Raw genomic sequence first — 53,930 nt, forward strand, 5'->3', positions numbered from 1 at the left:
TAAAACAGTCTACTCTGTAACATCGCGAGCTAAACTCGCTCCCACCACTACATCAACAAAATACTGCACTGGTAGGAGGGGGTTTACCCGCCGAGCCGTTGTGCTTGCCAAACAAAAAGAATAAAGAAGTACCCCTAAGAGCTACGAAGCGTAGCCTCGCTCTCATTGCGTTTATCTGAAAGCAGAACATCCTACTTCGTAGCAAGCAAGAGCCTCATTAAAGGTTGATTAACAGCATCCATCCATGGTTCTAATCGACATTAGTATATCCATGTACGTCAAATCCATTGCAGAGATGCAGCGGTTTTTTTGCTTTATCGCTCATTTGTATGACATTGGACCCATTAATGAAGCTTTCTAGTAGCAAAGCAGCTTGTTCGACTACCCTTTGCTTTGGATCTTAGCTATGATTTCTCTTTTTCCTCATTACTTAATACAAAATGACAGAACTCTACCATTGGTTTGATCTTTTAGGGGTAATGGTCTTTGCCATATCAGGAACGCTAATTGCGCATAGCAAGCATATGGATGGCTTTGGAGTGATTGTTCTTGCTGCTGCAACAGGTATTGGCGGTGGCACTATCAGGGATTTAATTTTAGACCAACCCGTTTTTTGGCTACATGATACTAGTTATATATACGCCATATTGTGCGCGGTTCTTATCAGCATCTTTTGGCTTAACCGACACGAAAATATTCCGCGCACCTTACTGCAAATTGCCGATGCAATAGGACTTGCATTTTTTGCTGTAATGGGGGTTCAAAAAGCGCTAAGTATAGGTATGCCTGATATGACAGCAATCATTATGGGGGTATTAACGGGCTGCTTTGGCGGAGTGATCCGCGATGTATTGGCCAGAGAAATTCCACTGTTATTAAAAGGTGAGTTATACGCTATTACCTGTATTTTTGGAGGGATAGTCTATACTCAAACTATTAAACTGGGTTTAGCAACAGAGTATGTGATGCTTTTATCTATGGCGTCGACACTATTCTTACGTCTTGCTGCAATGAGATACAATTTGGTTTTGCACGTTTTTAAATATCCAAACTAATTATTAGGAGACATGGATGTCTTTAGCAAAAGTGTTCACACGCGCACAAGTTGGGATCACAGCACCAGAGGTCATTGTTGAAGTTCACTTAAGCAATGGTTTACCTGCTTTCAATATAGTGGGCTTGCCAGAGGCATCGGTTAAGGAAGCAAAAGAGCGAGTCCGAAGTGCGATGGCAAATACTGGTTTTTTGTTTCCTGAGCAAAGAATCACTGTGAATCTAGCGCCAGCTGACTTACCTAAAGAGGGTGGACGATTTGACTTAGCGATAGCTGTGGGAATTTTAGTCGCTTCAGGTCAGCTAGATAGTCAATCTGTAATCGGTAAAGAGTTCTACGGGGAACTTGCATTGAATGGTGAATTGAGAGAGATAACGGCAATTCTGCCTTCAGTAATGGCAGCAGCAACAAAAAGCAGAGCGTGCTACTTACCTCTTGCTAACGATGTTGTTGCGAGCTTAGCTTCTGCTGCCATTCGTGTGCCGCTAGATAATTTAAAAATGGCTTGGTCGCATTTAAGCGGCCAATCACCATTGGAAATTAACCAGAAATATCATATCGTGCAACAGTTACCTCAAGATATTGATTCTGCAATAGATATGGCAGAAGTCAAAGGTCAAGAAGGGGCAAAAAGAGTACTAGAAATTGCAGCAGCGGGTGGTCACAACGTCCTTTTTTTAGGGCCTCCCGGTACAGGAAAGTCGATGCTAGCACAACGACTACCGACCATAATGCCAAAAATGACGGATCAGCAAGCACTAGAAACGGCGTCAATTTATTCTATTTTAGGAAAACCAATCAACCAATCTAACTGGAAAATGCGTCCATTTAGAGCTCCCCATCATACCTGCTCTGCAGTTGCATTAGTCGGAGGTTCATCAAACCCTAAACCGGGAGAGATCTCATTATCTAATAATGGAGTACTGTTCTTGGACGAGCTTCCAGAGTTTGACCGTAAAGTGTTAGACTCGTTGAGAGAACCGATGGAAACTGGAACAGTCACGATTTCGCGTGCTGCTCGGCAAGTTGATTACCCCGCGAACTTTCAACTCATCGCAGCATTGAACCCAAGTCCTACCGGTTGTTATACAGACAAAAGAAGCTCTCCTGATCAAGTGTTACGATATCTGTCTAAGATTTCAGGTCCCTTTCTAGATAGGATTGATTTACAGATAGAATTACCTCGACTAAAAACTGAAGAATTACAAAATCAATGTGATAGTGAGCCAAGTTCGTCAATAAGGCAGAGAGTCGAGAAAGCTTACCAACTTGCATTACAAAGACAGGGAAAGTGTAATGATCAGTTAGGAGTAAAAGAGCTAAACAAAGTTTGCTACCTTGCTGAAGCGGAGCGTGCTTTTTTAGCTAAGGCCGCTGAAAAGCTACAGTTATCACCTCGCTCCTATCACCGAATAATCAAAGTCGCTAGAACCATTGCAGATTTGAGCTGCGTCACTGATATTGGTTTGGTACATCTAAAGGAGGCGCTAAGTTATCGCGCTTTAGAGCGGTTATTGGGTCAACTGACCAGATATTAGGTTGAGAGCATATAACCTTTGCCACGCACAGTGACGATACGCTTTTGTTCTTTTTCGTCCCCGAGCTTTTTACGTAGCCGACCTACTAGAACATCAACAGTTCTGTCGCTAGGGCTCCAATCTGGTTGCCCTATATCTTCAGATATACGCTCCCGAGACGTGGCTCTTCCTGCATTAGAGATCAGGCAGATAAGCACTTTATGCTCAGCTTCAGTTAGGCGCGATTCAGTACCGTGTTGATTAATCAGAGTGCGGTTATCGGGGTGTAGCTTGAAGTCTGCATATTCAATGAATTCTTCGGATTCGTCATCTTTACTACCTACAAGCCGTTTATAAAGTGCGCGCATACGCAGCTCTAGTTCTAACGCATCCACAGGCTTACAAACGTAATCGTCAGCTCCTTGAGCAAGGCCTGCTATTCTGTCTGCTTGAGAATCGCGGCTAGAAAGCATAATAACGCCTAGCTCTGACAGTGTATTAATTTCTTTTGCTAGTTGAAGACCGTCCGTTGCGGGCAAGACGACATCAACAATAGCAAGAGCAAATGGGTTTTGTGTCTGTTTTTGTATAAGCTCAAGCGCTGCTGCACCAGTATTATCTACAGTGATACTAAATTCGGTATCATCAAAGTGGCTACATAGTCGCTTTGCTAAGAGTTCATCATCTTCAACTAATAAAACCTTTATGCTCATGTTTTCACTGTTAATTGTTGTTTAATTGTCGTTAATATAGCACTGAGGAATCGCTGCTTGGAAGTAGACGAAACGAATTCTTACAACTCTATATATTGGGCACGTTACCCCGCCTTTCTTGAACAATCAAGAGAGATAGCCCTTATATTATTAAATTATATATAATGATGGTGCTATTTGCCGCTTACATAATCAAAAAGCGGTGCCAAAGGCACCGCCGTAAAACAAATTTATTTACCGTACAGGTGTTGCCACCACTGCGGCTCATTTTTAAGGTGTTTGTCAAAATACGCTAGCATGGTATCCCACCAGTGGAAGCGTTTATCGCGAGCGAATATTTGGTGATCTGCTCCTTTGTATTCCACTAACTCAACATCTTGGCCGAGTATTTTAAGCGCAGTATACATATTATGACTTTCACCCGGTGGCACATTTGTATCTGCATCACCATGGATAAGTAATAACGGTGTTGTTACCTTATTTGCATTAAAAACAGGGCTATGCTGTGAATAAAGTGTTGGATTATTCCAAGGGAAGCTTCCCTTTGATGCTTCGCCTGAATATAAATAGCCCCACCAGCCTTGTCCCCAGTAAGAGGTAATATTTGAAATACCAGCGTGTGAGATAGAGGCTGAGAATAAATTGGTTTTGGTGGTTAGTAGCATTGTCATAAAGCCACCATAAGATGCGCCGAGGTTACCCAAGCGTTTATCATCAACAAAAGGATAAGCTTTTACGAACTCTTTAGTTCCCATGATGATGTCATTTGCAGTATGTTCACCCCAGGCGTTGACGTGTTCGGCTGAGAATTTTTGCCCAAACCCGGTTGCACCTGTTGGTTGTAGTACGTAGACAACATAGCCTTTGGCTGCCCATAAATTAAATGGGTAGCGTCCAGAGAAGCCTCTAGTAACAGGAGATGTGCCACCATAATAGTATACAAGTGCAGGGTACTTTTTAGATTTATCTAAATCATGAGGCAAATAAACACGGCCTTTTATCTCCACACCTTCTTTGTTTGTGAAGTTAAACTCTTCTAGGTTCGCTATTTCAGCACCCTGATAAGCGATACCTTTTGAGTCCCAGAGTGTTTTTGAGCGGTTATCTGAGACGTGTATAGTTTTCAGCTGTTGTGGTGTTGAGACCGTCGTGCCAGTAAATAATACTTGAGCATGACGTTCATCTGATACAGCATATTTTTCAACGACATCTAGTCCTGTGTTTATTCTTTTGAATTTATTTTTGCTCTCGTCAAACAAGAAAAGTTGCTGGCGGTCTTCATCAGTCGCTTTTAGTACAACATCACCATTATTCAGTACGGTAAAGTTACTGATCGCAGGGTCAAAGTTTTTACTCAATGCTTTAACGTTTTGCCCGCTTCGATCCATGAGATAGAGCTGACCATCGTAATTGTTCGCTAGCATACCTTCTGGTAAGTTTCGACCCGCTCCGTTTGCAAAATCGGGGCCTGCGGTAACATAGATCCCCTCTTTTGTATATTGTGCATTATTGAACGTTCGATATTGACCAATCACTTTTTGCTGATAGTTTGATAAATCAATTTCTATCAGATCAGTCAGCATATGTGGTGGCTGAGCATAATCTTGCTGATGACGAGTTGCGAGAATTGTGTTCGCTTTAGCATCAAAGTCAGCTAGCTGATGGCTTTGTGTGCCGACAGTAACAGGGTTAAGCAGACCGCTAGTAATATCTAGTAAGAATATTTGTGATTGAGTACGAGCATATGACCAGCGGTCTTCTAGACCTTGATAGTGCTTGGTCAACTTGCCTTCTTCTTTGCCACTGTTGGTCCATTCAAAAATGAGTGTATTTTCGTCGAAGAAGGTTATGCTATTTGCGCCATTTAGTTGGCTGGCAACCTGAGTCCTTTTAGTTGTCTTTAAGTCAAAGATATACGCTTTATTATCAGATAAGTAGGTAAGCTTTTCACTGTCGTCACGCCAAGCAAAATTAGCAGCATTCATACCATCAAAGTGATATAAGGCCTCACCATCTTCATTATATAAAGTGGTTTCTGTAATCGCAGAGTTACCTTTTTCATCGTTATAACGACGCATCGTTGTGATGTAATATTCTCCATTTGGAGATAATGAAATTGCGCTTACAGTAGGTGCATCGAAAAGCTGCTTAGCTGAAAGTGCTTTAGTCTGCTTGTCGGTTAGAGTAATGGAGTCATGGTCAGCTTTACCTTCAAAACTAATGTCTACCTTGTTCCAATCGTTCACCTGCTCAGCAACCACAAGGACTTGATGATCTCCTTTGGCAACATCCAGTTGGATTTCGCTAATGCCACTCACGGCTTCACCATTTAAAAAGACCTTGGCTTTCTCAATACCCTCGAGCTTTAGTTTGCCAGATACAAAGCGCTCAGTCGTGAAGTTAAACTTTAGCGCTTGTAAACCAGGTATCGTTAACTTTGATATTTTATTTAATGGCTGCCACTTGCTCTGCTGATTAAAGAGCATTATTTGGTTTGTATTTTTTTGTAGAGTAGGCAATAAATTGTCGATAATCGCATCGCGGTGTGCGGTGTCAGCAGGCTTAATTGTCGAGTTGATTGCAATCGGCCCCAAAAATTGTATTTTCGATTCATCTAATGGGCTTGCGGATAGTTGTGTTGAAACTGCCGTAAATAGTAGAGTAACGGCTGTATGTAATTTCATTTATTTGCGCCTAATGTAGGTAATTAGATGATAAAACTATATCATAGTATTTTAACTCGGTTGTATTGCTGCGATAGACGTCCTAAATTTAAGATTTGGCGTCAATAAAGCTGGCGAGCTCTCATTTAATTGTTTGATCGAGCATACCGCGCCCCCATACTTATGTTTTAAATTAAGAGGAGTACATACTTGACCCTACTTTTAACCTATATGTTTTTGGCGATAGCTATTTCGTTTATTTGCTCGGTGATGGAAGCCGTATTGCTAAGTATTACGCCAAGCCATATCGGGATACTTAGACAAGACAATGGTGGGTTAGCCGATCGTGTACAAACGCTCAAAGATAATATAGATCAGCCACTTTCTGCGATCCTAACACTTAATACCGTTGCCCATACTGCTGGTGCAGCTGGGGTTGGGGCGCAAGCTGCTGTGGTATTTTCAGATGCAGCTGTTGGTATTGCATCTGCAATCATGACATTGCTCGTCTTAGTACTATCCGAAATTATTCCAAAAACTTTAGGGGCGACTTATTGGCGTGCTTTAACGCCTGTAGTGTCCAGTATGCTGGTATGGTTAGTGCGGGTGCTTAAACCGTTTGTATGGATGTCTGATCAGTTAACCAAAGTAATAGGCCGAAAAGAAGATGAAGCGCATTATATTCGTCAAGAAATAGAAGCGATGGCTGAAATTGGTTCTGAAGCAGGTGCTTTACACCAAGATGAGACCGAGACTATCCGAAGCCTGCTACGTTTTCGCCATGCACGACTTGAAAGTATTATGACCCCAAGAACAGTGTTGTTCAAAGTCCACAAAGATATGACGGTGCATGGATACTTATCAGAGCATGGTTCGGTTGCATTTTCTCGAGTCTTGGTATTTGATAAAAACACCGATGATATTATCGGTTTTGTTCATAAGAATGACATCATGCTTGCCTATCACCGTTTAGGGGAAGAATATAAAATTGGTAAGCTTTCTCGTCCGCTATACACTGTACCTGAAACTCTAGCAGCTCCTGAGTTATTTAAGGCGCTGCTCTCGAAGCGCTTACATATTGCATTAGTGGTTGATGAATACGGAGATGTACAAGGTATTGTCACCCTAGAGGACTTACTCGAATCCCTAATGGGGATGGACATTGTCGATGAAAGGGAACAAACGACCAATATGCAGGCGGCTGCAAAACAAAAGTGGCGAGAGCGTGTAGACAATCATGATAACCTGATTGAGGATATTGATGAGACTGAAGCGCTTGAGCATCTGGAAGCGGAAAAAATCGCAGAGCAGCCCGAACAGCCTGAGGTTAAGGGTTCGAATTAATCATACGCTGCCAAGAATGAATCCAGCTTATGAGTTCATCTAATGGTTTTGGCTTGCTGATTAAAAAGCCTTGCATCAACAGGCTATGTTTATAACGATCAAGGTATTGTAGCTCTTCAATGCGCTCAATACCTTCGGCAACTATATCAAGCTGTTGATTCTGCGCTATGTCTATAAGGCTGTCGATGAGAACTTGCGAAAATCTATCTGACTCGACATGGGTGATCAAAGAGCGATCGATTTTTATCTCAGTAAAGGGTAAAGACTTTAACTGCTGGATATTGGTAAAGCCCGTACCAAAATCGTCCAATGAAATGTCAAAACCACGGATCCGTAATCGATTCATTGTTTCCAATTGAATTGACTGATTCATTGGCTGGTTTTCGGTGATCTCTAAAATAATATCACTCGGTTTTAGGCGGTTGATTTCCAATATTAATGCAAGTTTATCTGGGCAGCTTAGATCATTGAGCTGAACTGGTGATAAATTGAATGCCAGTTTGATTGGGTAATTTAGCTCTGACTTGATGGCTTTAAACTCATTGGTTGCTTTTTCAAATAATTGAAAGGTGATGATATTAATTAAGTCAGTGTCTTCTGCTACCCCGATGAAGTGATCCGGTAATATGACTTTGGTTGCACTTTTTGACACTATGCGCGCCAGCACTTCAACACTCTTAATTTTCTTATCGCCCCTATTCACTTTAGGCTGATAATACGGCGTTATTTCATTATGGCTGATTGCATGAAGTAATTGACTCTCTGTAACTTTTTCAATGCTATTGCGTTTAACGGTTGTATAGGTTGACATTTTTTTCAGCATGCGTTCGACATCGATTAGCTGTATTGGCTTGGTTATATTACCGATGAGGTGTGCATTTGATTGGCGGGCTAGGTTTGTTGCTAGGTCAATTATCTTTTCATTCATTTCAGAAATAATAATAATACCACCAGAAAACTTCAGTTCTCCGAGCTTGTGTATAAACTCCATGCCATCCATCTCAGGCATATTGAGATCGGTGAAAACGGCATCAAACTGGTGAGGAGTTTGCCGAACTTTTTCAAGGGCATTGATCGCGCTTGAACAGGTGGTGACATGCTCAATACCTAACTCTGTCATAATGGCCTGCATCACAACGAGTATTGCTGGAGAATCATCTACTACCATTATCCGATTTTTTGCTAATGACATTAACAATTCCTTCGTATACCGAACCTTCTTAAAGCTTAGTACAAATATTCCAAAGTGCTTAAATTCGCGCATTCTTAACGACATGACTTTTACTCAACTTTTAATCCCATTATCGAATTTTGCATTGATTTTTCTAACCTAGTAACGGTAAAGACATTGTGCAATGCCTAGTTTTAGTGATAATACTGCAAACGATTTTTGGGTTTGGATATGAATAGAGTCGAATTATCGCTAGCCGAGAAGGCTGTATCTATATTTTTTAATCAACAGCAGGTTGTACAAATATTTGTTGAGCAGCAAGCGATTGCTTTTGAGGAGCATGGAGGTTACGTCAGTGCGTCAGTTGAAGGTCAAGCCTTAGCTGTACGTACAGAGCAACTTCCACAAGGGCTTTTGGGTATTATTGTTAACGACTCCGATACTCAGTGGGTAGAGGTAAGCACCGAGACACCCAAAGAAAAACGCAGCCTTTTTGGTTTAGCTGCTCTGGGGCTTAAGCTATTTAAAAGTGCAAAAGTGGTTAAAGCTGCTCTAGCTGGAGCGTCTGTGGCTGGTTATGCTTGGCTATTTTCATGGCAATTTGCACTTATGCTCGTAGCCTGTTTGGTTGTGCACGAATATGGTCATGTTAGAGCGATGCGCTATTTTGGTATCAAGACAAAAGGGATTTATCTAATTCCATTTGTCGGCGGTCTTGCGGTGAGCGATGATAAAATAGTGACACGTTGGCAAGATGTAGTGATCTCTTTGATGGGGCCTGCTTTTGGATTAATTACCTCAATTTTAGGTGTCGTGCTCTATTACGCGACAGAAATGGAAATATTCGCAGGCGTCGCGGTATTGAGCGCATTGCTCAACTTATTTAACTTATTACCCATTTTGCCACTGGACGGTGGCCATGTACTTAAGAGCATTAGTTTTTCGATGCGCTCTTGGGTGGGACTATTAGCATGTATGGCTGGTGTGATGCTGGGCCTTTGGATCAGCTATACATTTGGATTGATATTGCTCGTTATCTTTATTTTGGTTGGGAGTTTTGAAATCTTGCTGGAATGGCGAGGGCGTCACCACAGTCACTTAATACCATTAGATAGATATGGTCAGGTGGTCAGTGCCCTAATGTACGTGTTGGTGGTATGTGGGCATGTTGCTGTAATGATGCACTTTGCTGATTCTGACAATCCAATTCTGAGTTTGCCGATGAAGATTTTATCCAGCTAAAATAACTAATAAGGCGCGTAAAGCGCCTTATTACAATGGTAGCAATAAGAGCGCAGTGATGATTGTGCCTGTTACCAATAACTGTACTAAACAAAAACCCATAATATCTTTGGCTTTGAGCCCCGCAATGGCAAGTACAGGCAGTGCCCAAAAAGGCTGGATAAGGTTAGTCCAAGCGTCTCCCCAAGCGACAGCCATTGCGACTCTGGATATGTCTGCATTTAGCGCTTCAGCCGCAGGAATAATGATTGGAGCTTGTACAGCCCATTGACCACCACCAGAAGGCACAAAGATATTAACCAGACCAGCACTTAAAAAACTCCAAACAGGCAGTGTCCATTGACTACTTATAGATACGAAGCCTTGTGATATTTGTTGTGCAAGACCAGTATCGATCATAATCGCCATGATCCCAGCATAAAACGGAAACTGAATGACAATCCCTGCACCACCTTGGATTGCTTGTTGCAGGCTGGCTAAGATATTAGCTGGGGTTTTGTGTAGCATCATGGCTAAGAACAAAAAGAGAGCGATAACGGTATTGAGGGTGAGTGTCCCTCCGTTGAAAATGAAAGTGTAGGCCAAATAAAAAATACCTAGCATTCCGCTCAATATTCCTATCCATGCAGCATTTTCTAATTGAGATGCTGGGGTATCGTGATGACTAATTTGCGGGGAGTCATCGTGTAGCTTTGCTTTATCTATGATAATGGCTTCGTTATCTTTTGGTAGCATGAACTTATTTAAAAGCGGCAAAACAATAAAGATACACAATGTCATCAATAGGTTAAATGGTGAAAAGATAGTTTCGGTGGTGGCAATAACACCTATGCTCTGCTCACTAAAGTGCCCAGGTGTCGCGATGGTTAGCGGGATTGAGCCTGCTAACCCCGCATGCCATACAATAAAACCTGAGTATGCGCTAGCCACTAAGAGGCGATAGTCTACTCTTACGTGCTTTGCGATGGCCTTAGCAAATAAAGCACCGACCACAAGGCCAAACCCCCAGTTAAGCCAGCTAGCACTCATAGCGACGAGCGTCGTTAACATAATAGCTTGAGACGGGGTCTGGGCTATTCGAGCTAACTTATCTAACAGCTTAGCCACAGGGGGGGTGATTGCGAGCATATGGCCACATAACAGAACCAGTAACATTTGCATGGCAAAAGTAAGTAGCTTCCAAAAACCATTGCCCCATGCTTCTATGATGAATATAGGAGTGCTAGGTGTAAACGCAAAGGCCAGTAGCATCACCGAAAAAGTGAGCAAAAGTACAATAACAAATGGATCTGGAAGGTACTTATCGACTAATTTAGTGAGTGGGGTGGTAAACTTGCTCAGCATAGGACATCCTGTTTTCATTATTGTTCTTTGCAAATCATAAAGATTGAGCTGCGAAGCACAATATAGCTAAACTTTAAGCTAAAAGTTAGTGGTTTAGGCGAACTTTTAGTAAATAGAAAATGGTTGGTTTGCTTTATTTTAAATAAAATCAAAAGGTTAAGTTTGGCACGAAACCTGATACATCAAAATAAAGACTTAAAGTAACTAAGAGAGGTAACTATGTCTGGACAAGGTTCTGGTGGTAATGTCATCGCTGCGCTTTGTAACATATTTTTCCCTGGCCTTGGCCAGTTGGTTCAAGGGCGAATTTTATCTGCCCTGATTTTCGCTATCATTGTATTCGGTGGCTATGCGTTATGGTTTCTTCTCATCCCAGCCATTGTTGCTGGAATATTCCATATTTGGGCTATTATTGATGCAGCAAAATATACGCCCCCTCGGTATTGATGGCTAGACCAGTAGGAATAGCCAACCTGAAAGCGTGACAACGCTTAGCATAGTAGACAGCACTACGGTGGCGGCAAGCGTCGCCGCTTGACTGTCTAGCTGACGCGCAACAAGATAAGCATTTACACCCAGTGGAGAGGCGCTCATTAATGTGATGACTTGCACCTGTTGCGTCGGTAGTTCTAGATAAATTGCAAACAAGTAAACGCATGCGGGTAACAGAACCAGTTTTACACTACTTAACCATAGCGCCCCCTTCAGATGTCCTTTTATCCCATATTGCAGTAAACTCGCGCCGAGAATAAATAAAGCACCTGGAATGGCGGGTTTAGCCAGCCAGCTTAAACTTTCCATCAACAAGCTTGGTGGTTCGACACCAGCTATGTTTAGTACTAATCCAGAAGTAATACTGATAACTATCGGGTTGAGTAATAAAGGTTTAACGATCCCTATAAGAGCTTGATTTTTAGCGGCCAGAGAAAAAGTCATAAAAAACAGCATCAGACTGTGAAAAGTAATGATCATAAAAACCATTGCACCAGCTTGCTTACCGAGCGCCATCAAAATAACTGGAAGTCCCACTAACACCGTATTTGAGTAGGTTCCTCCCAAAGCCTTTGTTGCACAATCGGCCTTAGGAAATTTACGCCCCCTAAAAAGTAGTAAATATAGCGCGAGGTAAGTCAGCGCCACAGGTAAGTAAAATGACAGTAGTAAGGAGCCGGCCGCTAAATTACTTAAATCGGCTTGTATCATACTGCTAAATAGCAGAACAGGAATACACAAGTTAAAAATGAAGGTACGCAAGCCATCAAGTTGTTTAATGGGAATAAAGCCAACTTTGGCGCTGACATACCCAGATAACACAATAAAAATAAGGGGAAATAAAATCTCAAAAGGTGACATGCGCAAACCAAATATAATTAAGCTAGGTGCAATTCTATCAATGAATGCTTAGCGGGTACTACTGGGGTATAATGCAAAGGTGTATTTTTTATCAAATAGTAACAATGGAATACCAATTTATTCGTGATCCACTTTCAGGCTTTCGTGCTCGCTTTAATGATGAACATGCTTTAATCGGCCGATGGTTGTCTGAAGAACTTGATCATAACAGTGTAAGAGCATTAATTTCTCAATTAGAAGCGCTCTCTTTTCAAAAGGAAGAGCTTATTCTCACAGGTAAAGAAATTCGCGCGACTTTTACCCCACAAGAAGCCTTGTTTGAAAGTCACGCGTTGTTTCATGAAAGTGAGGACGTGATGCAGTATCAAGAAGATGCGTTAGCGTTAGATGAATCAGGTATGATGGCCATTTGCGGTTACGAAGATTTTATGCCAATGCTGAAGGAGTGGGCTGAGTTTATACGAGCAAAATGAGTGTTAGTACATAATGTTTTCGTACATCTGATTTTGCTCATCGCATTTTATTTATTCTGCCAGGTTCAGCTTATTTAGGTGTGCCGTAAAGTTGCTCTGCCCTATTGAACAAGACCCAAGAGGTTAATATGTATTTGTCGTTGGAAATGGGAATGTTGCCTCTGTGAGTATGAGTAAAGTACCCAGGAGCGATAACCATTGAACCCTTTACTGGTGCAATTTTACGTTGCTGATAATAAAATTCAGTCTCACCACCTTCCTCTACATCATTAAGGTAAAACATAAATAATAGTACTCTGTGTAAAGCCTCATTATGGTCGTGTTGAGGATAAACTTCGCTGTGCCAATAAGGGTAGCCGCCTTTATTTATTTGATATCGTTGTGCTTGAATTGCACCTAAACGAAACAGCTGCTGAGTGAGCACGGGGAGTTGTGGCTTGCCGACTTCTTCAAAGTTATCCACAGTTACATCGACAGGTTCCCCGGTTTTTGGATGGTACACTTTAAGCCCGAACGCACCAATGATCATAAAAAAGTGTTCTTCAAGGTATTCAAATAAGTGCTTTGCTGTAACCTGTTGAATGTACTGTAACTGTTTGGCATAGTCAGGATAAGAATTTAAATAGAGATCTTGACTCACCTTTTTGTTCAAATCCACACCACCAGATGTGGTTCCTTGCTGTAAGTGTGGGCTGCGATCAAAGGTCTGAATAAATTCATCACAAAAGTCTGAACTGAGTGCGTTATCATAAACGCGAATAAAATCACTCATGTTTTTCCCTAGTTTTTATTGGAGTTATCATGTTGTCTGAAAAACTTATGCCGCGTTTTTGTGACACCGACGTGCTTGGACATATTAACAATACCGTACTACCCGTATGGTTTGAAGCTGCGCGCACACCTATTTTCAAAATATTTACACCTGATTTAAATCCCAAAGCATGGAAGTTAATCGTAGCGAAGATAGAAGTAACCTTTAAAGGCGAGCTATTTTATGGTCAAGAGGTGGAGATAAAGACCGTGATTGAGCGTGTTGGCAATAGCTCCTTTGTGATATTACAGCAAGCTTGGCAGCACCAAGAGTGCTGCGCTGAAGGTAGAACAACTATGGTTCGATATGACTTTGCTGCAAAGTCTTCAAAATCACTTAGTCAACAAGAGCGAGAGTCGTTAGCTCACTTTATGGTTTAAGCCCTTTAAATTGGTGACCTATGGCTGCGGAGATGCAGGGCTTAACAGTATATGTATAACCATATTTAGCTGTGCTGTTTGGCATGATCTCCAATATTTCATAATCGTTTAGCTCGACTATGTTACTCCCTTCGGTATGTTCGCAACGCGAACTACCGTCGGATTCAAAACGAAAGATAAAATAGGCGAGAATTTGGTTGAGCACCTCATCATAGTTTTGACTAGCATCTGACTTATCTGTTTCTGAACCATTGTTAATAGAAACTGAGAGCGACGTTGACTCACTAGTTTGTGTTTCTGGTGGCGTTGTTTGAAGCTCATTCAGCTCAGTTGACGCTGCTTTTATATCCGTCGTGAGAGACTCGGCTGCTTCTGGTACAGTTCCTCGCGCCTCAAAGGTAATGCCATTTTCATCGATTTTAAAATCAGATGAAAGCTCTCCAATGGTGTTTGAAGCTCCTGACTTTGTTATACCTAGCACCAAAAAAGCAAGTAGAACAAAACACATGATAAGCCGAATGATTGCGGTAGTCGCAGGGAATCGATAGTGGGTTTCATGCCAAAATGGCTTGATACGAAGTGGCTTTAGTAAGAATAGCAGCACCACATAGAGGGTCATTAAAAGCTGCGTCAGTATCAACAAGAAAGTGCTAGTAATAAAAAACCATGTTGGTAATGACAGTAAAACACTGAGGTTATGGGTATAAGGAAAGTTATCGGTACTGACTCCAGTTAAATCATTTATCCTGCCGTCTGCCTGAACCAGAACAAAATTGGCGATTAAGGCGTAAAACAACAGAATTAATGTTTTACCAGGAATGCTTTCCCAAAATGTGATGATGCGGGGCCAAAATTCGTAACACAACGCAATAACTGTGGTGATTAAAATCAAACATGCGGTAAAGATATGATCTTCGGGTTGCGTAACACTGAAGAGGAAAATAAGGAAACTAATTAAGTAGTATCGCTGAGCGAGTGTTAGGCTTTGCCAAAATTGCTGAAAACCAAAGCGTAATTTAGCTAAGTAGGCGGTAAAATTTTTGGGTGCAAGAAGTTGGTGCATAATAAGCAAGTTTATAATTATTATGCACCAATAATAGAGATTTTTAGAAATTATGACAATAAAGGTTTTAGGTACTTTCCGGTATGAGAACCAGCAAAGTTTGCCACTGTCTCAGGCGTTCCGGATACCAATATTTGTCCGCCTCCAGCTCCTCCTTCAGGACCTAAATCTACAATCCAATCCGCGGTTTTGATGACATCCAGGTTATGCTCGATTACAAGTACGGTATTGCCATGGTCACGCAGACGGTGGAGCACGGCAAGTAGTTGTTGTATGTCATGAAAATGCAACCCAGTTGTCGGCTCGTCGAGAATGTAGAGTGTTTTACCTGTATCTCGCTTTGATAACTCCCGCGCAAGCTTAACCCGCTGTGCTTCGCCTCCAGACAAAGTTGTTGCGGCTTGCCCTAAACGAATGTAAGAAAGGCCAACATCCATTAACGTTTGCAGTTTGCGGTTAATTGCTGGGATTTTATCAAAAAATGCTCTGGCATCTTCAACAGTCATCTCTAGTACTTCGTGGATGTTTTTACCTTTATAAAGCACCTCAAGTGTTTCACGGTTATAACGTTTGCCTGCACATACATCACAAGGTACATAAACATCCGGCAAAAAGTGCATTTCTACTTTAATGACACCATCGCCTTGGCAAGCTTCACAACGACCACCTTTGACATTGAAACTGAAGCGACCTACTTTGTAGCCACGTGAACGCGCTTCTTGGGTCGCTGCAAATAGTTCACGGATGGCGGTAAAAATACCGGTATAAGTTGCAGGGTTAGACCTTGGGGTACGGCCTATAGGGCTTTGATCAATATCGATGACTTTATCAAAATGCTCAAGACCCTGGATTGACTCGTAGGGAGCCGCTTCTTGGGTCGTTGCGCCATTCAATTCTTGGTGAGCAAGCTTAAATAGGGTGTCATTGATTAAAGTGGATTTACCTGAACCTGACACTCCCGTAATACAGGTCATTAAACCAACTGGAACGCTCAAGTCAACATTCTTAAGGTTATTGCCAGTTGCACCTTTCAACTCTAACCATTTGTCATCGCTGAGGTGTCGTTGCGCTGGTACTTCTATGCGTTTTTCACCACTGAGATATTGCCCCGTGAGTGAGTCTTTACTCTGCATTATGTCATCGCGATTACCCTCAGCGACAACATAGCCACCATGAACACCTGCACCTGGCCCAATATCAATGATATGGTCGGCTGCGCGGATAGCATCTTCGTCATGTTCAACAACGATAACAGTATTACCAAGATCTCTTAGATGAGTCAGCGTTTTGAGCAGACGGTCATTGTCGCGTTGATGTAGCCCAATGGAAGGTTCATCTAACACGTACATTACGCCAACAAGACCAGCTCCAATTTGGCTAGCAAGACGGATGCGCTGAGCTTCTCCGCCGGATAAAGTGTCTGCACTGCGCTCTAGTGATAAATAGTTCAAGCCAACATTGATCAAAAATGACAGTCGATCGCGAATTTCTTTCAATACTTTGTCTGCGATTTGGGCTTTTTGCCCACTAAGCGCCAGCTCAGTAAAAAACTGACTTGCTTCACCAATACTCATAGTGGTGATAGCGGGTAAGTTGGTCGCACCGATAAATACATGACGCGCCTCTTCTCGCAGTCGCGAACCATCACAGCTAGGGCAGGCTTGACTGGTTTGATATTTTGCAAGCTCTTCACGCACAGAACTAGACTCCGTTTCTCGATAACGGCGGTTCATATTGTTCAGTACACCTTCAAACTCGTGATTACGCGTGATCAAATCGCCTCTATCGTTGCGATATTTAAAAGCGATTTTGGTTTTTCCTGATCCTTCCAATACGACTTTTTGGAATTTACTAGGTAACTCTTTAAATGGAGTTTCAAGATCAAAACCGTATTGTTCTGCAACAGAGCTTAGCATTTGGAAATAATAAAAGCTGCGCTTATCCCATCCCTTGATTGCCCCGCCAGCGAAACTGAGCTCCGGATTTTGGACGACTCGTTTTGGATCAAAGTATTGCTTTACTCCTAAGCCATCACAGCTTTGACAAGCTCCGGCTGGGTTGTTGAAAGAAAAGAGTCGAGGCTCTAACTCGGTCATCGCGTAGCCACAGCTTGGACAAGCAAAATTAGCTGAAAAGACCAATTCTTCCGCTTGGTTGTCATCCATATAGGCAACTTGTGCGATGCCATCAGCTAGCTCCAGTGCCGTTTCAAAGGATTCTGCTAGGCGTTGTTCAAGTCCAGGCTTGACTTTAAAGCGATCGACTACAACTTCGATAGTGTGCTTTTTCTGAAGTTCAAGTGTTGGTGGATCTGATAAATCGCAGACTTCACCATCAATACGCGCCCGTATAAAACCTTGACTGGCAAGTTCCTCTAGTAGCTTGACATGCTCACCTTTACGATTTTTCACCACCGGTGCCAACAGCATTAATTTACTGTCTTGTGGCAATGCTAAAACAGTGTCTACCATTTGGCTGATAGTTTGCGCGGCTAAAGGCAAATTGTGAGTTGGGCATCTCGGCTCTCCTACACGAGCAAATAGCAACCTAAGATAATCGTATATCTCGGTAATTGTGCCGACCGTTGAGCGTGGGTTATGAGAGGTCGATTTTTGTTCAATAGAGATGGCTGGAGATAACCCCTCGATATGATCGACGTCGGGTTTTTCCATTAATGATAAAAACTGTCTCGCGTATGCCGATAATGACTCAACGTAGCGTCGCTGACCTTCCGCGTATAAAGTATCGAATGCTAACGACGACTTACCTGAACCTGAGAGACCTGTGATCACTATTAACTTGTCTCTAGGGATGGTGAGAGAAATGTCTTTTAAATTGTGGGTGCGGGCACCCCTGACTTCTATTTTATCCATACGACCCTTGTGTCTTCTCGTGTGCTGTAGTGAGTGAGCGATACTAATTCATCAAAATGAAATATGAACCAGTCATAACATGATGTGAAGTGAACAGATTACCGCATCCCGAATATAAAATTAAGTTATCTGTGCTAAACGAACTAAACTTATTAAACCGATCAGTCAGAGATCAGTACTTTGTATCGACTATTACTTTTATTCGCGCTGTTTTGTCAGGGTATTATGGCTTGTGAGCTGGTGGTAAGGTTTGAAAATTATGCGGCACAATCAAAATTGGATGAGGATTTAGTGTGGCATGGAATGGATGTGGATTTTGCTAAGGCTTTACTGGATGAAGTGGGTTGCCGTTATCGTTTTGTGAGTATTCCTTGGGGGCGGGCATTAAAGCTGCTAGAAGAAGGAGAAATAGATCTTATTTTAAGTGTTACCAAAACACCTTTGCGTGAACAGTATGCCTATTTTATTGGTCCTCAAAGAATGGAAACGATTGTATTTGCAATGAATGCACATGCGCCATATCAATTAGATTCATTAGAGTCGTTGTTCCACCTCTCAAAGCCAATTGCCATTCAACGTAACGCCTATTACGGTGAGGCATTTACTCAGCGGCTCAAACAACGTAAAGACAATGAAACACAATTCATCTTTGTTCCAGATAATCAAGTAAAACTTAATTTGCTGAAAAAGGGGCGTATTGCTGGTTTTTTGGAAGAGAAATTCAATATTCTATACCAGAGTCAAAACAACCCAGATTTTGAGATGTTTACAATAAACTCTCTGATTATCAACGAAGATCCAGTTTATTTTGCTTTCAGCAAAAAGCGCACTTCGATTGAGCGATTACAGCGCTTAACACAGGCATTTGAGCGCTTAAAGCGCAGTGGTAAATTAAATCAGATAACTGAAAAATATAGCGTAAACTGAGGTCTAACCGTGCTTTTCTATCACACACTTTATTCTGCTAATTAGTGTAAGTTAGCACTAGAGTTTGTTAAACTTGCGCGTGATTTTTGCTAGGGACGAATTCCGCCTTATGTCTACTGACTCTTTAAATCCGATAGAAAAGCGAGCCGCTATTTCTCTTGCTGGTGTATTTGCTTTTCGTATGCTTGGCTTGTTCATGTTGATGCCGGTATTGGCTATTTACGGTCAATCCCTACAAGATGTGTCACCGTTATGGATAGGGTTAGCTATTGGTGCGTATGGTTTAACTCAAGCATTGTTGCAAATTCCCATGGGGTGGTTATCTGACAAGTTTGGTCGTAAACCTATTATCATTGCAGGCTTACTGGTATTTGCATTAGGTTCTATTATTGCTGCGTTAGCAGATAGTATTTATTGGGTCACACTTGGTCGTGCTTTACAGGGAATGGGGGCAATTGCAAGCGCGCTACTTGCCTTAGCTGCCGACCTGAGTCGTGATGAGCAGCGTCCTAAAGTAATGGCTGTTATTGGTATGTGCATAGGTATGAGTTTTGCTTTTGCTATGCTCTTAGGACCTATGGTTGCTGCTTCATTTGGTATTGCCGGGATCTTCTGGTTAACGACACTACTGGCGTTTGTCGGCATTGCCATTATTATTTTTATGGTACCTAACGCCGTTAATAAAGCACCAAAAGGCGATACGGTCGCCAGTTTTTCAGATATTCGACGTCTGTTGCAACACTCACAGCTGCTGAGGCTTGATCTTGGTGTGCTTCTTCTACATCTAACCCTAACGACTATTTTTGTTGCTTTACCTGGTCAGTTAATTCGAGATGGATTAGCAGCTGACAAACATTGGCAACTTTATATCCCAGTTTTCTTGTTAGCCTTTTTATTAATGGCTCCGATGATGATAGTGGCTATCCGTAAACAAAAAGAGAAGCAAACCTTTTTACTGTCGATAGCAATGTTAGTAGTAAGCTCAGTTATTTTATATTGTTACGTTGATTCCTTATGGGTTATTGCAGGTGCGATGCTAATATATTTTATTGCATTCAATTTTCTTGAAGCAACGATGCCTGCGCTGGTTTCCCGTATTGCTCCTGCAAATCAAAAGGGCTCTGCGATGGGGATATTCTCCTCTGGACAATTTATGGGAGCCTTTATTGGTGGTGCACTTGGTGGAGTGTTGGCACAAAATTTTGCGATCGATACGATATTTGCCGCAACGGCTATTATTGGGGTAATATGGTTCGTTATCGCTTGGGGCATGCAAGTGCCACCAAAAAGCAAAACGATTAGTCTAGTTGCTGCTGTAGGTAGTGAACAGCAAGCATCGAAGTTAGCAGAACAGCTAGTTCTATTGCCAGGTGTGCTTGAAGCGACAGTCGTGAGTGACGAGAATCGTAGTTACTTGAAAGTAGACGATAAAGTTTTTGATTTGAAGCAAGCCAAGCAACTGCTAGGCTTGTCATAATGTGAGGAGACAATGCCATGGCACGTGGTGTTAATAAAGTAATTTTGGTAGGTAATCTGGGCCAAGATCCTGAAGTTCGCTATATGCCAAATGGTAATGGTGTGGCTAACATCAGCATCGCGACAACAGACAGCTGGAAGGATAAAAATACCGGTCAACTACAAGAGCGCACTGAGTGGCACAGAGTTGTACTATTTGGCAAGCTAGCAGAAGTGGCTGGTGAGTACCTGAGAAAAGGCTCACAAGTATACATCGAAGGGCGTTTGCAGACTCGTAAGTGGACAGATCAAAGCGGCCAAGAAAAGTATACAACAGAAATTGTTGTAGACATGGGTGGTCAAATGCAGATGTTGGGTGGCCGTGGTGAGCAGCAAGGCCAAGGCGGCGGTCAATACCAAGGTGGTCAGCAACAGCAAAATAACTATGGCCAACAAAGCTATAATCAAGCGCCACAACAACAGTATGCGCAGCCACAGCAGCAGTCAAACCAGCAACAAGGTGGCTTTGCACCTCAGCAATCGCAGCAGAATACACAACAATCTTCTGGCTTTGGTGGTCAATCGCAAGGTGGGTTTGCACCGCAACAGAATCAAAACCAGTCACAGTCAGGCGGTAGCTCAAACCCTATGGAGCCACCAATCGATTTTGATGATGATATTCCGTTCTAAAGAACATGTGAAATAGTGTAATTTTTTCTAACCCCAGCCTCGTGCTGGGGTTGTTGTAATTGATTTCCTCATAGGAACCTTTCCGTATAAATTGATATTGAACGCGACCACTTTTCTGACTTGTTCTCAGGTGCTTAGTTTATAGAGGTAATTTAATACCAATTTGACTTAATACTTGCTCAATTTGAAGGAGTAAATCTGACGCTAACAACGTTAAAAATTTCTCACTTAGAACAACTAAATAGCAAAGTTTTTGCCTGGTTATCGACAAGATTTTCTCGCCTCACAATAGACCACTTAATTAAGAAAATTGGTATAACCTTCAACCTTGCTTGAGTTTTGTGCAATTTTGAACAACACTTCAGTTATCTTTCAAACCAAATCAAGCCTTATGCCAAGTCAGCTGTTAGATGGATGTAGTAGTCAATACAGGAACAAGTTAATCGCGGTCAGCTTGGTTGTGTTGTTATGCTTAAATTTTCTAATTCAACACTTGCTGCACATGCAAATTCACAGCCAAGGCGAAGCGGCTGCTGCTGAAATAACTCAATTAACAGCCAGTAAAGTGGAACAGGATGCTGAGAGCATTGCGGCAAATCATGGTTTCAGCACTTTACCTCTGGCAAAGCACGAAGCTCACCGGTTTGTGGTTAACGAAAGGTCGGTTGTGCTCTATCATGAACCTGTCTGGGTCAGTCATGGTCACTTACTTATTTTTTTCAATTTGCTTTTTTTTGGTCTTGTTCTTTTCGTTCATCGCTGGTGGTTCTTATACGGTAAGCCTGAGCCCAAAGAAGATAACGATGAGCGCACATTGTTACCAATAAAATCTGAAGAAGGTTATGCGTTGTTTGCATTAGTACATTGGCAGTGTCATTCACCAAAAGAGGTTGATCTACAGCTACACTTTCAGCTTGCATTGGTTAAGGGGCTCAGTGAGTTTGGTACGGTGGCGGTAAAATACTTACCATCGGGTGCATTAGCGGTTACCGTAAAGCAGGTTGATACCAGTAAAGGCATGGAATTGGCGAAGCAGATGCATGAAATCGTTTTTAAAGTCATGTTAGCGTTTCGTGGTGACCTATCGCGTAGCAAAGTAAAGCTTGGTGCGTGTCTTTATCAAGAGAATAAGCAACAAACGCAAGTTTATCAGAGTGCAAAGTCTGCACTTGCGATTGCGCAAAATCAAGTGTGGCAACATACCCACTTAGTTCACCTGACAGAGTTACTCGCAAGAAGATTAAATGAAGATGGTGAAATGCTGCTTACTCATCTTAAAACAGGACAATTTTCATTGTTTTTTCAGCCGCTGTTCGATTTTTTGGTGGAAGATGTCATTGTGAGCGAAGCCTTGTTAAGGGTCTCTCATAAGGAAATGGGACGCATTTCTGCAAAACAAGTGATGCAGCATCTATACACACCAGAGCAATTTCAATTTCTTGATAGGGCTATTGTTAAGCAAGTACTTTCGGTTTATCAACAAGAAAAGAGCTTTGGTAAGGTCAGTATAAATTTGCATATCAATAGCTGGCTAGATCAAACTTTTATTGATTGGTTAGAGCAGCAAATAGTCGCTGCCCATGGTGGCTCTGCAATCGGTTTTGAGCTTAGTATTGAAGATGTGCATTTACATGGAGAAAGATTGCTTCAAGCGTTTAGACGGCTCAAAGGCTTAGGTTGTGAGCTTTACTTGGACAATGTAACACAAACGGTATCTTTGGCTTCTACCCCACTTATCAAACAGGTCAAAGCGATTAAGTTGAGTTATGAATTGGTGCATGAAATTGAGAAATCGGCTTATCGGAAACGAACCGTAAGGCAAATTGTTACACAAGCTAGAGGGTTAGGGATCCCTGTATACGCTGTGGGCATCGAAACACAAAGCGAGTTAAGTTGTATTAAAAGCTTAGGCGTTAAAGGCGCACAAGGACATTATTTTTCAGCGCCTCTGGAACAGCTTGCGGATATTCACTAACCCGATGTGGCGGTAGCAATAATACCAAATTCTCTTAATTAAGAGGTCTATTTTGAGGCGAGAAAATCTTGTCGATAACACCGCTTCCGCGTCCTGCTCACGCCGAGATACGTACGTCCTGTAGGTAAGGCAAAAATTTTGCTATTTTGTTGTTCTAAATAAGAAACTTTTAACGCGATTAGCGTCAGATTTACTCCTTCAAATTGAGTAAGTATTAAGTCAAATTGGTATAAATACCCTCACAACATATTGATTATGTACTTACACCACCGTGTCGCAAGGATTAACGGTGGCCTTGCTGCATGTAACGCATCCCATCAAGTCCTTGTAATCCACCTGTGTGGATAGCGGTGATCACACTGCCGCTATCAAAATAACCCTGCTGTGCCAAAGAGAATATAGCGAAAAATAGTTTGCCTGTATAAATAGGTTCCAAGGGGAGTGCGTACTTTTCCTTCATGTGAGCGCAAAATGAGAGTAATTCCGGTGTGGTTTTGGCATACCCTCCATGATGAAAGTCATGTAGAAGTCCCCAAGTATTAAAGCAATCGTTGGGTAGTAGCGCTTTTATTTCTTGCTCTAAGTATTGCGCGCCTTTTAACACGGTAACACCAAGTACTTGGGAACTTTTCGATGCAGCTATCAGGCCTGCGAGTGTACCTCCGCTACCGACAGCTGTCATTATATAGTCACTCTGTGGTAGTGAAGTGGCAAGCTCTTGAATACCTTGTAAAGCAAAGTGGTTGCTTCCTCCTTCAGGTATAATAAAGGCATTTTCAAACTTGGCTTGCAACCGCAGTAAATAATCAGGACTCGACCTTTGTCTATACTCTATGCGACTGACGGGGTGTAGGGTTAGCCCACATGCGATCGCCATTTTTAGTGTAGGGTTGTGATAGTCCAGTTCTGGACCTCTGACAATCAGGTGGCCTGCTATTCCAAATAGTTTACATGCCATACTCGTAGCGTATAAATGATTAGAAAAAGCACCGCCAAAGGTGACCAGCTCTTCAAGTCCGGATTTTTGTAGATGAAGTAAGTTATATTTCAACTTCCGCCATTTGTTTCCTTGAATTACTGGATGGATCAGGTCATCACGTTTCACTTGCAATGTAAGACCATATTTTTCCAGTATCGGATGATTGATGATTTGAATTGGCGATTCTTTAATATCTTTGATTGCTAACATGACGAGGTTGGTATGAACAGACACTGTGTTATGGTAAACAGCATCAACATTTCACTCCAGTGTTTATTACGACTTTTTGAAGTGATGCGAAGATTGTCATGTTAAATGTGTAACGCAGCGTAATGAGAGAGAAAAATCGACAAAATCTCATCTAAAAACTGGCAAGACGCTGGTTAATAGTTGTAAACTCAGATATTAATTGTGCAAAGCTTGTGTTTTACTTTGTAAGTACATAGCATAGAGCCCTAACTATAAGAAATAACAAGACCAAACAACTGCCGCTGTTGGGAATGGAACATATGCGAATTGCTCCTTTAACTTTTATTGTCTCGGCCTCTATTCTGGCCATGAGTACTGTTGCTTCAAGCGCTATGGCGCAAGACACTGCGACGGTCACAGCCATTGAATCTGAGCTGTCTACTAAGCAAACTGAATTAGATAAATACTCGGTTGTGTTGGAAAAGCACTTAGCAGAAGAAACACGTCTACAATCTCAGCTTGAATTACTGCGCAAACGGTCTGGAGAGTTAGACAAAGAGAAAAACCAAGCATTGGATGCGATGAATGAGCTGTATAGAAGGTTGATTGACGATCCCTCTATTGATATTTCCGTAGCGCAGTCTCGTTATCAACAAGCGGTAGCGGATCACAAGCAAAACAAAGAAGATATTGCGATGCAAATAGCGGCAATTGCATCTCAACGAAAAGATATTGAGCAGGTTCGCATCACCAAACATACTTTGGTGAATACACTTGAAAACCTCAAGGATCAACTCGGCACTGCACGAGTTGAAAGGCTTCGCAACGAATTTACTCGCGAAGGTACATTAGAGATAGAGCATACGATTAATTGTAAACGCACAGAAACTTTGGCTGCTTGTGAACAGCGTGGTCAACAGATGGGTTTGCAAAAAGCAACAAAACGCTTTATTGACCAAATCTTTGCTAACTTGACAGAAAGCAGAGTGGTTGAGCCAAAACGCAATATGGCCGGAGCGCAGGTACACGTAGTTAGTAGTCATGTTGTAAATAGCGGGTTTAGTGGTCAAGGCAATTACAGCGTGAATTTAAGTGTGACGATGCGTGGCGATGTAAACAGCAGTCGTTTATGTAACTTGTTAAGCTTAGATAACCGTTATTGTGTTGAATATGGCACTCCACTGGCCGTCAATTACCAATCAAATTACACGGCAATATACAGCGACGACCAACTGACTTTTACAGATAAACAAAGTACGCCGGTGGATGTGGCTACTATTGCTAAACAACCCATCGTGGAGACCCCCCTTGTAAAAAAGTCACAAACGGCTGATAAAACAGTCGAGCTGACATTACGGTCTAATGTTTACGATGACGAAGTATTCATCAACGGAGTGAGCTATGGTGCGACCAAAACGACGGTTGCTATCCCAACGGGCTTCTATGATGTTGAAATCAGAAAAATCGGTTACGAACCTTACAAAGCGCGAATTCATCTACAAGCAGCACAAACTATCAATGCAAAGTTAGTCAAAAAGCGCCAGTCAGTTACTCAGTTAGTCAGTAAAAAAACAGGAACTAATACTTCACCGGTTCAGTCTATTGCTCAGTCACCTACTGAAAATGAACTCGCGATTATTCCAGCTGGCACTTTCAAGATGGGAGACTTAACGGGTAATGGCTTGCCAAATGAGCGTCCAATTGTGGAAAAAGTGCTAAGCCACTCATATGCAATGCAAAGTACTGAAGTCACGGTTGCCGCCTTTCGGCGTTTTGCACAAAGCACGGGTTATAAAACGTTAGCTGAGCAGGGTAAAGGGTGCGCATTTTATAAAAACGGTGAACCTGTTTGGGAACTTGAATTTAACTGGCAAAACCCAGGCTATGAGCAATCAGATAATTTTCCCGTTGTCTGCGTTGCTTACGATGACGCTAAAGCGTACGCTAATTGGTTATCTGGTGAAAAAGGACAACAATATCGATTACCCAATGAAGTCGAGTGGGAATATGCTGCTCGCGCAGGTACAACTTCAGAGTACCCTTGGGGAAATGAAATTGGTAGAAATTTAGCAAATTGTGGCTGGTGCGGAAGTGAGTGGTCAAATAAAAGCCCAGCTCCAGTCAGTCAGTTTTCACCAAATAGTTACGGTCTGTATGACACAGTTGGAAATGTATGGGAGTGGACGCAGAAGCGTGCATCTCAACAGGATGTTACTGTACGTGGTGGTGCGTGGAATTTTGCTCCGAGCTTGGCAAGAGTATCAACTCGCTTAGCTTTAGCACCAGATTTTAGAGCGAATTATATAGGCTTTCGACTTGTTCGAGAGCGTTAAGTAGTAAATTAAGAGCAGCGATTAACGCTGCTTTGTTTGACAGAATTCTGAAAGGTCACCCAGCCTCATGTTTAAAAAATTACGCGGATTATTTTCTAACGATCTCTCTATCGACTTAGGGACAGCTAATACACTTATCTATGTAAAAGAAGAAGGCATAGTACTGAATGAACCGTCAGTCGTTGCTATTCGACAGGAGCGTGCCGGTGGACCAAAAAGTGTCGCATCTGTTGGTACTGCTGCAAAGCAAATGCTGGGTCGAACACCGGGTAATATAAAAGCCATTCGTCCAATGAAAGATGGTGTAATCGCTGACTTTTATGTGACAGAAAAGATGCTGCAGCATTTTATTAAGCAAGTACATAATAATAACTTTATGCGTCCTAGCCCACGCGTACTTATTTGTGTACCGTGTGGTGCAACTCAGGTTGAAAAGCGTGCTATCCGTGAGTCAGCAATGGGAGCAGGCGCGCGCGAAGTATACTTGATTGAGGAGCCGATGGCCGCGGCAATTGGTGCTGGTTTACCGGTATCTGAAGCCACAGGTTCAATGGTTGTCGACATTGGTGGCGGTACTACAGAAGTGGCGATTATCTCGCTAAATGGTGTCGTTTATTCTTCATCAGTACGTATCGGTGGTGATAAGTTTGATGAAGCTATTATCAACTATGTGCGTCGCAACTTCGGAAGTTTAATTGGTGAAGCAACGGCCGAGCATATTAAACATGAAATTGGCTCTGCCTTTAAGAGTGAAACGCCGATTGAAATCGAGGTTCGTGGCCGTAACCTTGCTGAAGGTGTGCCGCGTTCCTTTACCCTAAACTCGCATGAGATCCTAGAGGCGTTACAAGAGCCATTAATGGGGATTGTCAGTGCGGTTATGGTTGCTCTTGAGCAGTCCCCACCAGAGTTGGCATCTGATATTTCTGCTCATGGTATGGTGCTCACAGGCGGTGGTGCCTTGCTAAAAGATCTCGATCGCTTGCTAATGGAAGAGACCGGGATACCAGTTGTCGTTGCTGATGATCCATTGACTTGTGTCGCCAGAGGGGGAGGCAAAGCGCTAGAAATGATTGATATGCACGGTGGTGATGTTTTTAGCTACGACTGATGAATTTACTCTTTGGCCGAACCATCCCATTACAACTGCGACTTACTGTCGCAGTTGTGCTTAGTATTATTCTGATCATTGGTGATCGCTACACAGCTGGCGGCACGATGGTAAGAACGAGTTTGAATACGCTCGTGAGTCCTTTATTGTACGTTGCCAATATTCCATATGAAGCATTTAGTTTTGGGTTAAAAAGCCTAAATACGCGAGATAAATTACAACAAGAAAATCAGTTACTCAGAGAAAAACAACTGTTACAAAGTGAGCAACTGCAACAATTACAGTTTCTGCAAAAGGAAAACCAGGAACTACGTGCCTTACTGCGAGCTTCTGCTAGAGAAGGCAACCAAAGGCTTATTTCTCAGGTGTTGTCTGTACATTCAAATCCATACAGTCACCAGGTCGTAATCAATCGCGGCACTATTGATGGCATTAGTGAAGGCCAGGCTGTGATCGATGAAATGGGTATAGTCGGGCAACTTACCCAAGTTGGTACTACAACATCGCGTGTCTTGCTGATGACAGATACTACCCATGCAACACCGGTTAGGATCTTAAGAAATGACGTAAGAACAGTAGTAGAGGGAACCGGTAAAATAAACAGTGTACGCCTCGCGCATGTCCCCCATAGTATGGATATTCGAATTGGGGATATATTAGTGACATCAGGTTTAGGTGGGACATTTCCAGAGGGTTACCCCGTCGCAGTTGTGACTGAAATTGACCGTGATGAAGGGCTGCCATTTGCACAAGTGCAGGCTGAGCCTGTGGCACAACTTGATCGGATCCGATTGTTAGTGGTGCTAGGTAAGCGCAGGCAAGAGGCAATTAATAATGAGTAAAAATAGTGGTTTATTAATTGCGCTCAGCGTATTTGTAGCTCTGATCATGGCCTTGATGCCACTACCTTTTTCCCTAGAGCCATTTCGCCCTGATTGGGTTTTACTAGTGCTAATGTATTGGTCTTTGGCTGTACCTCACCGTGTTAATATTGGTTGGGCTTGGGTAACCGGATTAATCATTGATTTGGCTATGGGGGCACCACTTGGAGTAAACTCACTAACTTACTCAATTTGCATTTACATCACAGCCAGTAATTTCCAAAAAATTCGTAACTTCTCTATTTGGCAGCAGGCAGTATTAATTGGATTGTTTTTGGCTCTCTATCATTTGTTACAATTCTGGCTTAATCATTTCTTGCTTGATATCTACTTTAACCCGCATTATTTGTGGCCTGCAGTTACAGGCATGGTGTGCTGGTTGTGGATATTCCCGCTACTGAGAAAATACCGTAGACAGTTTAGGATCCGATAATGCCAACCAATTTATATCTCGCTTCGGCTTCTCCAAGACGCAGTGAATTGTTATCGCAACTAGGTTATGCCTTTGAGCAGTTTAGTATTGATGCTGACGAAAGCCCATTGGCTGGTGAAACCGCCATACAAATGGTTGAGCGGCTCGCGCGTTTAAAAGCGCAGTCGGGCGTCGCAAAAGGTTATACCGACAGACCTGTATTGGGCAGTGATACTGTTGTGGTGATTGATGGCGAGGCACTTGGAAAACCTCGTGATAAAGCTGATTTTATCAGCATGATGCGACGCCTATCAGGCAATACTCATCAGGTAATGACCGCAATCGCACTTGCTGATCCTAATAAAGTATTGAGTCAGGTAGTGACAACGGATGTGACCTTTAAGGAATTAGATGACACTGAAATTGAAGCATATTGGCAGACCAAAGAGCCGCAAGATAAAGCGGGTGGTTATGGGATCCAGGGGCTAGGCGGGCGCTTTGTTACTGAGATCCAAGGTAGCTATTTTGCAGTTGTGGGCTTACCTTTATATGAGACGGATGAATTAATACAACGGTTTTTAAATAATTATGAGTAGCGAACTACTAATTAACGTCACCCCCAGTGAAAGTCGTGTAGCCTTAATAGAAAATGGTGTGCTGCAAGAGGTACAGGTTGAGCGCATCGGCAACTTGGGAATAGTTGGCAATATCTATCTTGGAAAAGTGAGCCGAGTGTTGCCCGGTATGCAAGCTGCGTTTGTTGATATTGGTTTGGAGAAAGCTGCGTTTTTACATGCTTCTGATATTGTCAACAGTGCTTCTATCGAAGAAGGAGTTGCAGACTCACCAGTTAAAAAAGTACAAGATATTCGCGAACTGGTAAAGCAAGGGCAATTTATCATGGTGCAAGTGGTGAAAGATCCGCTGGGTACTAAAGGCGCTAGGCTAACCACAGATATCACCATTCCGTCTCGTTATTTAGTATTTATGCCAGATGCGACACATGTCGGTGTGAGTCAGCGTATTGAAACAGAGCAAGAGCGGGATAGACTAAAAGAAATCGTTGCTCAATATAATGATGAAAATGGCGGTTTTATTGTTCGCACCGCTGCCGAAGGTGCTTCAGAAGCAGAACTAAAACACGATGCGGAATTTCTGAAAAAGTTATGGCAGAAGATAGTGACGCGCCGCCGCAAAACCAGTAAAGCAAGGATCTTGCACGAAGATCTGACTTTGGCATTTAGAACATTGCGTGATTATGTCGGTGAGGACATGGAGCGCATCCGTGTTGACTCAAAGTTGACCTATCAAGAGTTAAAATTATTTACCGAAGAGTTTGTTCCACAGCTGGCAAGCGCACTGGAATACTATCCTGGTGAGCGCCCCATTTTTGACTTATTTGATGTCGAATCTGAAATACAAAAAGCACTACATCGCAAGGTAGAATTAAAGTCAGGCGGCTACTTGATCATAGATCAAACTGAGGCGATGACAACGGTTGATGTCAACACTGGAGCGTTTGTTGGCCACCGTAACTTAGAAGAAACCATTTTTAATACCAATGTTGAAGCGACTTCTGCTATCGCAAGGCAACTCAGGCTCAGAAACCTTGGTGGTATCATTATTATCGACTTCATCGACATGGTATCGGATGAGCATAAACGCCGCGTATTGCACTCTTTAGAAACTGCGTTGTCCAAAGACCGAGCAAAAGCCAATATTAATGGACTTTCTGCGCTAGGGCTTGTTGAGATGACGCGAAAACGCACGCGTGAAAGCTTGGAGCACATTCTTTGTGATGTATGTCCATCTTGCTCTGGGCGAGGATCGTTAAAGACAGTTGAAACCGTATGCTATGAAATTTTACGTGAAATAGTCCGTGTTAATCGAGCGTATGACGCTGATAAGTTCATGGTGTATGCCTCTCCTGCGGTGAGTGAGGCTTTGATTAATGATGAGTACCATAACTTGGCTGAGCTTGAACTATTTATAGGTAAACAGGTCAGTATTCAAACTGAGAGCTTATACAGCCAAGAACAGTTTGATGTAGTAATGATGTAAAAGGTAGTGGTACATGCAGGCTAAGGCCGTTTGTTTTTTCTGCCTGCGCAAAGCATGGCAAATTTTTGCGATCACTTTAGTGACACTTGCGGTGCTGGTGTCTGCGTTAAAGTATGCCTTGCCCTATGCAAATGATTATAAAAGTAACATCGAAGCGCTTATCCAAAAGCAGCTCAATGTTGACATCAGTATAGGTCAAATCAGTGCAAGCTGGGAGGGCAATGGCCCAGCTTTAGTGCTGGAATCACTCTCTTTTAAAGATAACCAGAATTCGCCTATTTCAATTAATATTGCGAAAACTTCATTACAGCTGAATGTGTTTGAGTCTGTGCGGCAGATGCAAATCGCATCTAATTACTTTGTGTTGGAAGGTTTTGAAGCTGATATTGACCTTCGCAAGCTCAGTAATACCCAAGAGCAAAATGAATTTGAGCAGCAAGCACTGCTTGAAAGTCTGTTTTTGGGAGATGTGGGGCACTTTGCTGTGCAAAGCAGTCGCCTTAACATTACCTTTGCCAGTGGTAAAACACATCGCTTACTGCTTAAAGACTTGGTATGGCAAAACTCTAGCGCGTTGCATGAAGGGATAGGGGAAATTGCATTACCGGGTTTTTCGCAGGGACAGTTCAATGCTCGCATATCTTTATCCGGAAGAAAGCTAAGTGAACTGGCGGGCGATATTTATGTGTCTGCTGACAAAGTAGATCCTGTTGACTGGTTAGAAGAACTTGTGACGTTAACCTATCCCAACCTCAGTGCAGACATTAATGCGCAACTATGGCTTGGGTTTGAACAGGGGACGCTGCAAGACATCACGGTAGACATTAAACCAAGTGCGTTGACATGGGTTGAGGATGAGCGTGAGCGCACACTGGTATTAGATGACGCACAATTTCTACTCACCCCCGATTCTGAAGGCCTGTGGATCCAAAGTAGTGGTATTCAGTTTACGCATAACCAAAAAGCACTCGAACCAATCCAGCTTGAAGCAAAATGGCTTAAGCACAATAAAACGTTTTGGCTCGAAAATATCAACGCTAGTTTACTGGCGGAGTTGGCCCAACTGGCGCAGTTTCCTGGGCGGGACTTACTTTATGGTATGAATCCTAATGGCCAACTGAGTGCGGCTAAGTTCAGTATTAGCGATGACGCTTCATGGTCAGCATGGGGGGTCGTTGAAAATATTGCAGTGGAACCGTATCAAGGGATCCCAGGTATTTATGGCGCACGATTAGAAGTTGTGGCGTTGGATAATCAAGTTAGGTTAAATGTTAGTGTTGATCAAAGTGAGCTTTTATCAAAAGAAACCTTTAAGAATAATATTGAAATTCAACAGTTAAGTGGTGATATTTTCATCCGAGAACAACAGCTAAGAGGGTGGCAAGTTTCTAGCCCTAATTTTTGGATAAGTAATCAAGACGTGGCGTTAGCTGCGGAGTTTTCATTACAATTAAATGACGATCCTACTTTAGACTTATATGCAGAGTTATCGGGTGGACGAGGTGAGATAGCGTCTCGATATTATCCGGTAAGTATCATGCGTAAAAGCCTAGTCGACTATCTAGAATCAGGTATACAGGGCGGTCAGCATTTACAAACCCAAGTGTTACTTAATGGCCCTCTCTCGCATTTCCCGTTTGCTGATAAGCAAGGCCAGTTTGAAGTTAAATCACGTTTGAATGAAGTTAAATTTAACTTTGCACCCGGTTGGCCAAGCGTAACGTCTGGCGATGTTACTTTACACTTTGCAAATGAAAGAATGGATATTTATGTACATCGTGGTGAACTGGTTAATCAGACAGTTGATCAAGGTGTGGTGGTTAGTATTGAAGATCTCAATCAAGCAGATGTACTCACTGTAGATATTCTTCACAACACTGAAGCCAGTACATTACAACCTTTCTTCAGTGCAACGCCAATTGCTGATCCGCTCGAAAATATATTAGAAATTGTTCAGGCAAAAGGGAACGCGACAGGAGAAGTGCTTCTCACTGTGGATTTACATGATGGCGCTGTGCGTGCTCAAGGCGATGTTTATCTTAAAGATAATTCGGTTTTTTTAGCAAAACCAGGTATGCAGTTGGAGAAGGTAAATGGCATCATTGCATTTGATGATGACAATATTCAGGTGAATGAGTTAACTGCGACTTGGCTTGATATGCCACTGTCTATGAATTTATCCGGCTCAGGTAACAAGCAAAGTTATCAAGTGAGTAGCAAGATTGGCTTACAAGCTGGAATCACCCAACTAACACCCTATGCAAATGGCATTATTGATGGCTATTTTGAGGGGATTAGCATGCTCAATACTGAGTTAACACTCAACTTTGCTGACTCTGGCTTCAACTACAAAGCAACGTTTGATAGTGATCTACGTGGTATAACTAGTTATTTACCTGATCAGTTTGCTAAACCAGCAAATCAAACCAAACTACTAAGTGGTACGGTGCTAGGTGATGATATTTCTAACCTGATCACGGCAAGACTAGACAGTCAATTGTATTTTAATGGCATCATAGATAACAGCACGGGGACCATGCGCAATGCGCATCTGATAATCGGAAGTAAAGACGAAGGCTTAAATAGCGAAGGGTTTGATATTACGATAAAACAACAAGAGATCGAACTGCTTCCTTGGTTACCTTTGATTGACCGTATTGTCTCGGTACCAAGTAGTGATACCGACAGCGCATTTTTGCCTGCATTGAATCAGGTTAGTGGGGCGTTTTCAAAAGTAACTTTTTCGGATATTCCATTTTACGATGTTGATTTTGCAATGACACCTTTAAATGGCGCTATGCAGCTTAAAATCAATAGTAAAGAAATGCGCACTCAGGTAGCAATACCAAGGTCTAGTTCTAGCCGACCGATACACATTAATAGTGACTATTTACGACTTAATTTGCCCAAAGAGGCGTCATCACAGCAAGGTTTACCCGCAGAGATTGATTCTCTTGACTGGTTACTCGAATTGCCTGCCACTGAATTTGTATGTGCCGACTGTAAGGTTGATGATTATCAATTGGACAAGGTGAACCTTTCTTTATTTGGTGACGGTAACAAGCTGATTATTTCCGAGTTAGTTATTGATAAAAAAGAACATAAATTAAATGCCAGTGGCCGGTTTGAACAAGGGAAAACGAGCCTAACGGGCGTACTTGCCAGTGATGATTTTGGGGAATTAATGGATGAATTTGATATTACTTCTACTATCAAAGACTCTCGCGCCAATATAGAGTTTGCTATGGACTGGCAAGGTGCGCCCTATGATTTGGACATGCCAAGTCTTGCTGGAACCGTAACATGGCGCTTAGGTGAAGGGCATTTGGCAGAGATAAGCGATAAAGGGGCGCGGGTATTTTCATTATTGAGTTTAGATTCGTTGATTAGAAAACTGCGCCTTGACTTCAGAGACGTGTTCTCCAAAGGTTTTTTTTACAATGGTATGAGTGGCTCAGTACACTTAAATAATGGTGTAGCAGTCACTGAAGACACTAAATTAGATGGCGTACCAGCAGATTTAGCTATACGGGGTTATGCTGATCTCAATACGTACGAAATTAATTATGATTTGGCTGTAGCACCCCAAGTCACCTCCAGTTTACCTGTGATAATGGCGTGGGCGGTGAATCCCGTTACTGGGTTGGCGGCATTGGCACTAGACAAAGTGATCCACTCTGCACGGGTTATCTCTGAAATAAACTTTAAGATCACCGGCACGATGCAAGAACCCATAGTGACAGAGGTTGATCGTAAGAGTAAAGAGGTCGAGTTACCGACGCCTATTATTCCGGTAAGTGAGCAATTACCAGACGACGAAACAATAAAAAGTGACAATCAGAACGAAGCAACTGAGTCCCCAGTTCAAAGTGGGGATGCTACACTTAAACAAGAAAAGCAGTCCATAGAGCCGCAAAATAAGGAAGGTGGCAATGGCTAAAGTCATCGCATTACCGATGTGCTCGGCACAGACCGCAGAGGTAAACCTAGCTTATCTGCGCCGTCAGTTAGCTTTGTTGGTCATTGAGGAAGAAACTTTAGTTTGCTTGCCTGAAAGCTGGCTGGCATTTTGTGAGAATGCGCAGCAAGCTTGGGAAGGTGCACATCACAGTGAGCAGTACCTTACAGAGCTATCAGCTCTTTGTCGTCAATATGGCATTTGGCTTGCTGCTGGCACTATTGCAACACTGGGTGTTGATGAAAAGTACTTGGCAGCCAGCTATTTATTTAACTCGTGTGGAGAGATAGTAGCACGCTACAATAAGATCCACCTATTTGATGCCAATATAAGTGACAAGACTAAACAATACCGAGAGTCTGAGCAAACCCTTCCTGGACAGGAGATAGTGGTTGCTGACAGTCCATTCGGTAAAATTGGCTTCAGTGTATGTTATGACTTACGCTTTGCAAGCTTATATCAAGCGATGAGAGTATTAGGCGCTGAGCTATTTTTAGTTCCTAGTGCGTTTACTTGTGCAACAGGGGCAGTGCATTGGCAGCCCTTGTTACAAGCAAGAGCAATTGAAAATCAGTGCTATGTGGTAGCGGCTGCACAGTCTGGTAACCATGAAAATGGTAGAGAAACATACGGTCATAGCTTAATCGTATCACCTTGGGGTGAGATTTTGGCAGACACAAAGACGAGTTTGGAGCCCATCTCCCAAAAGATTGATAGAGCACTTCTTGATTCTATCCGAAGAAACATGCCGGTAATGGATCACAACCGATTTAAAAGTGAGTTTTTATGAGTAATGTAGAGCAAAATTTACTGACCAATAGCCAGCTGACGAGAGAGCAACTTACACAAACGCTTGATTATATTCACCAGCACAAAGTAAATTATGCCGATTTATACTTTCAATCGAGTCACCACGAAACCTGGGTGCTTGAAGACGGTATAGTCAAAGATGGTAGCTACAATATTGAGCGTGGCGTTGGTGTGCGTGCCGTCAGTGGTGAAAAAACGGGTTTTAGTTATTCAGATGCCATCAATATTGAAGCATTAAATAAAGCGGCTGAGGCTGCGCGTAGTATTGCACAAACTGGTGAAAGTCATAAAGTGCAAGTATTTAGCGATGTATCAGCACCAATCCAATTCCAACCAGCACAACCTATTACTAGCATGGCTGATGCTGATAAGGTGTCTCTGTTAAGAGAAATGGAGCAATGTATCCGTGACTTAGCACCAGAAGCACAACAAGTCGTTAGCTCATTATCCGCGGTATATGAAGAGGTGTTAATTGCTGCGAGTGACGGTACATTTGCGACCGATATTCGTCCATTAATTCGCTTAAATTGCTCAGTACTATTAGAGAAAAATGGTCGCCGTGAACGCGGCAGTGCTGGAGGTGGTGCGCGTTTAGATTATGGCTACTTTAAGGAATTGGTAGATGGTGAACCTAGATGGATGCAGTTTGCAAAAGAAGCGGTAAGGCAAGCTCAAATTAATCTTGAAGCCATTGATGCTCCGGCAGGCACTATGCCTGTCGTCCTCGGTTCTGGTTGGCCTGGAGTTTTGTTGCATGAGGCTGTTGGACACGGCTTAGAAGGTGACTTTAACCGTAAAGGTGCATCAGCATTTAGCGGCCGTATTGGTGAACAAGTTGCTTCTAGCTTATGTACTGTGGTTGACGATGGTACGCTTGCTAATCGCAGAGGCTCTTTAAATATAGATGATGAAGGGACTCCAGCAGCTTACAACGTGCTGATTGAAAACGGTATTTTAAAAGGCTACATGCAGGACAAGCAAAATGCGAGCTTGATGGGAGTTGCGCCAACAGGTAATGCTCGTCGCGAGTCATATGCGCATCTACCTATGCCGAGAATGACAAATACCTACATGTTAGCGGGAGAGCATACGCAAGAGGAAATCATCCGCAGCGTTGATAAAGGCATATTTGCTAATAATTTTGGTGGCGGTCAGGTCGATATTACGTCTGGTAAGTTTGTATTTTCAGCTTCAGAAGCCTACCTAATCGAAAATGGCAAGATCACCCAACCGATTAAAGGAGCCACTTTGATTGGCAATGGCCCTGAAGTGATGAAAAAAGTTTCTATGGTTGGTAATGATTTATCGTTAGATAGAGGTGTTGGTGTGTGTGGTAAAGATGGCCAAAGCGTTCCTGTTGGTGTTGGTCAGCCAAGCTTGAAAATTGATGAGCTAACAGTGGGTGGCACCGCTTAATACTATTTTGTAGACAATAAAAAGGCGCTGATGCGCCTTTTTGTCCTTATTCATTGGCCCGGGTGAGCTATGGCATAATCACTTCTTTTAAATATTGAAATAGCTCTCTGTACGCTTTACCAGGTTTCTCTGCCTTTAACTCTTTGCTTGCTTGGCGTGCCATTTGGCGCATTTTTTGGCGCTCAAGTTCAGGGTACTCTAGCAATAATTCGTTAATTTTACTGTCACCCTTGGCAATAACATCATCTCGAATATGCTCAATTTTATTGAGCAAAACGTCTGCTTGGTTGTTCTTATTAAGGAGTAAATCCATTGCCGCTTGAATATCATCAATGTTTGCAGTGGTACGTAACGTTTTCGAGATATAATTCATGTGACGGCGATAAGCATCTGTTTTGGCTCGGATCTTATCAGCAACGGCCATTGCTTCTTTGAGCTCGTCGGTTAAAGGGAGCTTCTCACGCTGTTTTTTACCCAGCCCTGCAATCTCACAGCCAAGCTCGTGTAATTCCTGCGCCTCACGTTTTAGCTCACTTTTGGAAACGTAAATAATCTCTTCTTCAGTCGGTTGCTCGTGTTTAGCCATTGCTCTTGTCTATACTTTGAATAATTAAGGTCTCTAACCCTAGAGTATACCACAATTGATCACTACAATAGTGAGTAGCTGTGTTAGCATATTAACTTAATCAGCTTTAGTCAGATGAGCAAGCGGACAAGGTATCTATGACTCAACCTCAACAACACCCAATATTTAGCCAAATTGATGATGTAAAAAATGCTGTTGCTGAAGTACTTGCACAGGCAAAAAAACTAGGAGCAACCTCCGCTGAGGCAGCAATGTCAAGTACCTCAGGGTTATCTGTAAGTACGCGTATGGGAGAGGTTGAAACCATTGAATTTAACCAAGATGGTGGGCTGGGGATAAGTGTATATGTTGGCAACCACAAAGGTTCTGCATCGACAGCTGATCTTAGCCCTAAGGCATTGCGCTCGGTTGTAGAAAAGGCAATCGATATCGCCAAGTTTACATCGGATGATCCTTGTAATGGGGTCGCAGATGAGGCGCTATTGGAAATGTCTCCTCCTGAACTAGATCTATTTCACCCGTGGGAAGTTTCTCCGGATGAAGCCATAGAGCAGTGTATCGCGGCGGAAAAAGCAGCGCTTGACTACGACCCCAGAATAGTTAACTCGGATGGTGCGAGTTTATCCAGTCACCAAGGGATCCGAGTGTATGGTAATAGTCATGGACTGATCGCGGGCTTTCCACGAACAAGACACAGTTTAAGTACTATGGTAATAGGGAAAGAAGCAGAGCAAATGCAAAGAGACTCTGCGTTTACGCTTTCCCGCGTACATACTGAGCTTAAATCTGCTAATGCTGTTGGACTTGAAGCGGCTCAGTCGACGTTAGCGAAGCTAGGTAGTCAAAAGCTATCTACACGCAAAGTGCCTGTGATTTTCCGCGCTGATATTGCCAATAGCTTATTTGGACACTTAGTGTCAGCCATTGGTGGTGGCGCTTTGTATCGAAAATCAAGTTTCTTAATGGACTCTTTAGATACTCAAATTTTTAATACTTGTGTCAATATCGAAGAGAAGCCTCATTTGCTGCAAGGGTTAGCATCAAGCCCATTTGATAGTGAAGGAGTGAAAACAATAGATCGTGAAATTATCACAGACGGTGTACTGAATACTTACTTATTGGCAAGTTATGCGGCGCGCAGGATGAATATGCAAGCTACAGGGCATGCTGGTGGTATACATAATTGGCTAGTAAAACCTACCCATGATGACTTGAGCGCTTTACTGGCGACTATGGGCACAGGTTTACTGGTAACCGAGTTGATGGGACAGGGGGTCAATACGGTAACTGGTGACTACTCAAGAGGTGCAGCAGGGTTTTGGGTAGAAAATGGTGTGATACAGTATCCTGTCAGTGAAATCACGATTGCAGGTAATCTAAAAGACATGTTTGCCAACATTGAAGGGTTAGGTGGTGATATCGAATGTCGAGGCGCGCTACAAACTGGTTCGGTGCTACTCAATAGCATGCAGATTGCAGGAGAATAACACTGCACCCTATTAAGTAATGCTGGCGGTATTGCCAGCATTATCTGTATCTGTCATTGTTAAACGAGCAGCCAAGTTGCAGTGCCAAGGAATGCAAAAATTCCGACAATATCAGTGACTGTTGTTAGCACCACACTTCCTGCTAGAGCAGGGTCGATATTCATTTTTTTCAGCATAATTGGGATACTTGCACCAGCAATACCCGCTGCGACTAAATTCATAAACATAGCGAAGGCGATGACTGCACCGAGTGTGAAATCCCACTGCCACACTGCAATGACACCCGCGATTAACAACGACCATAGCAACCCATTTAACGCACCAATGGCCAGCTCTTTACCCATTAAAAACTTCTGGTTGGTTTGATTGATATGACCAAGGGCTATACCACGAATAACCAGTGTTAACGTTTGACTACCTGCAACCCCACCCATACTTGGTACGATGCCATTTAGTACTGCAAGGATTGGCAAAATATCTAAAGTACCTTCGAAAAAGCTGGCGACGAATGCTGCCATTAACGCTGTAAGCAAGTTTATGCCCAGCCAAATTGAACGGCGCTTGCTACTTTTAAGAACAGGAGCAAAGGTGTCTTCCTCGTCCTCAAGACCAGCCATACTTAATAGACTGTGCTCGGCATCTTCACGAATAACATCGACCACATCATCAATGGTAACACGGCCGAGAAGGTGGGCATTATCGTCAACGACAGGAGCTGAAATCCAGTTATGACGCTCAAACAGTTGTGCAACCTCAGATTCATCCATGGAGATAGGAATGGTTTCCTTATCTTCATCCATCAACTCGCGAACAATACTATCTGGTGAATTAGTGAGTAGAATATTGACAGGTAGCGTGCCTAAAAAGCAGTTATCTTTATCCACGACATACAGCTCATCAGTACCATCAGGTAGCTCACCTTTGAGGCGAAGGTACCTAAATACCACTTCCAAAGTGACATCTGGCCGTATAGTGACCGTATCTGTGCTCATCAGAGCGCCAGCGGAGTTCTCCTTGTAGGATAATGCCTGTGTAGCACGCTCTCTATCCTGTGTATCCATCGCACCGATAACATCCTGATAAACGGTATCAGGAAGGCTACGAAGGACATCACCTAAGTCATCATCATCCATGTCTTCGGTTGCAGCTGCGATAAGCTCAGGTTCCATCTGAGCGATGATCCCCAGCCTTACATCCTCAGACAGCTCCTCGAGCACATCCCCTTGAATATCTGGGTCAACAAGTTGCCAGAGCATAGAGCGAACTTTATGAGGTGATGACTCTAGTAGGAGTGCGGTATCACAAGGAGCGGTTTCTGCTAGCATACGCCTTACTTGAACAAACTGACCACTGTTTAAGGCTTTGGTAACCTTTTGAAGTTGCTCCAGTGTATAGTCTTGTTCAAATACTTCAGGCATACGCGTCCTTTTTGATAATGTTGACAGTAAATGATAGTGGTTTGCTCGCCCCAACATGCTGTAATGTATTCAGAAACCATGTCTTGTAAAAATGTGACACAATATATTTCCGTGGGTGGGCTGCCGGTTTATTCTAGCTTTATTTATTATAAATGAATTACCACCTCAACCGACTCAAAACTGGGATATACCATACTAGCTTCGTTTAGCCTCATGTATCGAAATAATCAACCTCAGCTTAGGAGCATTAATTTATTCTAAATAAGAGTTTTTTAACGCAGTTACTAGCGTCAGGCTTACCCCTTCAAATTGAGCAAGTATTAAGACAGTTGGTATCACGCCCTTCTAGCAGCCAGTTTTAGCGCTAACAGCCACTACAGTGTAACGCAGTTTTCTTTGTTCTACCAAGGTTTACAGGCGAGTGGGCGAGACTTATTTAATTGAATTTGCGTATCGAAGTGTAGCACATGTTATATGAATTGGTGCTGACACAATACCTGTTACGGTTGTGGGAAGTTATTCTGATTCATTGAACTTATTATGGATCAGCATACCGATAGCATCCAGTGCGGGCTGCGCATCAGGGCCGCTACACACAACTTTAACTTCTTTACCTTGGCTGCTCTCCAGAAGTAGCAGTGCCAGAACGCTATCCGCTGACGCGCTTTTATCGCCCTGATATAAAGTCACCTCTGCATCAAACTGAACGGCAAGCTGAGCCAGTTCAGTTGCTGCTCGAGCATGTAATCCAAGCTTATTTTGGATTAAAAATGTATCTTCACACATTATTCTCTTGCTCACGATGGCGGATTTTTACGTTAGAGTGTGTTTTTGCAAAGCGCTCACCAATCGTTTGTGCTAAATAAACAGAGCGGTGCTGGCCACCAGTACAGCCTATAGCTATGGTTAAGTAGCTACGGTTGTTTCGTTCAAGGTGTGGCAACCAAGTTTGGACAAACGTTTGAATTTGCCAAGTAAATTTCTGCACTATGCTATGACTTGAGAGATAGTCTTTTACCGGCTGATCTAGCCCTGTTAATGGCTTTAGCTCTGGTTCCCAGTGCGGGTTTGGTAAAAAACGCGCATCAAATACGTAATCTGCTTGTTTTGGAATACCGTGCTTGAAGCCAAAAGATTCAAAGGTAATGATAAGTTGTTTATTTTTCTGACCTAAAATCTTTTCACGAATATCTTCTGCCAGTTGGTGCACGCTGAGGCTGGTAGTATCAATTAAGAAGTCAGCTCTAGTCGTCAATACATCTAACAGCTCACGCTCTTTTTTAATTGCAACGTCTAAAGGCAGGTTGTGTATTGATAATGGATGCAAACGGCGCGTTTCTGAAAAACGTTTAATGAGCGTCTGATCATCGCTGTCTAGATAAAACAGGATTGGTTTAGCAAAACCTGGTAAGTACTCGAGTATATCGTTGAACTCATCTTGTTCTTTGGGGAGGTTGCGGACATCGATACTAACAGCAACTTTGTTGTAGTTGTCAGAAACACTACGAACTAAAGAGGGGAGTAAATTAACCGGAATGTTGTCGACACAATAGTAGCCTAAATCTTCTAATACTCGAAGTGCTACAGACTTACCAGAACCAGAACGGCCACTGATAATGATAAGCTCGAGTCCTTTTTCTTCATCACTCATCAAATTCACCTTGGATCACTGCATATAACTCATCGTCATTTTTCGCTTGCCTGAGCATTTTGCAAAATGACTTATTTTTGAGTGTATCAGCAATCGCAGCTAAGGTCTTTAAGTGTTGTTGATTATCTCCTTCAGGTACGATGAATGCGACAAAAATATCGACAGGCTGTTTGTCGATCGCCTCAAACGGGATCCCTTGTTCGCTTACCAAGACCATCGCCAGTATTTTATCAATACCTTCAAGTCGCCCATGAGGAATTGCGATCCCTTTACCTATACCTGTACTTCCCAGCTTTTCTCGTGCCATAAGGGCATCTAAGATAGTGTGCTGGCTGGTATCAGGGATTTGGCTATGCGCTAATTCGCTAATGTATTCGAGAATACGTTTTTTGCTACTAAAAAGGACCGCAGCTTTGCTACAGTCCTTATTCACTAATTCACTTAATTTCATTTTAGTGTCGAGTGAGCTTCTCTTTGTGTTTAATTACTTGACGGTCTAGTTTGTCAATCAGGCCATCAATTGCTGCATACATGTCTTGATGCTCTGTTGATGCAAATAGCTCGCCGCCATTTACGTGCAATGTTGCTTCTGCTTTTTGAACTAGTTTTTCGACATCAAGGATCACATGAACGTTATTGATATGATCAAAGTGCCTCTCAAGCTTCGCAAACTTGTTGGTGACATAATCTCTTAAAGAGTCAGTGATTTCTACATGGCGACCAGTTAAATTTAGTTGCATAAGCATTTTTCCTTCTTGTGTTTAACGTCTTATATCAAGCTTTTACGCTGATTTGACGGTGGAATGGCTAGGGATTCACGGTATTTTGCAATCGTGCGTCTCGCTACCTTAATTCCTTGTTCAGCTAAAATATCTGCAATTTTGCTATCACTTAATGGTTTAGCAGTGTTTTCCGCAGCTATTAGCTTTTTGATGAGTGCTCGTATTGCTGTTGAGGAGCACTCGCCTCCATTTTCGGTACTGACATGGCTTGAGAAGAAATACTTCAGCTCAAATATACCCCTTGGTGTGTGCATGTACTTTTGGGTGGTGACACGAGAAATCGTAGATTCGTGCATATCAACCATCTCTGCGACATCGTTTAACACCATAGGTCTCATCGCTTCGGGGCCATGTTCAAAGAATGCCTGTTGTTGTTGCACAATGCAATTGGTAACTTTCAATAAAGTGTCATTGCGACTTTCTAAGCTCTTAATAAACCACTTTGCTTCTTGAAGGTGTGAGCGAATAAACTGGCTATCAGTACTCGATTTAGCAGTTCTCGACATCGCAGCGTAGTGGTCATTTACTCTAATCTTAGGCATCGCATCAGGGTTTAGCTCTACAACCCAGCGGCCTTTCACTTTTTTTTACCGACACATCTGGAATAACGTATTCGGGTTCTTCATGAATAATACTCGCAGCTGGCTTAGGGTTAAGACTGTGGATCAGCGTCATAACTTCTTTTAGCTCAGCTTCTTTTAAGCGTGTTTTTTTCGCTAAGGTACGGTAATCACGGCTAGCAAGTAAATCAATGTGCTCGGTCAGGATCATCTTGGTTTCGGTGATCCACGGTGTGTCAGGTGCAAATTGATTTAACTGAATACATAAACATTCTTGCAAGCTTCGTGCAGCAATACCGACAGGGTCAAACAACTGGATACGTTTCAGTACGGCTTCGACTTCATCCAACTCTACCGGCTCTTCACTGTTTTCATCATTGATACTTTCTAAAATATCTTCACAGGAAAGCGTTAAAATGCCAGACAGATCTACCGCTTCGATGATGGCAATAGCAATGGCTCTATCTGTTGGGCTAAATGGCGTAAGTTCTAACTGCCACATTAGGTAGTCGTGTAGTGATTCGGAAGTCTCTCCCTGGTAGACGTTATCATCATCAGGTAAAGGAGCTGCGCTTGATGCTGGTGCAGCACTCATATATTCATCCCAAGTCACATCCATGGCAAGATCATCACTAACCGTTTCTTTGCTCATGGCGGTATCTGAGTCCATTTCATACTCGCTGACAGGCGCTTCATCTGAGCTTTGCTGACTATCGTCCGTATTATTTTTATCTTGGCTGTGTTGTTCAGTACTTTCTGCGTCTGCGGTATCGCCTTCTTCCACTTCCAATAGTGGGTTGCTGTCCAACGCTTCTTGTATTTCTTGCTGTAGATCCAACGTACTAAGCTGCAACAGGCGTATGGCTTGTTGCAGTTGTGGAGTCATTGTAAGTTGCTGCCCCATGCGCAGCTGTAATGATTGCCTCATGTATCTCTAACAATCCCTTTTAACAGTTATTAATACTACGTCTTAACTATAGCTTGAATTGTTCGCCTAGGTAGACATCTCTTACGGTTTGATCCGCTAAAACATGTTCTGGCGTACCAGCGGCGATTAATTCACCGTGTGAAACGATGTAGGCTTTTTCACATACGTCCAGCGTTTCTCTTACATTGTGGTCGGTGATCAGTACACCGATCCCACGATTTTTAAGGTGCTCAATGATTGTCTTTATATCTAACACTGAAATTGGATCAACGCCAGCAAAAGGTTCATCTAACAAGATAAACTTAGGATTAGCGGCTAAAGCACGAGCAATTTCTACCCGTCTTCTCTCTCCTCCAGATAATGCCATCCCTTGAGAATCACGGATGTGTTGGATATTAAATTCATCCAACAACTCATTAAGCTGAGCTTCTCTTTCAACTTTAGACAAATCTTTGCGGGTTTCCAAAATAGCCATGAGGTTTTGATATACCGTTAGCTTCCTAAATATGGATGACTCTTGAGGTAAATATCCAATCCCTAGGCGTGCGCGACTGTGCATCGGGAGTAGGGTGATATCCTCATCATCGATTTGTATAAAGCCTTTGTCACTTGGTACTAAGCCCACAATCATATAAAAAGTAGTGGTTTTCCCCGCACCATTAGGGCCAAGTAAACCAACGATGCTACCTGCTTCGACACTCAGTCCTACATTTTTGACAACTTGGCGACCTTTATAACTTTTTGCCAAGCCTGTTGCTTTGAGCTCGCTCATGAATTGTTACCTTTTTCCTGTGGATCTTCACTTTTTTCCACGCTGGTGTCAGATTTCTTTTCAACAGGAACCAGAATTGTTCTAACCCGAGAGTCGCCCTGTTCAGAGCGCTCGGCGCTAATGAGTTGCTTTTCGATATGATAAGTAATGACTTGTGCACTACTTTTTTGACCCGCTTGCGATATTTCAGCATTGCCAGTAAGTACTAACTTTAATTCAGCAACATCATAGCGAATTTCATTAGCCGCTGCGCGTAAGGTTGTACCATCTGCCTGAGCTTCTTCAAAAACCGCAGGGTTGCCAGTAGCAATTAGTAGCTGCTTATTTGAACCAAGCTCAGCGCGGCGGTGCACTTCCAAACGATCAGCATTGATTTTTCTTGTGCCATGAATAATGACAACGTTTTGCTCGAAAATGCCTATGTTACTTTGCAGTTGAGCTTGCTGACGGCCAGCATCGATAATGACTTCATTTTGCTCTGCAGCAGCTGCGAAAGTGGAACTTGCGAGCAAGCCGACGAAAACTAATTTGTTAATTATTTTACTGGTCATAATAAATTGTCTTTGTATGGTTGATGAGCTCAATCAGCTGTTTTTGCAAGTCTGCATGTAGGCCTTTACCGGTAATTTTAAGGCTAGGGCCTGTGATAATGACGGGGTGTTCTGATTTCATCAACTTTTGTTTAATTTCAACCCTGACATTGTCGGCATTGATAGTACTGATCATTGCGTCTGGTGTGAGGTTTTTTGCTAAAACATCCCCTTCTAAAATCAGGGTGTTGTTCTCGTATAATGTGGCTTCCAATGCACTTATCTGCCAATTTTGCTCACCGTTATATAATGTAAAAATGGGTTTTGCAAAGTGGCTAAAACCAAGATCTTGATAAAGTTCCATTTTATCAGCAGTCACATGGTAGTTTAGTAAGCCATTTTCACTGTAGGTAGTTTGCTCTAATGCGGTCGCCACATAATCGGGCTTAGCAAGTGGTTCATCGTCACTTTTCTTGTTGGTTTCTGATGCGTTAAACATCGGCGACCACAGCCAAACCATCAGCGCACTAAAAGTAATGAGCAGAATGACACGAAGCACAGTCATGTACTTGACCCTGTAGTGGTAAGAGGGTGGTTTTGGCTGAGCATGAGCAGATCTGTTAACTCTCTGACGGCGCCAAAGCCTCCCGGCATCAAAGTGGTATAGTGGGCAATGCGTTTTATCAGCGGATGTGCATCATTCACGGCGACAGCAAAGCCAACTTGCTCCATCACTGGCAGATCAGGGCCATCATCGCCAATATAGGCAATGTCTGCATCCTTCAGATTAAGCTGCGTTTTTAGTGCTTCATATGCCACTAGCTTGTTTTCTTGACCTTGGTAAATATGCGTTACATTTAAACTAGTCATGCGTTGCTGAACTATTTGTGAATGTCTACCAGTGATGACCGCAACCTCAATACCGCAGTTTACGAGCGCCTTGATACCGAAGCCGTCTTTGGTATTGAATGCCTTTAATTCTTCACCGTTGTTACCTAGATAAATGCGTCCGTCAGAGAATACACCGTCAATATCGCAAATTAAGAGTTTAATTTGAGTTGCTTTTTGCCAAGCATCTGTTGAGATATCTTGATAAAGGTCGCTAAACTGCATCATAGCACTCCCGCTCTAAGTAAATCTTGGGTATTCAATGCACCCACAGGGACATTATTCTCGTCAACCACAATTAGTCCATTGATGCGTTTATTTTCCATAATATTTAGCACCTCAGCAGCGAGCATATCGGCACGTGCGGTGGTACTTTTTGCGGTCATAACTTGTGTGATTGGCGTTGTGTGTATGTCTACTTTTTGTTCTATGATACGGCGCAAGTCACCGTCTGTAAAAATACCTTGCAATTGTGTCTGCTCGTCGACAATCGCTGTCATTCCAAGACTTTTTGCAGACATTTCGAAAAGGGCTTCTTTGACGGTACAGTTGCTACTGACCATAGGAATGGCACTGTCTTTGTGCATGATGTCAGCGACTGTGAGTAATAGTCGTTTGCCTAAACTTCCTCCCGGGTGAGAAAGCGCGAAATCATCGGCAGTAAATCCTCTGGCTTCAAGTAGAGCAACTGCTAATGCGTCTCCCATAACCAGCGTTGCTGTGGTACTTGCTGTGGGCGCTAATCCTAGTGGGCACGCCTCTTTTGACACTTTAACGCAAAGGTGAACACTGGCGTTGCGAGCCATGGTTGAGCTTGGGTTGCCTGTCATAGAGATCACAGGTGCACCTAAACGTTTAATTATCGGTAAGATTGAGATAACTTCTTGGGTTTCACCTGAATTTGATATCATCAAAACCACATCATCTTTGGTGATCATACCTAAATCGCCATGACTAGCCTCACCTGGGTGCACGAAAAAAGCAGGGCTTCCTGTGCTGGCGAGTGTAGCGGCAATTTTATTTCCAATATGACCTGACTTACCCATACCAATAACAATAATTCGACCTTGGCAATTAAACATTATTTTACAAGCTTGCTCAAACTGTTGATCGACAAACTGCTGCACTTCCTCTATTGCTGCAAGCTCAGTAGCAAACACTTGATTAGCAGATTCAATAAATGGGGTCGTTGTCACGTGTATTCCTTAAATGATGTAGTAAATATATCCGATAAAGCAGGCGAGTAACAAACCACCTTCAAAGCGGTTGATACGACGTTTACCAGTAATGCTTAAGCTCATAATAAGTAGCAATAGTGTTGCACCAAGCATAATAAATATATCACGAGCCGCGATATTGGTATCTAATACGGAGGGATTGATGATCCCCGCAATAGACAGTACCGCAAGGATATTAAAAATATTCGAACCAATGATATTACCTAGCGCTAAATCGTCTTCATTTTTTAATACGCCAGCTACACAGGCTGCGAGTTCAGGTAAACTGGTTCCTACCGCGATGATAGTTAACCCAATCAATAAGTCGCTCATCCCAAAGTACTTTGCAATATCAACAGCTGCACCCACCAGATAATCGGCGCTAACGGGGAGCAAAATCATACCAACAACAAGCCAAAAAATAGCTTTTTGTGTGGGGACATTATCCGGCACCTCTTCACACGCTTCACTAACGAAAGGATCGTCATTGCTGTTGCCGCTGCGTTTGGTAATGATAATTAAGGTAAGGAGAAATGCTGCGAAGCCAATAAGCAGTAATATACCTTCAACAAAACTAAAGTTATTGTCACTGACAATATACCAAGCTCCCAAGGAAACAATGATAAGAAGTGGCATTTCTCGACGTAAAATTCCTGAGCCAACCGAAAGCGGTCGGAGTAAGGCGGTGATCCCAAGGACTAATAATATATTGGCAATGTTAGAACCTACGGCGTTACCAACGGCTGTGTCTGTTTTATCTGCAAGAGCGGCCTGTGCAGCAACCATCATTTCGGGGGCTGAAGAGCCCATGGCGACAATGGTTAAGCCAACAATTAATGTTGGTACACCAAAGTTTCGAGCTAAAGCTGCTGCGCCAAAAACGAAGCGGTCGGCACTCCAAACCAGTGCAATAAAGCCAAGAATGAGAATAACAAACGATAAAACCATGAACCTCTAGCCAATAGGATTAAAATTTCGTTAGATACTACCAAATGCGCCTTGGAAAGTATAAGCAAACCGTCACATTTAACGACTTACAAAATTTTACCAAAACGATTTTCCATCTTGTTTGAAAAAAAAGTATCATACTCCGATGAATATAGTCTTGATCTGGAGAGCGACTTGTCGCAATCAATTGTAGAAATCAAGGATGTAACCTTTTCCAGGGGTGAAAGGATCATCTACAAAAACATGAGCTTTTCCGTACCAGAAGGCAAAATCACCGCAATAATGGGGCCAAGTGGCATAGGTAAAACGACTATGCTGCGATTGATCGGTGGCCAGTTAAAACCTAATAGTGGTGATATTCTTTTTGCTGGAAACAGTATCCCAAGTATGTCCCGTAGTGAATTATATCAAGCAAGAACTCGCATGAGCATGTTGTTTCAAAGCGGTGCGTTGTTCACAGACATGAGTGTCTTTGACAATGTCGCTTTTCCTTTGCGCGAACACACGGAATTGTCAGAAGAGCTCATTCAGTTAGTAGTATTGATGAAGCTGCAAGCAGTAGGACTTCGTGGTGCAAAGGATTTAATGCCTGCAGAGCTTTCTGGCGGCATGGCGAGGCGCGCTGCTCTAGCGCGTGCGATAGCGCTTGACCCCGAACTTATCATGTATGATGAGCCATTCGCTGGGCAAGACCCCATTTCGATGGGGGTGTTGGTACGTTTAATTAAGTCACTAAATGAAGTGTTAGGTCTATCATCCTTAATCGTAACCCATGATGTGACAGAGGTACTGAGTATCGCGGATCATGTTGTCATTATCGCTGAGCAAGGCGTGATAGGTGAAGGGACGCCTGAGCAAATGCTAAAGCATGACTCAGCGCTAGTGCAGCAGTTTTTACAAGGGCTTGCCGATGGCCCTGTACCATTTCACTTCAATGCCCCTGATTATCAACAAGCACTGTTGCAAGGAGAGTAGAGTTGGTCGATTTTCTACAAAAAATAGGTCATAAAACACTAAGTCGCTTTGCTGCTCTTGGTCGTGCAACCAATATGCTATTTGGGGCGTTATTTAGTTTACCTAACTTTCGCAAAGGCACACCGCTATTAATCAAACAACTCTACATGGTAGGTCATCAGTCACTGTTGATTATTATGGTCTCGGGGTTATTTATTGGTATGGTTTTAGCGCTACAAGGCTATACCGTATTAGTAGGATATGGCGCTGAGGATAGCCTTGGGCCGTTGGTGGCGTTGAGTCTACTAAGAGAATTAGGTCCCGTTGTTACGGCGCTGTTATTTGCTGGGCGTGCGGGTAGTGCACTGACTGCTGAAATTGGTTTAATGAAAGCAACTGAGCAATTATCTAGTTTAGAGATGATGGCTATTGACCCATTAAAGCGCGTTATTGCACCACGATTTTGGGCAGGCTTTATCAGTATGCCACTGCTTGCGTTGATATTTTCAGCAATCGCTATCTTAGGTGCACATTTGGTTGGGGTGGATTGGTTAGGAGTCGATTCTGGTAGCTTCTGGTCTATCATGCAATCACAGGTATCGTTCCAAAAAGATATTTTAAACGGTCTTATTAAGAGCTTCGTATTTGCACTATTGGTGACTTGGATCGCGTTGTACAAAGGCTATGACTGTGTCCCTACATCTGAAGGGATAAGTAAGGCGACGACAGAGACAGTAGTACACTCTTCACTGGCTGTACTTGGCTTCGACTTTGTATTAACAGCGGTTATGTTCTCAAGTTAAAAGGTTTTAAAAAATGAATACACGGAAAATTGAAATTTTAGTTGGGCTATTTGTAGCGTTGGGTGTCGCTGCATTTATCATGTTAGCGCTCAAAGTGGCAAACTCAGGCTTGAGTGGTAATGGTGAAACCTACATGCTGCAAGCTAAGTTTGAGAATATCGGTTCACTGAAAACACGTGCACCAATCAAAGTGGGCGGAGTTGTTATTGGCCGTGTTGATGGCATTCAGATACACCCGCAGGAATTTGTACCTGTGGTTTCGATGAGTATCGACAAAAACTATGAATGTCAGTTTTCTGATACTTCATCAGTTTCTATATTAACGTCGGGCATTTTAGGTGAGCAATATCTTGGTATTTCTCCAGTAATTGCCGCTGAGTCAGCTAAGCAAAAGTGTTTAGGTCAAGAAGTGACGAGCGAAGATAGTGTTGATCTTGAGTCTCTCTTTGGGGTGGAAACAAAAGCGCTTAAAGACGGCGATATGATCACAGACACAAAGTCAGCGCTTGTATTAGAAGAGTTGATTGGTCAGTTCCTATTTAATCAAGGGAGCGAGTAAATATGTTAATGAATCTTTATACCAAATGCCTGATTTGGCTAGTTGCCATTATGGTTACGATGTCATTGCAGGCAAAAGAAGTGGACTCAAGCGATCCATATAAAATGGTTGAGCAAGTTGCAGCACAAACTTTTCAGCGTGTTACAAAAGAGCAGAGCATTATCGAAAAGGATAAAGAGCACCTACGTGTTATCGTCGAAGAAGAGCTTTTGCCTTACATCGATTACAAATATGCCGCATATCGCGTTTTGGGATCCTACATTCAAACAGTACGTAACATTGAAGATAAACAGGAAAAAGCAGCCGCAGTTGAGCATATTAAAACCTTTATTGAGGTGTTCAAAAACTACCTAGTTGCAACGTATGCTGGTGTGTTTACTCAGTATAAAGATCAAAAAGTAGAATTCGGTGAACACCGGCCATTTGATAAAGAAGATATTGCTATTGTAAAAACAAAAATAGTTGAGGCTGGTAAACCGGATATTAAAATTGATTTTAAAGTTAGGCGCGGTAAAGACAATGATTGGCGTGCCTTTGATATGATGGCAGAAGGGATCAGCCTATTAGATGCCAAACAAAGTGAGTTGCATGGTATCTTGCGCCAACAAGGTATTGAACATGTGATCCAGTTGTTGGACAAAAAGAGCAAGCTTCCTGTGCAATTTAGAGGGGATGATGGTGACGCCTAAAATTTCATTCACCGAAAGTAAAGGTGAAATCGTGTTAACTGGTGAACTAACAAGAGCGAGTTTACCAAGCGCACTGAAACAGTCGGCTATCGTTCAATTGCTGAAAAATGCACAATCAACCGTCTATTTTGACCTTTCTAAGGTCTCAAGGGTTGACACCGCGGGCTTAGCTTGGTTAATTCACTCTTTAGGTCAATTAAAGCAGCGCGACATTCGTCTCGAGCTGAGAAATACACCTGAGCAACTACAAAATTTAATGGAGTTGGGGCAGGTGACAACCCTATTTGAGTGAGTCTAATGGAAACAAATCAAGTCGAAACTTTATTAAAAGATGCGCTATCGCTTGACGAAATTATCGTAAAAGCAAACGGTAGTCACTACGAAGTCATTGCTGTTGGAACGTGTTTTGACGGATTAAGAAGGCTAAAAAGGGAACAGTTAATTTATGGACCACTAATGGATACCATCAAAGATGGGACTATCCATGCGGTGAGCATTCGCGCATTCACGCCTGATGAGTGGCAAAAAGAGCGTAAATTTATTCTTCCACAATAACGGGGTGCCGCAATGGATCAGTTTGTTATCCAAGGTGGCACCACTCTTGCCGGTGAAGTCACTATTTCTGGGGCTAAAAATGCAGCCCTTCCTATCCTATTTGCTGCGCTATTAGGCGAAGGTAAAAGCCGTTTTTCTAATGTACCGCACTTACGTGATATCGGTACGACAGAAGCATTACTAAAGACTCTAGGTGCCGAAGTGGAGTGGGATGGCGACACGCTTGAAATCAACGGCGCGACGGTAAACAATGTGCTTGCTCCTTATGATCTGGTGAAGCAGATGCGCGCATCGGTATTGGCGCTCGGTCCTTTGGTGGCTAGATTTGGTAATGCACAGGTATCGTTACCCGGTGGTTGTGCTATTGGTGCTCGTCCTGTTGATCTACATATTTCAGGCCTAGAGAAAATGGGTGCAACCATCAAAGTTGAGAATGGTTATATTCATGCAACGACAGAAGGGCGATTGCGTGGTGCAGAGATCTTCATGGAAACGGTCAGTGTTGGTGCGACCGAAAACTTGCTGATGGCTGCCACACTTGCTGATGGTAAAACCGTATTAGAAAATGCTGCCAGAGAACCTGAAATCATCAATTTAGCCCAGTGCTTGGTTGCTATGGGAGCAAAAATAAGTGGTGCAGGTTCTAGCCGAATTGAAGTCGAAGGTGTAGAACATCTCAGCGGGTGTGAGCATAAGATCCTTCCAGATCGCATTGAAACGGGGACTTTCCTTGTTGCAGCGGCGATGGCAAAGGGCGAGGTGCTTTGTAAAAACACGGATTATCATAGTCTTGAACCCGTTCTTGAAAAGCTTCGAGCTGCCAATGCTATCGTTGAAGTCAATGATGATAGTATCTATGTGGACATGCGTCAGCGCGCGTTGAAAGCGGTAAATATTAAGACTATGCCACATCCAGGGTTTCCAACAGACATGCAAGCTCAGTTTACTGCACTAAACGTAGTAGCAGAAGGGAGCGCAACAATTACAGAAACCATCTTTGAAAATCGCTTTATGCATGTGCCAGAATTGCAGCGTATGGGAGCGAATATTCGCTTAGAAGGGAATACAGCGATTTGTGGCGATACTGCTTCTTTGTCTGGTGCACAAGTAATGGCAACGGACTTACGTGCATCAGCAAGTTTGATCCTCACAGGGATCGTCGCTACAGGTGAGACTATTGTTGACCGTATCTATCATGTTGATAGAGGGTATCAAAAGATAGAAGATAAATTGAGTCGGTTAGGGGCTAATATAAAGCGCCGTAAAACTTGAGCTTAATGGTTTGAGTAATACCAATTTGACTTAATACTTGCTCAATTTGAAGGAGTAAATCTGACGCTAACAGCGTTAAAAGTTTCTCATTTAGAACAACTAAATAGCAAAATTTTTGCCTAGTTATCGACAA

Annotated in this window: 49 protein-coding genes and 1 pseudogene; 28 read left to right on the top strand and 22 right to left on the bottom strand. The window is 42.7% G+C overall.

Annotated elements, in window-relative coordinates:
• Positions 1 to 440 precede the first annotated feature (440 nt).
• Entirely contained in the window at positions 441 to 1,055 is a 615-nt protein-coding gene (locus D9603_RS07420; RefSeq protein WP_128730829.1) for a trimeric intracellular cation channel family protein, read from the top strand.
• Between the two features lie 16 nt (positions 1,056 to 1,071).
• Positions 1,072 to 2,592: a YifB family Mg chelatase-like AAA ATPase gene (locus D9603_RS07425; RefSeq protein WP_128730830.1), complete on the top strand. Its 1,521-nt coding sequence runs from the start codon at positions 1,072 to 1,074 to the stop codon at positions 2,590 to 2,592.
• Here D9603_RS07425 and D9603_RS07430 read toward each other — a convergent pair.
• Positions 2,589 to 3,284, bottom strand: coding sequence for a response regulator transcription factor (locus D9603_RS07430; RefSeq protein ID WP_128730831.1), 696 nt, complete (start codon positions 3,282 to 3,284; stop codon positions 2,589 to 2,591). The genes D9603_RS07425 and D9603_RS07430 overlap by 4 nt on opposite strands.
• Before the next feature lie 230 nt (positions 3,285 to 3,514).
• Complete coding sequence (locus D9603_RS07435; RefSeq protein ID WP_128730832.1) at positions 3,515 to 5,968, bottom strand: prolyl oligopeptidase family serine peptidase; 2,454 nt, start codon at positions 5,966 to 5,968, stop codon at positions 3,515 to 3,517.
• 189 nt (positions 5,969 to 6,157) lie between these two features.
• Between D9603_RS07435 and D9603_RS07440 the strand changes: the two genes are divergently transcribed.
• A complete protein-coding gene (locus tag D9603_RS07440) occupies positions 6,158 to 7,291 on the top strand; it encodes a hemolysin family protein (RefSeq protein ID WP_167508245.1) in 1,134 nt (377 codons plus the stop codon).
• Here the strand turns inward: D9603_RS07440 and D9603_RS07445 are convergent.
• Complete coding sequence (locus D9603_RS07445; protein ID WP_125251205.1) at positions 7,275 to 8,483, bottom strand: EAL domain-containing response regulator; 1,209 nt, start codon at positions 8,481 to 8,483, stop codon at positions 7,275 to 7,277. The two genes, D9603_RS07440 and D9603_RS07445, sit on opposite strands and share 17 nt — an antisense overlap.
• 210 nt (positions 8,484 to 8,693) lie before the next feature.
• On the opposite strand from D9603_RS07445, the gene D9603_RS07450 reads away from it, so the two are divergent.
• Positions 8,694 to 9,704, top strand: coding sequence for a site-2 protease family protein (locus tag D9603_RS07450; RefSeq protein WP_128730833.1), 1,011 nt, complete (start codon positions 8,694 to 8,696; stop codon positions 9,702 to 9,704).
• Between the two features lie 30 nt (positions 9,705 to 9,734).
• On the opposite strand, the gene D9603_RS07455 is transcribed toward D9603_RS07450, so the two are convergent.
• Positions 9,735 to 11,048 carry a TIGR00366 family protein gene (locus tag D9603_RS07455; RefSeq protein WP_128730854.1) on the bottom strand — a complete coding sequence of 438 codons (1,314 nt, stop codon included), beginning with the start codon at positions 11,046 to 11,048 and terminating at the stop codon, positions 9,735 to 9,737.
• A 219-nt stretch (positions 11,049 to 11,267) separates the two neighbouring features.
• On the opposite strand from D9603_RS07455, the gene D9603_RS07460 reads away from it, so the two are divergent.
• Positions 11,268 to 11,495: a hypothetical protein gene (locus D9603_RS07460; RefSeq protein ID WP_125251203.1), complete on the top strand. Its 228-nt coding sequence runs from the start codon at positions 11,268 to 11,270 to the stop codon at positions 11,493 to 11,495.
• Between the two features lie 3 nt (positions 11,496 to 11,498).
• On the opposite strand, the gene D9603_RS07465 is transcribed toward D9603_RS07460, so the two are convergent.
• Complete coding sequence (locus D9603_RS07465; protein ID WP_128730834.1) at positions 11,499 to 12,401, bottom strand: AEC family transporter; 903 nt, start codon at positions 12,399 to 12,401, stop codon at positions 11,499 to 11,501.
• Positions 12,402 to 12,505: 104 nt separating this feature from the next.
• Between D9603_RS07465 and D9603_RS07470 the strand changes: the two genes are divergently transcribed.
• Entirely contained in the window at positions 12,506 to 12,874 is a 369-nt protein-coding gene (locus tag D9603_RS07470) for a YacL family protein (protein WP_125251201.1), read from the top strand.
• A 70-nt stretch (positions 12,875 to 12,944) separates the two neighbouring features.
• On the opposite strand, the gene D9603_RS07475 is transcribed toward D9603_RS07470, so the two are convergent.
• Positions 12,945 to 13,646 carry a 2OG-Fe(II) oxygenase gene (locus tag D9603_RS07475; RefSeq protein WP_125251200.1) on the bottom strand — a complete coding sequence of 234 codons (702 nt, stop codon included), beginning with the start codon at positions 13,644 to 13,646 and terminating at the stop codon, positions 12,945 to 12,947.
• A 29-nt stretch (positions 13,647 to 13,675) separates the two neighbouring features.
• Here D9603_RS07475 and D9603_RS07480 point away from each other — a divergent pair, with 29 nt between their 5' ends.
• Positions 13,676 to 14,065, top strand: a complete 390-nt coding sequence (locus D9603_RS07480) for a thioesterase family protein (RefSeq protein WP_125251199.1) — start codon at positions 13,676 to 13,678, stop codon at positions 14,063 to 14,065.
• Here the strand turns inward: D9603_RS07480 and D9603_RS07485 are convergent.
• Both D9603_RS07485 and uvrA read right to left on the bottom strand, forming a co-directional pair.
• Complete coding sequence (locus tag D9603_RS07485) at positions 14,055 to 15,128, bottom strand: hypothetical protein (RefSeq protein WP_128730835.1); 1,074 nt, start codon at positions 15,126 to 15,128, stop codon at positions 14,055 to 14,057. The genes D9603_RS07480 and D9603_RS07485 overlap by 11 nt on opposite strands.
• A gap of 50 nt (positions 15,129 to 15,178) precedes the next feature.
• A complete protein-coding gene (uvrA, locus tag D9603_RS07490) occupies positions 15,179 to 18,001 on the bottom strand; it encodes an excinuclease ABC subunit UvrA (RefSeq protein WP_128730836.1) in 2,823 nt (940 codons plus the stop codon).
• A gap of 180 nt (positions 18,002 to 18,181) precedes the next feature.
• On the opposite strand from uvrA, the gene D9603_RS07495 reads away from it, so the two are divergent.
• The 4 genes from D9603_RS07495 (at position 18,182) to D9603_RS07510 (ending at position 23,048) form a co-directional block, all read left to right on the top strand.
• Complete coding sequence (locus tag D9603_RS07495) at positions 18,182 to 18,928, top strand: transporter substrate-binding domain-containing protein (RefSeq protein ID WP_128730837.1); 747 nt, start codon at positions 18,182 to 18,184, stop codon at positions 18,926 to 18,928.
• A gap of 109 nt (positions 18,929 to 19,037) precedes the next feature.
• Positions 19,038 to 20,405 (top strand): MFS transporter, encoded by a 1,368-nt coding sequence (locus tag D9603_RS07500; RefSeq protein WP_128730838.1) that lies wholly within the window; start codon positions 19,038 to 19,040, stop codon positions 20,403 to 20,405.
• Positions 20,406 to 20,422: 17 nt separating this feature from the next.
• Positions 20,423 to 21,073, top strand: coding sequence for a single-stranded DNA-binding protein (gene ssb, locus D9603_RS07505; protein ID WP_125251194.1), 651 nt, complete (start codon positions 20,423 to 20,425; stop codon positions 21,071 to 21,073).
• 502 nt (positions 21,074 to 21,575) lie between these two features.
• The gene (locus D9603_RS07510; protein ID WP_241651617.1) at positions 21,576 to 23,048 is read left to right on the top strand and encodes an EAL domain-containing protein; all 1,473 of its coding nucleotides are present in this window, start codon (positions 21,576 to 21,578) and stop codon (positions 23,046 to 23,048) included.
• Positions 23,049 to 23,331: 283 nt separating this feature from the next.
• Here the strand turns inward: D9603_RS07510 and D9603_RS07515 are convergent, their stop codons facing one another.
• The gene (locus D9603_RS07515; protein WP_128730840.1) at positions 23,332 to 24,237 is read right to left on the bottom strand and encodes a pyridoxal-phosphate dependent enzyme; all 906 of its coding nucleotides are present in this window, start codon (positions 24,235 to 24,237) and stop codon (positions 23,332 to 23,334) included.
• 299 nt (positions 24,238 to 24,536) lie between these two features.
• On the opposite strand from D9603_RS07515, the gene D9603_RS07520 reads away from it, so the two are divergent.
• The 9 genes from D9603_RS07520 to tldD all read left to right on the top strand — a co-directional run bounded on the left by D9603_RS07520 (position 24,537) and on the right by tldD (position 37,198).
• Positions 24,537 to 26,549 carry a formylglycine-generating enzyme family protein gene (locus D9603_RS07520; RefSeq protein ID WP_128730841.1) on the top strand — a complete coding sequence of 671 codons (2,013 nt, stop codon included), beginning with the start codon at positions 24,537 to 24,539 and terminating at the stop codon, positions 26,547 to 26,549.
• A gap of 67 nt (positions 26,550 to 26,616) precedes the next feature.
• A complete protein-coding gene (locus D9603_RS07525) occupies positions 26,617 to 27,660 on the top strand; it encodes a rod shape-determining protein (RefSeq protein WP_010376642.1) in 1,044 nt (347 codons plus the stop codon).
• Positions 27,660 to 28,502: a rod shape-determining protein MreC gene (gene mreC / locus D9603_RS07530; RefSeq protein WP_128730842.1), complete on the top strand. Its 843-nt coding sequence runs from the start codon at positions 27,660 to 27,662 to the stop codon at positions 28,500 to 28,502. The genes D9603_RS07525 and mreC overlap by 1 nt, the downstream gene beginning before the upstream one ends.
• Positions 28,495 to 28,974, top strand: coding sequence for a rod shape-determining protein MreD (mreD, locus tag D9603_RS07535; protein WP_125251189.1), 480 nt, complete (start codon positions 28,495 to 28,497; stop codon positions 28,972 to 28,974). The genes mreC and mreD overlap by 8 nt, the downstream gene beginning before the upstream one ends.
• Positions 28,974 to 29,549, top strand: coding sequence for a nucleoside triphosphate pyrophosphatase (locus D9603_RS07540; protein WP_125251188.1), 576 nt, complete (start codon positions 28,974 to 28,976; stop codon positions 29,547 to 29,549). The genes mreD and D9603_RS07540 overlap by 1 nt, the downstream gene beginning before the upstream one ends.
• Positions 29,542 to 31,014 (top strand): ribonuclease G, encoded by a 1,473-nt coding sequence (gene rng, locus D9603_RS07545; protein ID WP_125251187.1) that lies wholly within the window; start codon positions 29,542 to 29,544, stop codon positions 31,012 to 31,014. The genes D9603_RS07540 and rng overlap by 8 nt, the downstream gene beginning before the upstream one ends.
• 13 nt (positions 31,015 to 31,027) lie before the next feature.
• The gene (locus D9603_RS07550) at positions 31,028 to 34,954 is read left to right on the top strand and encodes a YhdP family protein (protein WP_128730843.1); all 3,927 of its coding nucleotides are present in this window, start codon (positions 31,028 to 31,030) and stop codon (positions 34,952 to 34,954) included.
• Entirely contained in the window at positions 34,947 to 35,762 is an 816-nt protein-coding gene (locus tag D9603_RS07555) for a carbon-nitrogen hydrolase family protein (RefSeq protein WP_128730844.1), read from the top strand. The genes D9603_RS07550 and D9603_RS07555 overlap by 8 nt, the downstream gene beginning before the upstream one ends.
• Entirely contained in the window at positions 35,759 to 37,198 is a 1,440-nt protein-coding gene (tldD, locus tag D9603_RS07560) for a metalloprotease TldD (RefSeq protein WP_128730845.1), read from the top strand. Before D9603_RS07555 ends, tldD begins: the two co-directional genes overlap by 4 nt.
• A 67-nt stretch (positions 37,199 to 37,265) precedes the next feature.
• On the opposite strand, the gene yjgA is transcribed toward tldD, so the two are convergent.
• Positions 37,266 to 37,784, bottom strand: a complete 519-nt coding sequence (yjgA, locus tag D9603_RS07565; RefSeq protein WP_125251183.1) for a ribosome biogenesis factor YjgA — start codon at positions 37,782 to 37,784, stop codon at positions 37,266 to 37,268.
• 137 nt (positions 37,785 to 37,921) lie between these two features.
• Between yjgA and pmbA the strand changes: the two genes are divergently transcribed.
• Positions 37,922 to 39,271, top strand: coding sequence for a metalloprotease PmbA (gene pmbA, locus D9603_RS07570; protein WP_128730846.1), 1,350 nt, complete (start codon positions 37,922 to 37,924; stop codon positions 39,269 to 39,271).
• A 59-nt stretch (positions 39,272 to 39,330) separates the two neighbouring features.
• Here pmbA and mgtE read toward each other — a convergent pair whose 3' ends face one another.
• The 12 genes and pseudogenes from mgtE to D9603_RS07630 all read right to left on the bottom strand — a co-directional run bounded on the left by mgtE (position 39,331) and on the right by D9603_RS07630 (position 48,965).
• Positions 39,331 to 40,689, bottom strand: coding sequence for a magnesium transporter (gene mgtE, locus D9603_RS07575; RefSeq protein WP_125251181.1), 1,359 nt, complete (start codon positions 40,687 to 40,689; stop codon positions 39,331 to 39,333).
• A gap of 516 nt (positions 40,690 to 41,205) precedes the next feature.
• Entirely contained in the window at positions 41,206 to 41,478 is a 273-nt protein-coding gene (locus tag D9603_RS07580) for an HPr family phosphocarrier protein (protein ID WP_167508234.1), read from the bottom strand.
• The gene (rapZ, locus tag D9603_RS07585) at positions 41,468 to 42,340 is read right to left on the bottom strand and encodes an RNase adapter RapZ (RefSeq protein WP_128730847.1); all 873 of its coding nucleotides are present in this window, start codon (positions 42,338 to 42,340) and stop codon (positions 41,468 to 41,470) included. Before rapZ ends, D9603_RS07580 begins: the two co-directional genes overlap by 11 nt.
• Positions 42,333 to 42,791, bottom strand: a complete 459-nt coding sequence (locus tag D9603_RS07590; protein ID WP_125251178.1) for a PTS sugar transporter subunit IIA — start codon at positions 42,789 to 42,791, stop codon at positions 42,333 to 42,335. The genes rapZ and D9603_RS07590 overlap by 8 nt, the downstream gene beginning before the upstream one ends.
• Position 42,792: 1 nt before the next feature.
• Positions 42,793 to 43,080, bottom strand: coding sequence for a ribosome hibernation promoting factor (gene hpf / locus D9603_RS07595; RefSeq protein ID WP_010376661.1), 288 nt, complete (start codon positions 43,078 to 43,080; stop codon positions 42,793 to 42,795).
• A gap of 29 nt (positions 43,081 to 43,109) precedes the next feature.
• A pseudogene (locus D9603_RS07600) lies at positions 43,110 to 44,610 on the bottom strand (RNA polymerase factor sigma-54).
• 46 nt (positions 44,611 to 44,656) lie between these two features.
• Positions 44,657 to 45,382 (bottom strand): LPS export ABC transporter ATP-binding protein, encoded by a 726-nt coding sequence (gene lptB, locus D9603_RS07605; RefSeq protein ID WP_125251176.1) that lies wholly within the window; start codon positions 45,380 to 45,382, stop codon positions 44,657 to 44,659.
• Positions 45,379 to 45,933 (bottom strand): lipopolysaccharide transport periplasmic protein LptA, encoded by a 555-nt coding sequence (gene lptA, locus D9603_RS07610; protein ID WP_128730848.1) that lies wholly within the window; start codon positions 45,931 to 45,933, stop codon positions 45,379 to 45,381. Before lptA ends, lptB begins: the two co-directional genes overlap by 4 nt.
• Entirely contained in the window at positions 45,923 to 46,477 is a 555-nt protein-coding gene (gene lptC / locus D9603_RS07615) for an LPS export ABC transporter periplasmic protein LptC (protein ID WP_128730849.1), read from the bottom strand. Before lptC ends, lptA begins: the two co-directional genes overlap by 11 nt.
• Complete coding sequence (kdsC, locus tag D9603_RS07620) at positions 46,474 to 47,025, bottom strand: 3-deoxy-manno-octulosonate-8-phosphatase KdsC (RefSeq protein WP_125251213.1); 552 nt, start codon at positions 47,023 to 47,025, stop codon at positions 46,474 to 46,476. The genes lptC and kdsC overlap by 4 nt, the downstream gene beginning before the upstream one ends.
• Positions 47,025 to 47,996: a KpsF/GutQ family sugar-phosphate isomerase gene (locus D9603_RS07625; protein WP_128730850.1), complete on the bottom strand. Its 972-nt coding sequence runs from the start codon at positions 47,994 to 47,996 to the stop codon at positions 47,025 to 47,027. Before D9603_RS07625 ends, kdsC begins: the two co-directional genes overlap by 1 nt.
• Before the next feature lie 9 nt (positions 47,997 to 48,005).
• Positions 48,006 to 48,965: a calcium/sodium antiporter gene (locus tag D9603_RS07630; RefSeq protein WP_125251172.1), complete on the bottom strand. Its 960-nt coding sequence runs from the start codon at positions 48,963 to 48,965 to the stop codon at positions 48,006 to 48,008.
• A 174-nt stretch (positions 48,966 to 49,139) separates the two neighbouring features.
• Here D9603_RS07630 and D9603_RS07635 point away from each other — a divergent pair, with 174 nt between their 5' ends.
• From D9603_RS07635 to murA, 7 genes are read left to right on the top strand one after another with little or no spacing between them, the layout of a single operon-like run.
• Entirely contained in the window at positions 49,140 to 49,940 is an 801-nt protein-coding gene (locus tag D9603_RS07635; protein WP_176033140.1) for an ATP-binding cassette domain-containing protein, read from the top strand.
• 2 nt (positions 49,941 to 49,942) lie between these two features.
• Positions 49,943 to 50,722, top strand: a complete 780-nt coding sequence (mlaE, locus tag D9603_RS07640) for a lipid asymmetry maintenance ABC transporter permease subunit MlaE (protein WP_128730851.1) — start codon at positions 49,943 to 49,945, stop codon at positions 50,720 to 50,722.
• A gap of 13 nt (positions 50,723 to 50,735) precedes the next feature.
• Positions 50,736 to 51,281, top strand: a complete 546-nt coding sequence (gene mlaD, locus D9603_RS07645) for an outer membrane lipid asymmetry maintenance protein MlaD (protein WP_125251169.1) — start codon at positions 50,736 to 50,738, stop codon at positions 51,279 to 51,281.
• A 2-nt stretch (positions 51,282 to 51,283) separates the two neighbouring features.
• Positions 51,284 to 51,970, top strand: a complete 687-nt coding sequence (locus D9603_RS07650) for an ABC transporter substrate-binding protein (protein WP_128730852.1) — start codon at positions 51,284 to 51,286, stop codon at positions 51,968 to 51,970.
• Positions 51,957 to 52,262, top strand: coding sequence for an STAS domain-containing protein (locus D9603_RS07655; RefSeq protein ID WP_125251212.1), 306 nt, complete (start codon positions 51,957 to 51,959; stop codon positions 52,260 to 52,262). Before D9603_RS07650 ends, D9603_RS07655 begins: the two co-directional genes overlap by 14 nt.
• A gap of 5 nt (positions 52,263 to 52,267) precedes the next feature.
• Positions 52,268 to 52,525 carry a BolA family protein gene (locus tag D9603_RS07660; RefSeq protein WP_099643171.1) on the top strand — a complete coding sequence of 86 codons (258 nt, stop codon included), beginning with the start codon at positions 52,268 to 52,270 and terminating at the stop codon, positions 52,523 to 52,525.
• Positions 52,526 to 52,537: 12 nt separating this feature from the next.
• On the top strand, positions 52,538 to 53,797 hold the full coding sequence (gene murA, locus D9603_RS07665; protein WP_125251167.1) for a UDP-N-acetylglucosamine 1-carboxyvinyltransferase: 1,260 nt from the start codon (positions 52,538 to 52,540) through the stop codon (positions 53,795 to 53,797).
• Positions 53,798 to 53,930: the final 133 nt, after the last annotated feature.

It is taken from the genome of Pseudoalteromonas sp. PS5 (assembly GCF_004103255.1).
GTDB classification, from domain to species: Bacteria; Pseudomonadota; Gammaproteobacteria; order Enterobacterales; family Alteromonadaceae; genus Pseudoalteromonas; species Pseudoalteromonas peptidolytica.

Coding starts and splice junctions, on each gene's coding strand:
- tldD (WP_128730845.1), top strand. CDS start 35,759: ATGAGTAATGTAGAGCAAAATTTACTGACCAATAGCCAGCTGACGAGA.
- D9603_RS07480 (WP_125251199.1), top strand. CDS start 13,676: ATGTTGTCTGAAAAACTTATGCCGCGTTTTTGTGACACCGACGTGCTT.
- D9603_RS07450 (WP_128730833.1), top strand. CDS start 8,694: ATGAATAGAGTCGAATTATCGCTAGCCGAGAAGGCTGTATCTATATTT.
- D9603_RS07425 (WP_128730830.1), top strand. CDS start 1,072: ATGTCTTTAGCAAAAGTGTTCACACGCGCACAAGTTGGGATCACAGCA.
- D9603_RS07470 (WP_125251201.1), top strand. CDS start 12,506: ATGGAATACCAATTTATTCGTGATCCACTTTCAGGCTTTCGTGCTCGC.
- lptC (WP_128730849.1), bottom strand. CDS start 46,477: ATGACTGTGCTTCGTGTCATTCTGCTCATTACTTTTAGTGCGCTGATG.
- mlaD (WP_125251169.1), top strand. CDS start 50,736: ATGAATACACGGAAAATTGAAATTTTAGTTGGGCTATTTGTAGCGTTG.
- rapZ (WP_128730847.1), bottom strand. CDS start 42,340: ATGAGTGATGAAGAAAAAGGACTCGAGCTTATCATTATCAGTGGCCGT.
- D9603_RS07660 (WP_099643171.1), top strand. CDS start 52,268: ATGGAAACAAATCAAGTCGAAACTTTATTAAAAGATGCGCTATCGCTT.
- D9603_RS07520 (WP_128730841.1), top strand. CDS start 24,537: ATGCGAATTGCTCCTTTAACTTTTATTGTCTCGGCCTCTATTCTGGCC.
- D9603_RS07460 (WP_125251203.1), top strand. CDS start 11,268: ATGTCTGGACAAGGTTCTGGTGGTAATGTCATCGCTGCGCTTTGTAAC.
- D9603_RS07555 (WP_128730844.1), top strand. CDS start 34,947: ATGGCTAAAGTCATCGCATTACCGATGTGCTCGGCACAGACCGCAGAG.
- D9603_RS07550 (WP_128730843.1), top strand. CDS start 31,028: ATGCAGGCTAAGGCCGTTTGTTTTTTCTGCCTGCGCAAAGCATGGCAA.
- D9603_RS07590 (WP_125251178.1), bottom strand. CDS start 42,791: ATGAAATTAAGTGAATTAGTGAATAAGGACTGTAGCAAAGCTGCGGTC.
- D9603_RS07650 (WP_128730852.1), top strand. CDS start 51,284: ATGTTAATGAATCTTTATACCAAATGCCTGATTTGGCTAGTTGCCATT.
- yjgA (WP_125251183.1), bottom strand. CDS start 37,784: ATGGCTAAACACGAGCAACCGACTGAAGAAGAGATTATTTACGTTTCC.
- D9603_RS07510 (WP_241651617.1), top strand. CDS start 21,576: ATGCAAATTCACAGCCAAGGCGAAGCGGCTGCTGCTGAAATAACTCAA.
- D9603_RS07515 (WP_128730840.1), bottom strand. CDS start 24,237: ATGTTAGCAATCAAAGATATTAAAGAATCGCCAATTCAAATCATCAAT.
- D9603_RS07630 (WP_125251172.1), bottom strand. CDS start 48,965: ATGGTTTTATCGTTTGTTATTCTCATTCTTGGCTTTATTGCACTGGTT.
- D9603_RS07420 (WP_128730829.1), top strand. CDS start 441: ATGACAGAACTCTACCATTGGTTTGATCTTTTAGGGGTAATGGTCTTT.
- pmbA (WP_128730846.1), top strand. CDS start 37,922: ATGACTCAACCTCAACAACACCCAATATTTAGCCAAATTGATGATGTA.
- D9603_RS07430 (WP_128730831.1), bottom strand. CDS start 3,284: ATGAGCATAAAGGTTTTATTAGTTGAAGATGATGAACTCTTAGCAAAG.
- mreD (WP_125251189.1), top strand. CDS start 28,495: ATGAGTAAAAATAGTGGTTTATTAATTGCGCTCAGCGTATTTGTAGCT.
- ssb (WP_125251194.1), top strand. CDS start 20,423: ATGGCACGTGGTGTTAATAAAGTAATTTTGGTAGGTAATCTGGGCCAA.
- kdsC (WP_125251213.1), bottom strand. CDS start 47,025: ATGCAGTTTAGCGACCTTTATCAAGATATCTCAACAGATGCTTGGCAA.
- D9603_RS07475 (WP_125251200.1), bottom strand. CDS start 13,646: ATGAGTGATTTTATTCGCGTTTATGATAACGCACTCAGTTCAGACTTT.
- D9603_RS07485 (WP_128730835.1), bottom strand. CDS start 15,128: ATGCACCAACTTCTTGCACCCAAAAATTTTACCGCCTACTTAGCTAAA.
- D9603_RS07655 (WP_125251212.1), top strand. CDS start 51,957: ATGGTGACGCCTAAAATTTCATTCACCGAAAGTAAAGGTGAAATCGTG.
- hpf (WP_010376661.1), bottom strand. CDS start 43,080: ATGCAACTAAATTTAACTGGTCGCCATGTAGAAATCACTGACTCTTTA.
- mgtE (WP_125251181.1), bottom strand. CDS start 40,689: ATGCCTGAAGTATTTGAACAAGACTATACACTGGAGCAACTTCAAAAG.
- rng (WP_125251187.1), top strand. CDS start 29,542: ATGAGTAGCGAACTACTAATTAACGTCACCCCCAGTGAAAGTCGTGTA.
- D9603_RS07500 (WP_128730838.1), top strand. CDS start 19,038: ATGTCTACTGACTCTTTAAATCCGATAGAAAAGCGAGCCGCTATTTCT.
- D9603_RS07445 (WP_125251205.1), bottom strand. CDS start 8,483: ATGTCATTAGCAAAAAATCGGATAATGGTAGTAGATGATTCTCCAGCA.
- D9603_RS07540 (WP_125251188.1), top strand. CDS start 28,974: ATGCCAACCAATTTATATCTCGCTTCGGCTTCTCCAAGACGCAGTGAA.
- murA (WP_125251167.1), top strand. CDS start 52,538: ATGGATCAGTTTGTTATCCAAGGTGGCACCACTCTTGCCGGTGAAGTC.
- uvrA (WP_128730836.1), bottom strand. CDS start 18,001: ATGGATAAAATAGAAGTCAGGGGTGCCCGCACCCACAATTTAAAAGAC.
- lptB (WP_125251176.1), bottom strand. CDS start 45,382: ATGAGCGAGCTCAAAGCAACAGGCTTGGCAAAAAGTTATAAAGGTCGC.
- D9603_RS07455 (WP_128730854.1), bottom strand. CDS start 11,048: ATGCTGAGCAAGTTTACCACCCCACTCACTAAATTAGTCGATAAGTAC.
- mreC (WP_128730842.1), top strand. CDS start 27,660: ATGAATTTACTCTTTGGCCGAACCATCCCATTACAACTGCGACTTACT.
- D9603_RS07435 (WP_128730832.1), bottom strand. CDS start 5,968: ATGAAATTACATACAGCCGTTACTCTACTATTTACGGCAGTTTCAACA.
- lptA (WP_128730848.1), bottom strand. CDS start 45,933: ATGACCAGTAAAATAATTAACAAATTAGTTTTCGTCGGCTTGCTCGCA.
- D9603_RS07465 (WP_128730834.1), bottom strand. CDS start 12,401: ATGTCACCTTTTGAGATTTTATTTCCCCTTATTTTTATTGTGTTATCT.
- D9603_RS07525 (WP_010376642.1), top strand. CDS start 26,617: ATGTTTAAAAAATTACGCGGATTATTTTCTAACGATCTCTCTATCGAC.